The 57,671-nt window shown below is 68.3% G+C and carries 40 protein-coding genes and 1 pseudogene (1 of these 41 cut by a window edge); 28 read left to right on the top strand and 13 right to left on the bottom strand.

The genetic code is table 11. The features are described 5' to 3' along the window. The 5 genes from ACGFIF_RS24435 to ACGFIF_RS24415 form a co-directional block, all read left to right on the top strand. Window positions 1-571, top strand: partial view of a DUF5060 domain-containing protein gene (locus tag ACGFIF_RS24435; protein WP_393157519.1) — the final stretch only. It extends 833 nt beyond the left edge of the window; 571 of the gene's 1,404 nt are visible here — the last part of the coding sequence; the start codon falls outside the window, past its left edge; the stop codon is at window positions 569-571. Further along, on the top strand, window positions 568-1,731 hold the full coding sequence (locus ACGFIF_RS24430; RefSeq protein WP_393157518.1) for a DUF5605 domain-containing protein: 1,164 nt from the start codon (window positions 568-570) through the stop codon (window positions 1,729-1,731). Before ACGFIF_RS24435 ends, ACGFIF_RS24430 begins: the two co-directional genes overlap by 4 nt. Before the next feature lie 59 nt (window positions 1,732-1,790). After that, window positions 1,791-3,812 carry a hypothetical protein gene (locus ACGFIF_RS24425; RefSeq protein ID WP_393157516.1) on the top strand — a complete coding sequence of 674 codons (2,022 nt, stop codon included), beginning with the start codon at window positions 1,791-1,793 and terminating at the stop codon, window positions 3,810-3,812. A 33-nt stretch (window positions 3,813-3,845) separates the two neighbouring features. Then, on the top strand, window positions 3,846-5,024 hold the full coding sequence (locus ACGFIF_RS24420; protein WP_393157515.1) for a glycoside hydrolase family 28 protein: 1,179 nt from the start codon (window positions 3,846-3,848) through the stop codon (window positions 5,022-5,024). Between the two features lie 173 nt (window positions 5,025-5,197). Further along, window positions 5,198-6,868 (top strand): DUF222 domain-containing protein, encoded by a 1,671-nt coding sequence (locus ACGFIF_RS24415; RefSeq protein WP_393157513.1) that lies wholly within the window; start codon window positions 5,198-5,200, stop codon window positions 6,866-6,868. Window positions 6,869-7,147: 279 nt separating this feature from the next. On the opposite strand, the gene ACGFIF_RS24410 is transcribed toward ACGFIF_RS24415, so the two are convergent. Genes ACGFIF_RS24410 through ACGFIF_RS24395 form a run of 4 tightly spaced genes read right to left on the bottom strand, consistent with a single transcriptional unit; the run spans window position 7,148 to window position 11,016 of the window. Then, a complete protein-coding gene (locus ACGFIF_RS24410) occupies window positions 7,148-7,408 on the bottom strand; it encodes a hypothetical protein (RefSeq protein WP_393157511.1) in 261 nt (86 codons plus the stop codon). Continuing rightward, entirely contained in the window at window positions 7,405-8,757 is a 1,353-nt protein-coding gene (locus tag ACGFIF_RS24405) for a four-carbon acid sugar kinase family protein (protein ID WP_393157510.1), read from the bottom strand. The genes ACGFIF_RS24410 and ACGFIF_RS24405 overlap by 4 nt, the downstream gene beginning before the upstream one ends. Continuing rightward, window positions 8,750-10,009 (bottom strand): RuBisCO large subunit C-terminal-like domain-containing protein, encoded by a 1,260-nt coding sequence (locus ACGFIF_RS24400; RefSeq protein ID WP_393157508.1) that lies wholly within the window; start codon window positions 10,007-10,009, stop codon window positions 8,750-8,752. The genes ACGFIF_RS24405 and ACGFIF_RS24400 overlap by 8 nt, the downstream gene beginning before the upstream one ends. Then, window positions 10,006-11,016: a zinc-binding dehydrogenase gene (locus ACGFIF_RS24395; RefSeq protein ID WP_393157507.1), complete on the bottom strand. Its 1,011-nt coding sequence runs from the start codon at window positions 11,014-11,016 to the stop codon at window positions 10,006-10,008. Before ACGFIF_RS24395 ends, ACGFIF_RS24400 begins: the two co-directional genes overlap by 4 nt. 123 nt (window positions 11,017-11,139) lie before the next feature. On the opposite strand from ACGFIF_RS24395, the gene ACGFIF_RS24390 reads away from it, so the two are divergent. After that, complete coding sequence (locus ACGFIF_RS24390) at window positions 11,140-12,867, top strand: hypothetical protein (RefSeq protein WP_393157505.1); 1,728 nt, start codon at window positions 11,140-11,142, stop codon at window positions 12,865-12,867. Beyond that, a complete protein-coding gene (locus ACGFIF_RS24385; RefSeq protein ID WP_393157503.1) occupies window positions 12,864-15,575 on the top strand; it encodes a glycoside hydrolase family 78 protein in 2,712 nt (903 codons plus the stop codon). The genes ACGFIF_RS24390 and ACGFIF_RS24385 overlap by 4 nt, the downstream gene beginning before the upstream one ends. On the opposite strand, the gene ACGFIF_RS24380 is transcribed toward ACGFIF_RS24385, so the two are convergent. Continuing rightward, window positions 15,566-16,585: a LacI family DNA-binding transcriptional regulator gene (locus ACGFIF_RS24380; protein WP_393157502.1), complete on the bottom strand. Its 1,020-nt coding sequence runs from the start codon at window positions 16,583-16,585 to the stop codon at window positions 15,566-15,568. The two genes, ACGFIF_RS24385 and ACGFIF_RS24380, sit on opposite strands and share 10 nt — an antisense overlap. A 191-nt stretch (window positions 16,586-16,776) precedes the next feature. Here ACGFIF_RS24380 and ACGFIF_RS24375 point away from each other — a divergent pair, with 191 nt between their 5' ends. Together ACGFIF_RS24375 and ACGFIF_RS24370 are read left to right on the top strand one after the other, a co-directional pair. Continuing rightward, entirely contained in the window at window positions 16,777-19,218 is a 2,442-nt protein-coding gene (locus tag ACGFIF_RS24375; RefSeq protein ID WP_393157500.1) for a pectinesterase family protein, read from the top strand. Between the two features lie 7 nt (window positions 19,219-19,225). After that, window positions 19,226-20,458 carry a hypothetical protein gene (locus ACGFIF_RS24370; protein WP_393157499.1) on the top strand — a complete coding sequence of 411 codons (1,233 nt, stop codon included), beginning with the start codon at window positions 19,226-19,228 and terminating at the stop codon, window positions 20,456-20,458. A 22-nt stretch (window positions 20,459-20,480) separates the two neighbouring features. Here the strand turns inward: ACGFIF_RS24370 and ACGFIF_RS24365 are convergent, their stop codons facing one another. Both ACGFIF_RS24365 and ACGFIF_RS24360 read right to left on the bottom strand, forming a co-directional pair. Beyond that, a complete protein-coding gene (locus ACGFIF_RS24365) occupies window positions 20,481-21,764 on the bottom strand; it encodes a glycoside hydrolase family 28 protein (RefSeq protein WP_393157497.1) in 1,284 nt (427 codons plus the stop codon). Then, on the bottom strand, window positions 21,764-23,167 hold the full coding sequence (locus ACGFIF_RS24360) for a glycoside hydrolase family 28 protein (RefSeq protein ID WP_393157496.1): 1,404 nt from the start codon (window positions 23,165-23,167) through the stop codon (window positions 21,764-21,766). Before ACGFIF_RS24360 ends, ACGFIF_RS24365 begins: the two co-directional genes overlap by 1 nt. 158 nt (window positions 23,168-23,325) lie before the next feature. Here ACGFIF_RS24360 and ACGFIF_RS24355 point away from each other — a divergent pair, with 158 nt between their 5' ends. From ACGFIF_RS24355 to ACGFIF_RS24335, 5 genes are all read left to right on the top strand, one after another. After that, on the top strand, window positions 23,326-24,777 hold the full coding sequence (locus tag ACGFIF_RS24355; protein WP_393157495.1) for a glycoside hydrolase family 28 protein: 1,452 nt from the start codon (window positions 23,326-23,328) through the stop codon (window positions 24,775-24,777). 31 nt (window positions 24,778-24,808) lie between these two features. Further along, window positions 24,809-25,819, top strand: a complete 1,011-nt coding sequence (locus ACGFIF_RS24350) for a LacI family DNA-binding transcriptional regulator (RefSeq protein WP_393157493.1) — start codon at window positions 24,809-24,811, stop codon at window positions 25,817-25,819. 91 nt (window positions 25,820-25,910) lie between these two features. Then, window positions 25,911-27,947: a beta-galactosidase gene (locus tag ACGFIF_RS24345; protein ID WP_393157492.1), complete on the top strand. Its 2,037-nt coding sequence runs from the start codon at window positions 25,911-25,913 to the stop codon at window positions 27,945-27,947. Next, window positions 27,944-30,904: a glycoside hydrolase family 2 TIM barrel-domain containing protein gene (locus ACGFIF_RS24340; protein WP_393157490.1), complete on the top strand. Its 2,961-nt coding sequence runs from the start codon at window positions 27,944-27,946 to the stop codon at window positions 30,902-30,904. Before ACGFIF_RS24345 ends, ACGFIF_RS24340 begins: the two co-directional genes overlap by 4 nt. 119 nt (window positions 30,905-31,023) lie before the next feature. After that, window positions 31,024-32,079: a TRM11 family SAM-dependent methyltransferase gene (locus tag ACGFIF_RS24335; protein WP_393157488.1), complete on the top strand. Its 1,056-nt coding sequence runs from the start codon at window positions 31,024-31,026 to the stop codon at window positions 32,077-32,079. Window positions 32,080-32,104: 25 nt separating this feature from the next. On the opposite strand, the gene ACGFIF_RS24330 is transcribed toward ACGFIF_RS24335, so the two are convergent. From ACGFIF_RS24330 to ACGFIF_RS24305, 6 genes and pseudogenes are all read right to left on the bottom strand, one after another. Beyond that, entirely contained in the window at window positions 32,105-34,861 is a 2,757-nt protein-coding gene (locus ACGFIF_RS24330; RefSeq protein WP_393157486.1) for a hypothetical protein, read from the bottom strand. 29 nt (window positions 34,862-34,890) lie between these two features. Further along, window positions 34,891-35,316 (bottom strand): aldo/keto reductase, encoded by a 426-nt coding sequence (locus tag ACGFIF_RS24325; RefSeq protein WP_393157485.1) that lies wholly within the window; start codon window positions 35,314-35,316, stop codon window positions 34,891-34,893. 64 nt (window positions 35,317-35,380) lie between these two features. Continuing rightward, window positions 35,381-35,731, bottom strand: a pseudogene (locus ACGFIF_RS24320) (aldo/keto reductase); the annotation flags it as partial. Further along, window positions 35,728-38,169 (bottom strand): glycoside hydrolase N-terminal domain-containing protein, encoded by a 2,442-nt coding sequence (locus ACGFIF_RS24315; RefSeq protein WP_393157484.1) that lies wholly within the window; start codon window positions 38,167-38,169, stop codon window positions 35,728-35,730. The pseudogene ACGFIF_RS24320 and the gene ACGFIF_RS24315, both read right to left, overlap by 4 nt. 11 nt (window positions 38,170-38,180) lie before the next feature. Beyond that, window positions 38,181-38,990: an amidohydrolase family protein gene (locus ACGFIF_RS24310; RefSeq protein ID WP_393157483.1), complete on the bottom strand. Its 810-nt coding sequence runs from the start codon at window positions 38,988-38,990 to the stop codon at window positions 38,181-38,183. Then, window positions 38,983-40,098, bottom strand: coding sequence for an FCD domain-containing protein (locus tag ACGFIF_RS24305; RefSeq protein WP_393157482.1), 1,116 nt, complete (start codon window positions 40,096-40,098; stop codon window positions 38,983-38,985). Before ACGFIF_RS24305 ends, ACGFIF_RS24310 begins: the two co-directional genes overlap by 8 nt. A gap of 177 nt (window positions 40,099-40,275) precedes the next feature. Between ACGFIF_RS24305 and ACGFIF_RS24300 the strand changes: the two genes are divergently transcribed. The 14 genes from ACGFIF_RS24300 (at window position 40,276) to ACGFIF_RS24235 (ending at window position 57,643) form a co-directional block, all read left to right on the top strand. Next, the gene (locus ACGFIF_RS24300) at window positions 40,276-41,544 is read left to right on the top strand and encodes an ABC transporter substrate-binding protein (protein WP_393157481.1); all 1,269 of its coding nucleotides are present in this window, start codon (window positions 40,276-40,278) and stop codon (window positions 41,542-41,544) included. Further along, window positions 41,541-42,437: a carbohydrate ABC transporter permease gene (locus tag ACGFIF_RS24295; protein ID WP_393157479.1), complete on the top strand. Its 897-nt coding sequence runs from the start codon at window positions 41,541-41,543 to the stop codon at window positions 42,435-42,437. The genes ACGFIF_RS24300 and ACGFIF_RS24295 overlap by 4 nt, the downstream gene beginning before the upstream one ends. Continuing rightward, window positions 42,434-43,318 (top strand): carbohydrate ABC transporter permease, encoded by an 885-nt coding sequence (locus ACGFIF_RS24290; protein ID WP_393157477.1) that lies wholly within the window; start codon window positions 42,434-42,436, stop codon window positions 43,316-43,318. Before ACGFIF_RS24295 ends, ACGFIF_RS24290 begins: the two co-directional genes overlap by 4 nt. Further along, window positions 43,315-45,273, top strand: a complete 1,959-nt coding sequence (locus ACGFIF_RS24285) for a hypothetical protein (RefSeq protein WP_393157475.1) — start codon at window positions 43,315-43,317, stop codon at window positions 45,271-45,273. Before ACGFIF_RS24290 ends, ACGFIF_RS24285 begins: the two co-directional genes overlap by 4 nt. A gap of 8 nt (window positions 45,274-45,281) precedes the next feature. After that, window positions 45,282-46,085, top strand: a complete 804-nt coding sequence (locus tag ACGFIF_RS24280) for a hypothetical protein (RefSeq protein ID WP_393157474.1) — start codon at window positions 45,282-45,284, stop codon at window positions 46,083-46,085. A gap of 26 nt (window positions 46,086-46,111) precedes the next feature. Continuing rightward, a complete protein-coding gene (locus ACGFIF_RS24275; RefSeq protein ID WP_393157472.1) occupies window positions 46,112-47,989 on the top strand; it encodes a right-handed parallel beta-helix repeat-containing protein in 1,878 nt (625 codons plus the stop codon). Between the two features lie 29 nt (window positions 47,990-48,018). After that, complete coding sequence (locus ACGFIF_RS24270) at window positions 48,019-49,857, top strand: right-handed parallel beta-helix repeat-containing protein (RefSeq protein ID WP_393157470.1); 1,839 nt, start codon at window positions 48,019-48,021, stop codon at window positions 49,855-49,857. A 48-nt stretch (window positions 49,858-49,905) separates the two neighbouring features. After that, window positions 49,906-51,720 carry a right-handed parallel beta-helix repeat-containing protein gene (locus ACGFIF_RS24265; RefSeq protein ID WP_393157468.1) on the top strand — a complete coding sequence of 605 codons (1,815 nt, stop codon included), beginning with the start codon at window positions 49,906-49,908 and terminating at the stop codon, window positions 51,718-51,720. A 5-nt stretch (window positions 51,721-51,725) separates the two neighbouring features. Further along, complete coding sequence (locus ACGFIF_RS24260; protein ID WP_393157466.1) at window positions 51,726-52,472, top strand: SDR family NAD(P)-dependent oxidoreductase; 747 nt, start codon at window positions 51,726-51,728, stop codon at window positions 52,470-52,472. Beyond that, the gene (locus tag ACGFIF_RS24255) at window positions 52,469-53,674 is read left to right on the top strand and encodes a CaiB/BaiF CoA transferase family protein (protein WP_393157465.1); all 1,206 of its coding nucleotides are present in this window, start codon (window positions 52,469-52,471) and stop codon (window positions 53,672-53,674) included. Before ACGFIF_RS24260 ends, ACGFIF_RS24255 begins: the two co-directional genes overlap by 4 nt. Next, on the top strand, window positions 53,671-54,777 hold the full coding sequence (locus ACGFIF_RS24250; protein WP_393157463.1) for a hypothetical protein: 1,107 nt from the start codon (window positions 53,671-53,673) through the stop codon (window positions 54,775-54,777). Before ACGFIF_RS24255 ends, ACGFIF_RS24250 begins: the two co-directional genes overlap by 4 nt. Further along, window positions 54,770-55,543: an enoyl-CoA hydratase/isomerase family protein gene (locus tag ACGFIF_RS24245; RefSeq protein ID WP_393157461.1), complete on the top strand. Its 774-nt coding sequence runs from the start codon at window positions 54,770-54,772 to the stop codon at window positions 55,541-55,543. The genes ACGFIF_RS24250 and ACGFIF_RS24245 overlap by 8 nt, the downstream gene beginning before the upstream one ends. Before the next feature lie 4 nt (window positions 55,544-55,547). Beyond that, a complete protein-coding gene (locus ACGFIF_RS24240; RefSeq protein ID WP_393157459.1) occupies window positions 55,548-56,483 on the top strand; it encodes an MBL fold metallo-hydrolase in 936 nt (311 codons plus the stop codon). Window positions 56,484-56,602: 119 nt separating this feature from the next. Continuing rightward, on the top strand, window positions 56,603-57,643 hold the full coding sequence (locus ACGFIF_RS24235) for an ABC transporter permease (protein ID WP_393157457.1): 1,041 nt from the start codon (window positions 56,603-56,605) through the stop codon (window positions 57,641-57,643). The last annotated feature ends 28 nt before the right edge of the window (window positions 57,644-57,671 follow it).

The following is a 57,671-nucleotide window of genomic DNA, read 5'->3' as shown; positions in this document are numbered from 1 at the left end:
GATGTACGAGGTCTTCACGCCGTACGACTTCAGCAAGCCGTGGATCACCCACCAGAGCGTGCAGCACTGGGACGGCGCCGAGGTGGCCGCGTGGCGATCGTGTCCGAAACCGGTGGTGATCGACGAGATCGGCTACGAGGGCAACGCCGGCCGCCGCTGGGGCAACCTGACCGCTGACGAACTGGTCCATCGGTTCTGGCAGGGCATGACGTTGGGCGGGTATGTCGGCCACGGCGAGTCCTTCGTCGATCGTGAGACCCGGGCATGGATCTCGATCGGAGGACGGCTGTACGGCGAGAGCTCGGCACGGCTCGCCTTCCTGCGTGACGTGATGGCCGGCCTGCCGCGGTTGCCTGATGGTGATGTGGATCCTGACCGGTGTGTCTTGCACTACCTGGGTGATCGCCAGCCGTCGTCTGCCGAGCTGGACCTGCCTGACGGTCCGCCGTACCGCTTCGAACTGATCGACACGGTCGCGCTGACCATCACACCGCTTCCGACCTCCTACACGGGCACGTGCCGGATCCCGCTGCCGGCACGCCCGTACCTAGCCCTGCGAGGAACCCGATGACCGAGGTAGAGCGCTGGGCCGTCTTCGAGCGTGCTGTGGACGGTCCGGTGACAGTCGAGTTCCGCCACGAGTCCGGCGAGGGAGCGTACGTCGAGTCCTTCACCGACGCCGACCGGCAGCTACTGCGCTTCATGCCCTCTCTCGAGGGTTCCTGGCGCTACACGCTGGCCGGCGAGGCGCACAGCTTCACGTGCACACCCGCCACAACCCATGGCCCCGTCCGCAGGGTCGGCAGCGGTCTCCGGTGGGCCGACGGCACGCCGTACCACCCGCTGACCACCACGTGGTTCGGGTCAGCGGACAACTGGGCGGAGGCCTGCCGTGCGTTGGCGGCTTCTCCGTTCAACCGCGTCCGTCTTCGGGCACACCTGGACCGGCTGGCCCACCTCGACCAGCAGGTCCAGGACCTTCTCGCGGTGGGGATGGCCGCCGAGATCGTCGTCTGCGATGTCGTACCCGAACTGGTCAACCGGTTGGCGGCGTACCGCAACATCAGCTGGTGCCTCGAAGCCGACACCGACGTGCGTGCTCTTGCCGAGCTGGACTCCGGGCGCCACCTGATCTCGGTGCATTCGGCTGCCGACCCCGGCGTCCCCTGGCTCACTCACCTCAGCATTCCGCTGGAGAACCTGCGTGGCGTCTCGGCGCTCCGACGCGACTACGCGAAGCCCGTGCACGTGGACGCCTGCGGGTACGAGGGCAACGGCTCCACACCGGAGACCAGCCTCACCGGTCAGGAGATGCTCACCCGGATCTGGGAAGGGACAGTCCGGGGTGCACACGTGGCGCACGGCGAGTGGTACGTCGATGCAGACGGCGGCCCGTGGTCGGGTGGGGGAGCGCGGCCGACCGGCGTGGTCGCGCAGCGGCTGCGGCTACTGCGTGAGGTGCTGGACGAGCTGCCTGACGGCGTGGAGCCGATTGACGACTACCGCGACGCCCCGACGCTCGCCGTGCCCGGGAGCTACTACCTGCAGTACCTCGGTGAGCACCGGTTCCCGGAGCGCACCTTCAGCCTGCCGGCCGGGGCCTACCAGGTGGAGGTCATGGACGTCTGGAACCACAGCGTTCGCCGTACTCACGAGACAGTGAGCGACACCCTCACCGTCCGCCTGCCCGGAGCCCAGTACCAGGCCATCCAGATCCGCCGGACGACCTGATGCCCGCCCTCACCTCAGGCCCTCGCACAGCCGAACTCCGCCGAACCCCCCGCGGAGTTGTGCTCCACCTCGGCCTCACCTCTGGCGGGACCACGTCACCCGGCGGCACGACGTACGTCGAACGGCCGGTCGCTGATCTGTTGACCTGCTCGGCCGGCCGGCCGTGGCAGCCGAACGCGATGCAGCCCGACGGGTGGTGGATCTCCCGCCGCCCCGGTGAGCACCGGGCCGGCTGCCGGACCGGACCTGTCGCCGTCGAGATTCGGCTGTCCTTCGACGATGCCGACCGGTTGAGCCTCGAGCTCCGCTGGCGCAACACCGGTCAGCGTCGGCTGGGCGACCTAGCCGTCGGTCTGCTGCTCGACATCGGCCGCCTCACCGACTGCCAGATCACCCTGCCCGGCCTGATCTACAACGACAACCCGTCCGCGGACCCGGCGCGCGCCGTACCCCGGATCGGCCCGGCTCCTGGCGGCGGCTTCATCGCCGAGGAGGACCGGCTGCCGATCCCCGGGGTGAACCTGGAATGGCGGGCCGGCCGGGAGCGCCGCTGGCTGAGCGCCTTCTCCCGCCCGGGCCCGCGCCGTTCGGCCGACGGACTCGTGCGCTACGGCTCGCTCGGTCTGATCCGACGCGACGGACCGGTTGTTGCGGCGCTGAGCGGCGTACTGATGTTCGACGGCAAGCAGGACGTGCGGTACGTCAGCAAGGCGGAGACCGAGTCGACGGACGAGGGCTACCTCACGCTGTTGCCGGGCGAGGTCTACACGCAGCAGTTGGTCTTCGACTGGGGTCCGCAGGAGCATCGCGGGCATGCGTTCCGGCACCTCGTCGGAACCGGCCGCTCGCTCTTCAACGAGCCCGGCGCGCGACCGCTCGAGCTGGAGGAGATCGTCGCCCGCAAGACCGTTGCGCTGGACAACCGCTGGTACCGGGCCGGGACCGTGGCCGGCTACACGAAGTTCAGCGACGTCGCCGGCAACGGGCCGGTCAAGGCGCGACACTTCCTCTACGGCTGGACCGGTCAGGCGCTGAAGCTCGCCTGGTGTGACGCGTCGCTCGGCTTCGAGTCGGGGGACCGGTCGCGGATCGACCGGTGCCGCGCGGCCGTCGAGTTCTATCTGGCCGGGAGTTCGACCCGGACGCCCGGTCTGCGGCACAACGCCTACCAGGTCGGCAGCCGGCGCTGGACGAGTTTCCGCTCCGGCGGCCGCGCGATGGTCTCCAGCCGCGCGTACGGCGAGACGGTCGCGGACCTCGCCGAGATCATCGCGCTGTTCCGGTCCCACGGTGAACCCGTGCCGCCGTCCTGGCCGGACGCGCTGGTCGCTTCGTTGAAGTTCCTCCGGACGGCGTTGCTGCCGGACGGCACGTTCCCGATCGGCTGGCGACTGGACGGCACCCCGGCGTCCACCGCGGTCTCGGCGGCCGGCATCCCGTGCGTCCTCGCCGCGCTGAAGGCGGCCGCCGTCCTCGACGACTCCTGGCTGTTGTCCGAGGCAACTACCTGGCTGACCCGCTACCACGGCCAGCACGCGCGAACGTTCGACCGGCCGTTCGCCCGGTCGACGTTGGATGCGGCCTGCGAGGACAAAGAAGCCGGCATGTACTACTTCCTCGCGGCGTACGAACTCTTCCGGCTCACCGGTGACGAGCTCTACGCGTCGTGGACCGAGGTCGCTGCCGACTGGCTGCTGACGTGGGTCTACGTCTGGTCGCCCGAACAGGACCTTGACGCGCCCCTTCGTGCTGCCGGGTTCAACGCGATCGGCTGGCCGACGGTGAGTGTCCAGAACCACCACCTGGACACGTTCTTCCCGACCTATGAGCTGATGGAGTTCGGCACCGTGACCAGCAGGCCGGCGTACGTCGCCGCCGCCGAGACGGCGGTCAACGCTATGGGCCAGGGCGTCTGCGGTGCCGTGGGCGACTGGGGTTTCCAGATCGTCGGCGAGCAGGGCGAGGCCGTGTTCCAGACCCACTGGCAACGCCGAGGCCACGCCAACACCTGGAATCCGTCCTGGGTCATCGCCGTCCCCCTCGCAAACGCCCTCCGCCTCCAAGCCCTCCGGCCCCAATGACCACCTACCGCACTACCCCACGAGGCTGATGCGTTGACTGACCACCTCATCACCGAGTTCGGCGCTCGGCCGGACTGCGACTGCACGGGCGCACTCGACCGGGCTGTGCAAGCTTGTGAGCTGACTGGCGGGCGGGTTGTGGTGCCTGCCGGGACGTTCCTGACCGGACCGATCCGGCTCCGGAGCAACGTCGAGCTACACCTCGCGGCGGGCGCGACCCTGCGGTTCCTCACCGACCCGGCGTCGTACCCGATCGTCCGGACCCGCTGGCAGGGCATCGAGTGCATCAGCCACTCACCACTCGTCTACGCGTACGACGCGGTGAACGTCGCCGTGACCGGGACCGGCACCCTCGACGGCTGCGCCTCACCCGACACCTGGTGGCGCGACACGAAGCCGGTCGACGACTGGAGCCGGCTGTTGCGGATGGTTCGCGACGATGTCCCGGTGGAGGAGCGGATCTTCGAACCAGGGCATGGGTTCCGGCCCAGCTTCGTCCAGCCGTACCGCTGCCGTCGGGTCCGCATCGAGGACGTCCGCATCATCAACGCCCCGATGTGGGTGGTCCATCCCGTGCTCAGCTCCGACATCGTCGTCCGCGGGATCACCGTCGACAGCCGCGGTCCGAACAACGACGGCTGCAACCCGGACTCCTGCCGCGACGTCGTCATCAGTGGTTGCTCGTTCGACACCGGCGACGACTGCATCGCGATCAAGTCCGGCCGCGACGCCGACGGCCGCCGCGTTGCTCAACCCTGCGAGAACATCGTGATCGAGAACTGCCGCTTCGGCACCGGCCACGGTGCCGTCACCATCGGCAGCGAAACCAGCGGCGGCATCCGCAACGTCATCGCCCGCGACCTGCACATCGCCGGCCCCGGCATCGATCACGCCCTCCGCGTCAAGACCAACTCCCACCGCGGCGGCCTGATCGAGCACATCGACCTCCGCGACGCCCAGGTCGACGCAGTCACCGCCGCCGCAGTCCTGGTCGACACCCACCACGCCGACGTGGACGTCACCGGCACCCACCACCCGGCCGTCCGAGAAATCTCCATCTCGGGCCTGCACATCCGCAACGCCCCCACAACTCTGGAGATCCGCGACACCCCGCAGTCCCCGGTCCAAAACCTCACCCTCACCACAAGCGCCGCACGTCCCAGCCCGCCCTGTCCGCCCTCCCGAAGAACCCCCGCAAATGCCGCCTCCTAGACACCCTGCCCGGCGTGATGGTCGCATCGTTGCTAATTGCAACCAACGCTGGAGGGAGCGGGCAGGTTGTCCACAACCGCGCCATGCTGTGGATGACATCTCGTGCTGAATTCCCTTGAAAACAAGGCGATCTGACTTTGAATTCTGTCAGTGCGGGTGTCTAGAGTCGGTGCATGGGACCTCTGGGCGAGCGGCCGGTGTGGTCGATGAGCGGCAGCGAGATGCTGTCGACCCTCGACGCGCTGGATGCCGACCTCGCCCGTCAGCAGACCTACCGGCTGCACGTGATCGCCGCCCTCGACGACATCGGGTACGCCAAGGAGATCGGCGCCCACGACACAGCGCGCCTGCTCTCCTTCAGGCACCGCATCGACAGCGCCGAAGCACACCGCGACGTCCGCCTGGCTCGCTCCCTCCCGAAGTACACCGCCGTCTCCGCAGCCCTCCCCAACCCCACCCGCGACCCCGATCCAGCCGCCGTCCTTGACTCCACGCCCGCACCGTCGCCCGATCCCGAACCGGCCGCAGACGAGCGTGCCGCTGCCGATCCTGTGGTCGCGGGCGAGTCGGCTGCCCGGCGGCCGCTGCGCCCAGCGCAGGCTCAGGCGATCGTGTGGGCGTTGGACCGTGTCGCAGCCAGAGTTGCGACGGACAACCTCGCGGTCGCCGAGGAGCAACTGGTCGGTCTGGCAGCTCATCTGTCGCCGGGACAGCTGCGCAAGGCAGGCAAGGAGATCGGCGACCTCCTGGACAGCGACGGCCCCGAACCGGACGAGCACAAGGCCTACGCCCGCGAGTTCTTGACCCTGGCGAACGGCGAGAACGGAGTGAAGTTCCGAGGATTCCTCGCCAACGAGAACGCCGAACTCCTCCGATCCCTCATCCACGCCGGCGCCCGCCCCCACAAGACCGCCAACGGCGAACTGGATCCCCGCTCCCGGGAGAAGCGCCAAGCCGACGCGCTGTCCGCCACCCTGACCGTGGCCGCCGCAGCCACCGACGCCGGCGCCGTCCCGCCCGCTGCACCGGGGTTTGGTGCGAAGGCGAACATCACCGTCACCATCGACTTCAACGACCTCAAGGCTGCCGCCACGGAGGCAACCGGTCAGGTCGTGTACGGCGATGCGCTCTCGGCAGCCGCCATCCGCCGTCTCGCGTGCGACGCAAAGATCATCCCGCTGGTCCTCGGTTCGAACTCCGAACCCCTCGACGTCGGCCGCTCCGAACGCCTGGTCAACCGCGCGATGCGCCGCGCCCTCAACGCCCGCGACAGAGGCTGCGTCGTCTGCGGCGCTCCGCCGATCCACTGCGACGCACACCACGTCCGGTCCTGGATCGACGGCGGTCCAACCGCAGTCAACAACCTGGTACTCCTCTGCCGCCGACACCACATCGATCTCCACGCCGGCCACTGGACAATCGTCATCACCAACGGCACAGTCCACGTCACCCGCCCCACCTGGGCCACTCCACCACCGCCCACTGCCCACCGTCCCCCTCCAGGCGATCCGCCGCCCAAGACCTCGGCTGCAAGAGACCACGCCGCCACTTCGCCACAGCCCACTGGCGGCCGCCCCATACCAGGCGATCCGCCGTCCAACTCCCCGGCTGCGGAAGGCCAAGCGGACGCCCGACCCGTCAACGCCGCACCACTGAGCGGAGCCTCATCAGAGGAGGCCGCCGGCACATCCAGTCTCGCCGTACGGCGACATCACTCGAAGTGGAAAGCCGACGAGGCTCTCCGCCAGGAGGCAGCCCGTTTCGCGGTGTGGGGCAACGACTCGACGCGTCACACCGCCGAGGAATCGGCGGGAAGTGACCGAGGCCGGCAGAGCTGCTCCTGATGATCAGGCGGCTACCCGTCGCACCACCCGCTCGGGCGACCTTGCGTACCATCCCGCCGAACCAGCAGCGCAGGCATCACCGGCGCCGTGCTGGCCGACTCGCGGTCCTCGGTCATCCCGCAGTAGCGGCCCAGTCCTATCCGCGTCGGCAGCGCCGAGCCACGCTGAGTGCAACGCCTTGGTCTCCCGCATGACACGCGGCCCGGTCTCAGCTCTGCACAACAGATGAACGAGGTGAACGACCGGCCGCTGTCCCAGTGACTCGCTCGAGCGCGTGAGTCACATGCCCACACCGCTCCTGCGGTCGCGCCCGCTACCGCGCCCTCGCCCGTCGTCGCCCCGCCGACGCCGCGTCGTCCTGCTGCCGTGCCGCCGTCGTCGCCGTGCTGCCGTGTCGTCGCCGTGCTGCCGTCGTCGCCGTGCTGCCGTGCCGCCGTCGTCGTCGTGCTGCCGTGCCATCGCCGTGCTGCCGTGCCGCCGTCGTCGCCGTGCTGCCGTCGTCGTATCGCTGCCGTGCGCCGTCGCTGCGCTACGCGTCACCGGCCGTTCGCTGGTGGTTGGCGTGGGATGCCTTCAGTTGGTTGGGCGCTTGTTTGTGCTGCAGCAGTTGCGGATGTTTGGGTGCGGAAGGTTTCGAACAGGTCTGGTGTGCCCATTTGGCCGCCTTTGAGTAGAACTTCGAGGCCGTTGATCGGGCGGTGCGGGCTGGTGAGTCGGCACAGTGCGGTGCCGGGGCCGAAGTCGTTTGTGGCGGTGACCAGTTCTAGGGTGCGGACGCCGAAGTTGCGGACGATATGGCCGGACGTGTCGCCGCCGGCTATCAGTACTCGGCGCACGTTGGCTTCTTCGACGACAGCGCGTGTGACTTCGGCTAGGGCCTTGCCAAGGGAGTTCACGCGGTTGTGGATCGGCTGAGTGGTGCGCTCGCCTGTGTGTACGACGACGCCGGGTGTGCCGTCGCGGAGAGCGGCTACAGCTGTTCGTCGGACGGAGGTTGGGTCGTGTAGCTCCAGCGACAGCCAGCCTGCGTTGACGGCGTACTCGATCTGCTGTCTCGTGCGGGCCGACTGGCTGCCCGAGACGACCAGACCCTGTGTGGGGCCTGTAGCAGGACCCAAAGGTGCCGACGGGAGAGTCGCGGCGCTGGGTGTTGGTGGTGTCGGCGCGAGGTTCAGGGCTAAGGCTCGGGACAGGCCGCCGGAGCCTATGGCGAAGGTTGGCCGGCCGTTGCTGGATGCGATGAGGGTTTGGCCTAGGAGGTGGAGGTCGGTCTCGGAGAGGGCGTCGAGGATTACGGCGTCGGCGGTCGGGTGGGGGTAGTGGTTGGGGAGGTCGGCGTAGGAGGTGAGGTGCAGGGCGCCGATCTCGAGTGCGGTTTGGGCGGCCAGGTGGACGCGCAGATCAGCCTCGGTCGTAGGCGTGGCGGGATGATTCGCCATCGTGGGTTGCCGGTCCAGACGGTGGATCGTGCCGGCTTCGGCGGCGAAGTGGTGACTGAACACGGTGTAGCGGCCAAGCTCCGGTTGAGCGGCGAGCACTGGCACGACGGCGGGGCCGAAGACGGATCGGCCGACCTCGAGAGCGCGGCCGATGCTGCCGAGCCGAGGTGAGGAGTCGGCCGTCGAGCAGATCTTGTACTGGACGATGCGGGGATCCAGATCGCGCAGGGCGATGAGGATCGGCCGGATCTCCGCTTCCTGCTCGTGCGGCGCCAGCGACCGTGCGATCCCTGCCACTCCGATCACGTCGTACCGGGTTGCCAGGTCGCGGAGTTCGTCGGCGGGTGGGAGCTCGACCAGGAGGACCGACCGCAACCCGCACCGCTCGAACTGCAGCAACGCATCGGTCGACCCGGTGAAATCGTCTCCGTAGAAGGCAGCCTCAAGCACGAATGGCTCCGAAGGTCTCGATTGCGCGCCGCAGTGCGGGTTCCGCCTGCGCGGCCGCGTCCAGGTCGCCGCCCTCGACCGCGCACTGCCAGGCGGCGCGCATCGCGGTGACACCGGCTCCGGGCCCGTCGGGATGGCCGTGGATCCCACCGCCGGCGAGCACGAGCAGGTCAGGCGTACCGGTGCGTCGATAGGTCTCCGGCGCCAAGCCGGCCCACTGGCCCGATGACAGCACCGGCAACGTCTCGTACCCGCCGAGCAATGGTTGACGCACGGCCGTGATCGACCGCAGGACCTCCTCGTCGGTCTCGTAAAACTTGTTCGAGAGGCCGTTGGTGTGCAGGTGATCGGCGCCGGCGAGCCGGGCCAGTTTCGACCAGGCGACGAAGTCGATCCCCAACCCGGGCGCTCTCGTGAACACCCCCGTCATCGCGCGGTGCCCGTGAATAGGCAGCTCACACCGCTCACGCAACCACGCGAGGCCCGCGAGGCCGACCAGGTTCACGCAGACCATCACGCAGGTGCCGCCGGCGGCGCGGACCAGGTCGTGGTTCGCGGCCATCCGGTCCAGGTCGTCGGTGATGTTGAATGCGTACATCGGCCGCCGACCGGTCCGGGCGGCGATCTTGTCCAGTTCCTCCGTGACCACGGCCACCCGGTCGGCGAGCGGTGAGTGGGGTGGATTGCCCATCAGTTCGTCGTCCTTGATGAAGTCGATCCCCGCTTCGGCGAGTTCGCGGACGACGATCCGCAGTTCCTCGACCGGCAACCCGATACTCGGCTTTACGATCGTCCCCAGCAACACACCGTCCGGCCGGCTCAAGACCTCGCGCGTGCCGGTCACGCCGAACCGCGGACCGGGGTAGCGATCGGCGAAGACGGACGGTAGGTCGAGGTCCAGCAGCCGGATGCCGGCCAGTTGCCTCAACTCGAAGAGGTTCCCCGCTACCGCGGCCAGCAGGTTCGGCAGCGATGGGCCGAAGTTGTCCAGCCCGAAAGCGATCCGCACCCGCCCACTGCGACGCCGAGCACCGGGCGGCCGGATGACCCCCGGTAGATCGCCATGGCCGGTCGGTGGCAGTTCAGCGACCTCCAGCACCCGAGCCGCGAACCGCGAACGCAACTCCGCGGTTTCCCGGGCCACCGCCACGAAGGTCCCGGTCGACTGCTCACCTGCGATGACCTCCGCCGCATCCTCCAGCGGCAGATAGCTCTCCACCAGGTAGGTGGCCACAACCTCCGCGGCGCTCATCGGGTCGGGTCGATCTGGATCTTGAGGTGGTCCGTTCCGGTGTCGAGGGCCGTGAGGATGGCGGGAGTTCGTTCGAGTGGAACGACCTCGGTGATGTACGGGCGTGCGTCGAGAGTGCGGGTGTTGATCAGGCGGGCCGCAGCGTGGAAGTCGGCCGGGGTGTAGATGGTCGAGCCCTGGATGGTGATCTCCTTGAGGACTGCCGGATTGAGATCGACGGACAGGGGACCGGAGAACATCGGTAGCAGGACGACGCGGCCGCGGGGGCGGGCCAGGGCGAGCGCCTCGGCCAGGCAACTCGGGTGGCCGGACGCGACCACGACAACGTCGAACCCGTCCCCGGTCAAAGCCGCACCGGTATCCAGCAGATCGGCCTCCGACGGATCGACCACCTGCGAGACGCCTTGTCGGCCAAGGAACTCACGGTTGTACGACTTCACATCGCTGACCAGCACGGTCGACGCGCCGCGGATCCGGCTCACCGCGGCGACCAGGCTTCCGATCGGACCCCCGCCGAGCACCGCCACCGAGTCGCCGGCCATCACCGCACCACCGCTGGTGCAATGCCACGCAACGGCCAACGGCTCGATCAAGGCACCCTCGTCGTACCCGATCTCGTCGGCCAACGGCACCAGGACCCGTGCGGGTGCGGCGAAGTACTCACTGAGCATCCCGGGCCATCCGCCACCCGGCACCCGTTTCGCAGCGCAGAGATGGGGATGCCCGGCCTCGCAGCGCCTGCACTCCCAGCACGACAGCGCGGGCAGCACGGCGACACGATCGCCCACATTGAAGGCCGGATCGGCCGACGACACCACCTCACCGGCACCCTCGTGGCCCAACACCACCGGCGGTTTCCGGAACGGATGATGCCCACGCCACGTGTGCAGATCGGACCCGCACAACCCGACCGCGCGCATCCTGAGCAGCACGCCGTCCGCCGGGACAGGCTCCGGTACGTCGACCACCGCAACGTGTCGCGGCTCCTGCAGCACTGCTGCTCTCATGATCGTCCTCCTTCGGGAAGGTCCGGCCAGTCTCCGCCTGGAAACATCAAGAAAACAAGGCCGATCGGCCAGCCTGTGGATAGAGCGTTGACATCGCCCGCTCCAAGGGTAAAGGTTTTCCTCATGGTGACGATCCCGGCGACCCTGCTGCTCGAGGAGCGGGCCGCGCTGGCGATGAACGCGGTGACCGGTCTGGCCGACGACGACCTGGACGGCATCCCCTTCTTCAGCGCGAACCTGCTGGCCCGCCCTGCCCGACTCGACCACGGCGACTGGGACTACGGCTCCAGCCACGGCCGGCTCACCGACGCGATCCTGCTCACCCGGCAGATGACTGGCGGCAAGGACGCTGACGGCAAGGACTGGGATCCACAGTGGGAGCAGATCGCCGACCGCTACCGGCAGACCCTCTTCGACCTGCTGGACGAGGACGGCCTGACCTACCGCCGCGAGCACCCACGCGGCCACTGGAAGGCGAACGCCAACCTGATCGACCAACGTGCGACCCTGCTAGCCCTCACCAGCACGGTGATCGCCACCGGTGACGCCAAGGCGAAGGCAGCGGCGGACAAGCAGGTCGCCGCCCTCAAACGGATCGCGATCAAGGAACGCGATGTCTGGTTCTACCCCGCGAGCGAGTACACCAAGGGCGGCTGGCCGTCCTCGAACGCGATCGACCTCCACCTCGCGCCCGACCCGGCGTCGTTCTCCGGCCGCCTGATCATGCCGCTCTTGCGCTACCACCAGGCCACCGGCAACCAGGACGCGCTGGAGTTGTGCGAGTGGTTCGCCCGCCTCATCGTCGACAAGAGCGGCGTCTACCTCCCGGACGGGAGCTTCAACCCGGCCCGCGCCTACCGCAGCGGCCACTTCCACACCCGCGTCGGCACACTCGAAGGCCTCGCCCGACTGGCCAGGCACACCGGTGACCACGGTCTGACCGAGTTCACCCGACGCAGCTACGACTGGGTGCTCACCCAGGCCACCAAGTTCGGCTGGACTCCCGGTGACCTCGCGGACCAGCGGTACGAGCACGAGACCTGTTCACTGGTCGACCTCATCGGCCTCGGTACGACGCTCGCCGGCAGTGGACTCACGTCGTACTGGTCGGTGGTGGAGAGGTTCGTCCGTAATCACCTGGCCGCGTCGCAGTTGCGGGACGTGAGCTGGGTGGAGTCCGCCCCGGACCGGTCGGGCGACGAGGTGGGCTGGCGGACGTACGTCGATGTCGGTGAGCGCGTGCTCGGTGCCTTCTGTGGGTATGGCGCTCCGAACGACTATGTCTCCGACGTGCCACTCGGTCGCGGGCACACCAACGACGTCCAGGCCTGCTGTGTCGGCTCCGGAGTCCGCGGACTGTTCTGGGCGTGGAACAGCATCGTCACCGGTGACAACGCGCTGACCCGCGTCAACCTGCTGCTCACCCGTGCACACCGCACTGTCGACGTGCTGAGCCACCTACCGGTCGAGGGCAAGGTGGAGTTCAGAGTCAACGAGCCGGTCGATGAGTTGCGCGTCCGAGTGCCGGAGTGGGCCGGGTATGCGCGGCTGACCCTGACGCGGGGAGACGAGATGCACACCGGCGCTGAGCGGATCTGGGCACCTGACGGCTACCTCTCCATCCCGAAGACACAACCGGGCGAGCGGATCGTGGTGACCTTCCCGATGGTCGAGCAGACCACCACTGAGCTCGCTGCCGGCAACGAGTTCCGGACCACCTGGCGCGGCGACGATGTGATCGCGGTCGACCCGCCCGGCCGGTCCCGGCCCATGTACGGCGACCGCCCGGAACACGCCGGCGGTCTGCGTGACTACGAGCTCCACCGACCCGAGACGGAGTGGTCCTGGTGACAACCTGGGTGCTGACCGATCCACCGAGCGTTCCGGCGCTGACGCCGTACGACCTGCGCTGTGAGCACCGGGTCGAGCCGCTCGGCATCGGGACCGACCGGCCGCGGTTGAGCTGGCGGCTGGCGTCACCGGTGCGTGGTGACCGGCAGGACGCGTTCCGGGTCCGTCTGCTGCGGGACGGCGCACAGGTGTGGGACAGCGGGTGGCGGACCGAGGACCAGACGTACGTCGACCACGGTGGCGCACCCCTAACGTCGCTCACCGACTACGTGTGGCGGCTGGAAGTGCGGGACGCGGCTGGGAAGGTGTGTGAGGCATCGGCGACGTTTGCCACCGGCATCTTCCACCCGGAGGAGTGGCAGGCGCACTGGATCGAGCACGACTACGACACCGATCCGTATTTCGAACCACCGGTCGACCGCCAAGAGCCACGCTCGGAGCGCTCAGCCACGCTGGCCGCACCGCGCTACTACCGCCGCTCCTTCGAGCTCGCCAAGCCGGTCGCCAGGGCACGCGTCTATGCGACCGCCCACGGCCTGTACCAGCTGAGTGCCAACGGCCAGATGGTCGGCAACGACGAGCTGACGCCCGGCTGGACCGACTACCGCTACCGCCTCGCCTACCAGACGTACGACGTCACCGACCAGCTGCACGAGGGTGAGAACGTGCTGGGCGCAGTGCTCGGCGAGGGCTGGTGGTCCGGGTACGTCGGCTGGGACACCCGCAGCCAAGCCCACCACTACGGCAAGAAGCCCCAACTGCTCGCCCAACTCGTCGTCGACCACACAGACGGCTCGCAGACTGTCATCGCGACCGACAGGCGGTGGGTCGAGCGCACCGGTCCACTGCGGTTCGCCGACCTGCTGATGGGGGAGTCGTACGACGCCCGCCTCGAGCTTGGGGACTGGTCGAGTCCCGGGTACGACGCCACCGACTGGGCGCCTGCCGGTGACGTCGGAGCGGACATATCGACATTGGTTGCCGCCAGCACCGAGCCGGTCCGGGTGACGGAAGATCTCCCGGCCGTCTCGGTGGAGCGCCGCGACGACGGCCGCTACATCGTCGACCTCGGGCAGAACATCGCCGGCCGCGTCCGACTGCGGGTTCGCGGGGCCGCGAACGGCGACCGGATCCGGCTGCGGCACGGCGAGATGCTCGAGGCCGACGGCGAGCTCTACACCGCCAACCTCCGGACGGCTGACGCGACCGACTACTACGTCAGTGCGGGCGGCGCGGAGGAGATCTTCGAGCCGATGTTCACCGTCCACGGGTTCCGGTACGTCGAGATCGACGGCTACCCGGGTGAGCTGACCACGGCCGACGTGACCGGACGTGCGCTGCACTCGGACACCCCGGTGGCCGGGCGGTTCGAGTGTTCGGACGACGGGGTCAACCGGCTGCTGAGCAACATCCGCTGGGGTCAACGCGGCAACTTCGTCAGCGTGCCGACCGACTGCCCGCAGCGTGACGAGCGCCTCGGCTGGACCGCCGATGCCCAGATCTTCCTGCCGACCGCGGCGTACCAGGCCGACGTGCAGACGTTCTTCGACAACTGGCTCGGCGATCTCGCCGTTGCGCAGACGGACGAGGGCGCGATCCCGGACGTCATCCCGCACCTGATCACCGGACGGCACGGCACGCCTGCCTGGGCCGACGCCGCGACCATCGTCCCGTGGACGCTGTACCGCACGTACGGCGATGAGCGCGTACTGCGACAGGCCTGGCCGACGATGCGCCGCTGGGTGGACTACGTTCACCAGGCCAACCCGGATCTCATCTGGCGCAAGCGGACCAGCGGCCACTACGGCGACTGGCTGCAGGTCGGCGTACGGACCGATCGCGATGTGCTGGCGACGGCGTACTTCGCCCGCAGCGCCGAGCTCACGGCAGCGGCCGCGCGGGTGATCGGATTGGACGACGAGGCGACGGCGTACAGCGAGCTGCGGGAGCGGATCGGGGCCGCGTTCGTGCGGGAGTTCGTGGATGCCGAGGGCAAGGTTCGCGGCGACACCCAGACCGGCTATCTGTTGCCGCTGGCGTTCGGGTTGCTGCCGGAGGAGTTCGAGCAGGCGGCGGTGAAGCATCTGGTCGCCGATCTCGAGCGGCGCGGCCGGTCGTTGACGACCGGGTTCGCCGGGGTCGCGCTGTTGTGTCCGATCCTGGCGAAGTACGGGCATGTCGAGCTGGCGTACGACCTGCTGCACGACGATCGGTATCCGTCCTGGGGCTACTCGATCCGGCACGGTGCGACGACGATCTGGGAGCGCTGGGACGGGTGGACCGAGGAGAACGGGTTCGGCCCGGTCGCGATGAACTCGTTCAACCACTACTCGCTCGGATCGGTCGGGGAGTGGCTGTACGGCGGTGTCGCGGGCATCGATCAGACCCCCGACTCGATCGCCTTCCGTGAGCTGGTCATCAGGCCACGCCCGGGTGGTCGGCTGACGTGGGCCGAGGGTGCCTACGACACACCGACCGGCAGAGTCTCCACCCGCTGGGAGCTCGCCGACGGCACCTTCACCCTCGATGTGGAGATTCCACCCGGTGCCACCGCGACCGTCCACGTGCCGACGAGCGATGCCGAGACAGTCCGCGAGTCGCGACAGTCCATCGCCGAGCAGGACGGGGTCGAGCTCTTGGAGTCGGCAGACCATGCACTGGTGTGCCGTGTGAGCTCGGGACGCTACAGCTTCACCGCTCAGGCCTGAGTCGTACGGCGGCGGCGTGGCGGACGGGCTGTGGAGCCTCGGATCACCAGCTCGCCGGTGAGGTGCGTGGTGTTGGTGGGGGCCGTCGGGTTGAAGTGCTGCCAGGCCTGACGGCCCAGCTCGACCGTGGAGACGGCGTACGTGGTGAGGCCGGGGTCGGTGTGGGCGCTCATGGGAGCGTCGTCGACACCGGCCACCGAGAGATCGTCCGGGACGGACACGCCCAACTCGCGGAGGCGGCTCAGGACGCCGACGGCCACGTGGTCGTTGAAGGCGATCAAGGCGGTCGGGCGGTGGGTGAGCGCCTCGTCGACCGCGGTGTAGCCGTCGCGGAGGGCTGAGCCGCAGGGGACGCGGATGATGGTCTGGCCGGCGGCCTCGGCGATCCGGAAACCGCGCTGGCGTTGCTGGTCGGACCATGCGTTGGGCGGACCCTCCAGGTAGACGATTCGCTTGTGGCCGAGCGACCCGAGGTGCTCACACAGCAGCCGGACGCCGTGGTGGTAGTCGACGACGACGGCTCCGACCGACGGATGCCGCAGTACCCGGTTGATCAGCACCAGTTTGCGGCTGGCCGCGGCGACCTCCTTCAGCCGCGCTGTGCTCATGCGTGGTGCGCAGAGCAGCAGGCCGTCGACCCAGCGGGCCAGCTCGATCGCCGAGCGGTACTCCCGCTCCGGGTCCTCGTCGGTCCCTGCGACGAGTGTGTGGTTCCCGTCGGTGGCGGCCTCGGCCGAGATGCCCTTGAGGATCTCGGCGAAGTACGGGTTGCCGAGGTCGGGTGCGACCACGCCGATCGTCTGGCTGCTGCCGCGCAACAACGTCTGGGCCGCCGGGTTCGGCCGGTAGCCGACCTCCTGCGCGGCCGCACGGACCCGCTCGGCGACCTGGGCCGAAACCGGCTTGCCGCCGCTGAGCACCCGCGACACGGTCGCGGTCGAGACCTCCGCGAGCCGGGCCACGTCATGGATCGTGGCCCGGCCGGCGCGATCCCCGGTCGACTTTCTCACCGGCTCATTGGATCACGCCCGGACCGGATTCGCTGCCACCACAGGCATGTAAACCTTTTCCTGATCTGACCAACTTCTCCCCGGCCAGGTCTTGACGCGGGCCGGTCGCGCTGCGACGGTAGCCGAGGAAAAGGATTACCCGCCCACCGCCCCGGGCTTCTCCCTGCGGCGATCTGCGCGAGGAGACCACCGTGAGAAACCGCTTGTTCAGCCTGTGTCTGGCCGTCCTGGTCGGGATCGGCGTACTCGCCGTGCCGGCCGGTACGGCGACCTCCGCGGCGAACCCGGCGACGTTCGGCCCGTTCGACCCGCGGATCGAGCTGGACGGTCACTGGGGCCGCGACGACGACGTGGCGATCACGGTGAACTCCGGCTCGTCGCTGCGCTTCCGCTTCACCGGTGACCGCCTCGGCGCCTGGTTCGACACCGAGTCGATCACCGCGCCGGCGCAGCTCTACGTCTCCGTCGACCGGGCCGAACCGGTCCTGGTCACGGTCGACGAGGACCACAAGGTGTTCGTCGAGGGCCTCGATCCCACCGTCGCGCACACCGCCGAGATCCTGGTCAAGGACGTCGACGAGTACGCGAACCGCTGGATCGTGCCGCTGCAGTCCGGCGTCGTGCTCGAGAAGATCGAGCTCGCGCCACTCGCGACGCTGATCCCGCTGCCGACCACGGCCGAGCACCGGATCGAGTTCTACGGTGACTCGATCACCCAAGGCGTGATGGCGCTCTGCCCGGAGGTCGGGACCGACTGCGCGGACGGCACCAAGAGCTACCCGCACCTGGTCGGCACGGCGTTCGGCGCGGACACGAACCAGGTCGGCTTCGGCAAACAGGGCATCATCCAGCCGGGCCACGGCAACGTCGGCACCGCCGCCGAGTCCTTCGGCTGGAACCTGGCCGGCTTCCCGGCGGCGCCGTTCGACCCAGGCGCTGTCGTCGTCAACTTCGGCACGAACGACGCGCCGTCCCCGAGCAGCGAGTTCACGCGTGGGTACCTCGCCTACCTCCGCCAGGTCCGTGCCGCGAACCCGCAGAGCCTGATCCTTGCCATGCGCCCCTTCAACGGGACCCACGGCGCCGACATCAAGTCAGCGGTCGCGGCCACGCAGGACCGCCGGATCGTGTACGTCGACACGACCGGCTGGCTCGGCGCGGACGACTACAACGGCAGCACTCACCCCAACGTCAAGGGCCACCAGGTCGCGGCCGCCAAACTGACCAAGGTGCTCGAACGGCTCACCGGCTGGAAGACCGCCCGGCCGAGCACGCCCGAGCTCTCGCCGCGAGGTACGGCGGACGCCACCTGCTCGGACACCACGCTCAAGCTGACCTTCCAAGCTCCCGTGCAACTCGGTGTCCAGGGCAAACTCCGGATCCACCGGGCCGGCGGCGAGGTCGTCGACACGATCGATCTCGCCGATCTCACGTCGTACCAGCGCTTCGTCGGTGAGGCCCGCTCGGATTTCGGTCAGCTGCACACGTGGACGTACGAAGCGGTCACGGTCGACGGGGGGACGGTCTCGATCCATCCCCATCAGCGGCTGGCGCCCGGGCAGGTGTACTACGTCACCGTCGATCCCGGATTCGTCGTCGGACATCCCGGCATCACGGAGCCGTCGCACTGGATGTTCCGGACCCGGCACGACCCGGCGACGGACAGCAGGCTCAAGGTCGGCAAGGACGCGGACTTCTGCACGGTCCAGGGTGCGATCGACTTCGTAACCGAGGGCAACAAGTCCCGGATCGACGTCGCCCCGGGCCTGTATCGCGAGCTCGTCTACGTCCCGCAGACCAAGCCCGGCATCACGATCGTCGGCGCCGGCGCGGGCCGCACCATCATCGGCTACCCGAACAACAACCTGCTGAACGGCGACTACGCGATGGCGAACGTGCCGATCGAGCAGGCGTACTGCCCGCGCCGCGTACTCGCCCAACCGGACCGGTTCAACTGCTGGCGGGCCGCGATGGGTGTGGACGCCGACGACTTCACCCTGGCGGATGCGACGGTGCAGAACCTGACGCCGTACCGCGGTTCGCAGGCCGAGGCGTTCCGCGGCAACGGCGAGCGGATCGTGCTCGCGCGGGTCCGGATCCTCGGCTACCAGGACAGCCTGCGGCTGCAGGGCAAGGGGTTCGTGACCGGCAGCTACATCGAGGGTGATGTCGACTTCGTCTGGGGGACCGGCGGCGTCTTCGTCCAGGACTCGGAGCTGAAGGCCCTGCACGAGGGCTACTACAACCAGGTCCGCAACAGCGACAACGGGCCGGGCAACATCTTCGTGAACGTCCGGCTGACCCGCGGTCCGGACGCGCCCGACGACAGTGTGTTCCTCGGCCGGGTGGAGCTGAACAGGTTCCCGACCAGCCAGGTCGTGTTCCTCGACTCCGCGATGGACGCCCACGTGAAGAAGGTGGGTTTCCAGATCACCAACCCCAACGACTGCGCGGCCGCCGGCCAGGTCCGGTTCTGGGAATACCGCAGTACCGACCTGTCCGGCCGTCCCCTCGACACCAGTGCGCGACTGGCGTGCTCCCGGCAACTCAGTGACGACGAGGCGGCCTGGCTGCGCGTCCCGTCGAACGTGTTCGGCGGCTGGCAGCCGGTCGTCCCTCGCCCCGAAAGGTGAACCCCTCATGACCCCTCTCAACCGCAGGACAGTCCTCGGCGCACTCGCCGCCGGCTTGCCCACGGCGGCCGCGACCGGCTGGCCCACGACGGCGGCCGCCGCTGAGAGTCCTACCGGAGTACGTCCTCATCCTGCTCCGCGACCGGTCGCCCCGGTGAACGCCGAGGTCGCGGCCGCGCACACCGCGGCGTACAAGACGTTGCCGGACGTGGTCGTCGGTGTCGACGTCGAGGACTTGATGAAGATCAACACCGCGGCCGACGCGGATGCCTTGCGCCCGCAGTTGGTCGCGCAGGTGTGGAAGGACACCGGCGAGTTGCCGAAGGGCCTTCCGACGGTACGACGTGATGTCGGGGTGCCGGCCGAGTTGCCTGCGTTGACCGGCGTACGGCGGTATGACCGACTCGAGGTGGCGATGCCGTTCGGGTACGTCGCCTCGGTGTTCGTCGTGGAGCCGGTGCGCAGTACGCATCGCCGGGTCGCGTTCTACCACAACGGACATGGTGAACCGCTCGACACCTTGCAGCGGGTGACGCAGGGGCTGCTGGACCACGGGTACACCGTGTTGCTGTTCGCGATGCCGTTCTACCACTGGAACCCGAAGACTCTGCAGGATCCGGTCGATCCGACCGTGCAGCAGCAGCCGTCGCACAACGATCTCAACCTGTGGGAGTCGGCGACGTACTCACCGCTGGCGCTGTTCCTGGAGCCGCTCGCAGTGGCGATGAACCACGTCCAGGCGACGTACCGGCCGTCGTCCGTGCAGATGATCGGACTGTCCGGCGGTGGGTGGGCGACGACGATCTATCCGGCGCTGGATCCGCGGATCACCCGGTCGTACCCGACCGCCGGCTCGCTGCCGTTCTTCGTCCGGCCGGGGTCGCCGAAGCCGAGCCCGACCCGGGGTGACTGGGAACAGCGGGCAGACAAGCAGCCCGGGTTCTACGGGCTGGCCGACTTCCCGGACATCTACGCGCTCGGGTCGGTCGGCCGGCACCGGCGGCAGGTGCAGATCCTGAACCGCTTCGACGACTGCTGTTTCAACGGTGTCGGCCATCGTTCGTACGAGGCCGCCGTCCGGCACCGGATCTCGCTGATCGGCACCGATGCCGTCAGCAACGAGTCCAACGGGCACTGGGAGCTGCTGGAGGACGCCACGCACGGCGACCACACCATCAGCCCCTATGCCCTCTCAGTGATCCTCTGGGACCTGGACGTCCACTGCGCCCACCTGCCGTGAGGTCCAGCCGACGTCCACCGGCTCAGCGGAGTTGGTGGACGTCGGTGATGGGGTGGGTGTTGACGATGACGTTGTCGAAGGTCAGCGTCGCGTGCTGGACGGTGCTCGGGGCGTCGACGGAGAAAGTGCAGTTGATCAGGCGGAAGTCCTGGATCGGCGAGCGACGGTAGCCGCGGATCATCAGGGCGTTGCGGGCGTGGTGGACAGTGATGTCGCGAAGCTCGACGTTGCGGACGACCGGCGTGAGCGGACCGGTGTCACCTTCACCGCGATGGAAGTTGCACTGGACAACCTCTTTGGTGAGGTTCGAGATCTCGAGATCGCGAAGGTAGATGTTCTCGGCGAAGCCGCCGCGGATCGAGTTGGTCTTGATGTACAGACCGAAGTACAGCGCGGGTCCGCCGATCGTGCAGTCCCGGACGAAGACGTTGCGGACGCCGCCGGTCATGTCCGAGCCGAGCGTGATCGCGCCGTACTTCACCCGCATCACGCAGTTCTCGATCAGGATGTCCTCCGACGGCACGTTCATCAGCAAGCCGTCCGCCTCCCGGCCGGACTTGATCGCGATGCAGTCGTCGCCGGCGTCGAACGTGCAGCCGCGGATCACCACCGAGCGGCACGACTCCACGTCGACGCCGTCGTTGTTCGGTCCCTGGCTGTCGATGACGACGTCCTGCACGGTCACGTTCCGGCACAGCACCGGGTGGACCTCCCAGAACGGCGACCGGACGATCGTCACGCCCTCGATCAGCACGTTCGTGCACTCGTACGGCTGGATGAAGCTCGACCGGAGGTGGTGCCCGGGCCCGTAGACCCGTTCGGAGAGTGGTATGCCGAACGCGCTCTGATCGCGGAGATTCGAGAAGTCCTCGTCGCACTGATGGAACCAGCCCCACCAGCTGTCCCAGTCCGCCTGGCCGTCGAGGGTGCCCGGGCCGGTGATCGCGATGTCGGTGCAGCCGTACGCGTAGATGAACGGCGAGTAGTTCAGCACCTCCAGGCCCTCATAGCGCGTCTTGACGATCGGCAGGTAGTCGGCGGGATCCGTGCTGAAGCGCAGCGTCCCGACCACGTGCAGGTTGACGTGCGACTTCAGGTGGATGGCTCCCGTGTGCCAGACACCCGGAGGTACGACGACCCGCCCGCCGCCGGCGGTGTGACAGGCGTCGATGGCTGCCCGGATCGCCTTGGTCGCGTCGGTCTGTCCGTCACCGACAGCGCCATACGACGTGATCGGGAAGTCGGCGTCCGGAAAGGTCGGCGGCTGGACGTCTGCGAGGATGCGGTCGGCGTACTCCCAGCCCATCAGTTGTCGACCCGGACGCCGTTGATCCAGACCCGGTCGAGGTGGAGGTCCTCGACGTACTGGATCGAGTTCTCCTCCTCCATCCCGTCGAACCGGCAGTCCTGCAGCCGGATGTCGCGGAGAGGGTGGTCGACCAGGCCCAGCAGGTTCAGGGCGCGCGGCGCCGCGGCCGCGGTCAGGTGGCTGATGGAGATGCCGTGCAGATCCGGCGGGTAGTCGCCGGTGATCACGTTCGCGTAGTTGAGCACGATCTCGATCACCGCGTCGGCGGCCTGGCCGACGGTCACCCGGCGGACGTCGATGTTCGCGATGGTGCCGCCGCGTTGCGGGTTGCTCTTGATCCGGATCGCGCGTTCCAGCCGTGGGCTGCTCATCCGGCAGTCCCGGACGTAGATGTCCATCACTCCACCGGTGGTCTCGCTGCCGGCCGTCACACCGCCGTTCCCGTCGGCCATCTCGCAGTCGCGGACGACGGCGTACCGGGCCGGTACGTTCACCCGCCGGCCGTCCGCGTCCTTACCGGCCTTGAATGCGATGCAGTCGTCACCGGTGGAGATCGTGCAGCGCTCGATCAGGACGTCGGTGCAGGACTCGGGGTCGATGCCGTCGTTGTTGGGGCCGTGCGGGCTGTCGACGGTCACGCCGCGGATGGTGACGTTGCGGCACAGCACCGGGTGGATGTTCCACATCGGCGAGTCCTTGACCGTGATGCCGTCGAGCAGGATGTTCTGGCAACGGTTGAACTGGAGCAGGTTGGGCCGGAGGTAGTGACCCTCGCCGAACACGCGTTGCTCGACCGGCACACCGTCGTTGGCCATCGCCAGCAACAGCGTCTTGTCCGGGCCTTCGTTCGGCGGCGGGCCGCCGGTCCAGTCCCACCAGTGCGTGGCGTCCGCCCGTCCGTCGAGAACACCGGACCCGGTGACGGCGATGTTGCGCTGCCCATAGGCGTAGACGAAGGGGGAGTAGTTGTAGCACTCCGTGCCTTCGTAGCGCGTCGCCACCACCGGCAGGTACGCGGCCGGGTCCTGACTGAACGCCAGCCTCGACCCAGCTTTCAGGTGCAGGTCGACACCACTGAGCAGATGGACGGCGCCGGTCCGGAAGTCACCCGCCGGTACGACGACATGGCCGCCGCCGGCCCGGTGACACGCCTCGATCGCGGCCCGGATCGCCGCCGTACAGTCGGTCGCATCGTCGCCGACCGCACCGAACCTGGTGATGTCGAACCAGCGGTCGGAGAACCGCGGCGGCCTGATCCGGCGCAGGATCTCGGCGATCCGGGCATCGGCGGCCGGTCCGGTCGAGGCGGCGGCCGGGGCGGTGCCGCCGCCTAGCACAGCACCGGCTGCGAGCGCTCCACTGGAGAGCAGCAGGGTGCGGCGACGGAGCTGTTCGGACATGGATGACCTCCTGCGGATGCAAACGATTGCAGTTGATCGTGCCCGGCGACGTGCGAGGTGTCAACGGCTCGGCGCGACGAACTCTTGACCGGCCCGGAATCTCTTGGATACTGGCGTGCAAAGGTTTACCCGATCAGCCGAACGGAAGGTGCCCGCCCATGCATCCCAGCCGTCGTCGCATCCTCGGACTCAGCCTCGGCGGAGTGGTTGCCGCAGGCATTGGTTCACACCTTCCAGCGGCCGCGAGCGTTGCCGGTGAGGAGTCGAGTGGTCGTGGTGGAGAGAAGGCGCTCGCCACCAGTGACCGCGAGTGGTCGGTGCGGTCCAGGATCCGGCCGCCACGGTTCCCGGTCCGGTGGTTCCCGATCACCGCGCACGGCGCCACACCGGAGAACGCGACCGCCGGCATCGCCCGCGCCATCCGCGCCTGTCACGAGTCCGGCGGCGGCCACGTCGTCGTACCTCCTGGCGTCTGGCACACCGGAGTGATCAACCTGCTCAGCAATGTCGACCTGCACCTGAAGGAGGGCGCGACGCTCCGCTTCAGCACGGACCCGGCCGACTACCCGGTCGTCCGGACCCGGTGGCAGAGCATCGAGGTCTACAACTACTCGTCACTGATCCGCGCCGAGGGGCAGACCGATATCGCGATCACCGGTGCGGGCACGCTCGACGGTGCCGGCGACAACCAGCACTGGTGGTACTGGATCGGCAGTGGTCAGTACGGCTGGCAGCCGGGGATGCCGAACCAGCGTGCCGACTGGGGCGAGCTCGAACGGATGAACAACGAGCAGGTGCCGGTGGACCAGCGGGTCTTCGGCGCCGGTCACTACCTCCGGCCGAGCTTCATCCAGCCGTTCCGCTGTACGAACGTGCTGATCGAGGGCGTGACCGTGCTCAACTCGCCGATGTGGACGATCCACCCGCTGGAGTGCCGCAACGTGACCGTCAGCGGCGTCACCATCGACAACCTCGGACCCAACGGCGACGGCTGCAACCCGGAGTCCTGCACCGACGTACTGATCCGCGACTGCACGTTCACGACGCACGACGACTGCATCGCGATCAAGTCCGGCCGGGACGCCGACGGCCGTCGGCTCGGCCTGCCGTCGCGCGGCATCATCGTCGAGGACTGCACCTTCGTCAGCGGTGGTGCCGCGGTCGCGGTCGGCAGCGAGATGAGCGGCGGGGTGGAGGACGTCTGGGTGCGGCGCCTGCACATGCCGCCGGATCCCGCCGCGGACGAGGCGTGGATGCAGTGGGTGCTGTGTGTGAAGTCGACCTCGACGCGCGGCGGGTACGTCCGCAACATCAACGTGCACGACGTCGACTCCCGGGCCTGGATGTATCGTCCCCTCGAGATCACCTTCAGCTACCAGGGCGGTGGCGACCAGTCGCTGTTCCCCGACGTCCGCGACATCCGGTTCGACCGGGTCCGGGTTGCGCGGGCCGAGCGGGCGTATCGCATGGTAGGAGCGGAGAGCGTGCGGATTCGTTCCGTCGCGATCACGAACAGCCGGTTTGACATGGTCGCGGCGGAAGCTGTCGTACAGTACGCCGACGACGTGACGATCCGTAATGTGTGGATCGGAGACACTCAGGTGGGGTGACGGCCGCCCCCTCGGAAGGTGAGAGGTGAGCGTGGCGGAGCGGGTTCGGCTGATCGACGTGGCGCGTGAGGCGGGCACGTCGGTGTCCACGGTGTCCCGGGCGCTGAACGGTTCCGACCTGATCTCACCCGAGGTGGTCGCGCATGTGCGTGCCGTCGCGGGGGAGCTGGGCTATCGCGCGGACAAGCGGGCGCAGGAGTTCAAGCTGGGCCGGCCGCTGACCGTCGGGGTGACCGTGCCGGACCTGACGAATCCCTTCTTCTCCGAGGTCCTGAAGGGGCTTGCGGCCGCGGCCCGGGCCGGCGGCTACCGGCTGCTGATCGGGGAGAGCGGCGAGGACCCGGCGGAGGAGCTGCGACTCGTCGAGGAACTGGTCGACCACTCCGGTGCGCTGGTGCTCTGCAGCTCGCGGCTCAACCGGGCCGGGCTGGAGAAGGCGCTCGCGCTGCCGGTGCCGGTCGTGTGCATCAACCGGACAGTGAAGAACGCCGGAGTGGTGGCGATCGACTACCGCGCCGCGAGCCGGATCCTGCTCGAACACCTCACCGGTCTAGGCCATCGGAGAGTCCTGTACGTCGGCGGTCCGGCGACGTCCTGGTCGGACGGCGAGCGCCGGCGGACGTTGCGTCGTACGGCGCGCTCCCTCGACGTGACGCTGGACGAGATGGAGGGCGGCTGGGCCGGGCACCACGGGTACGACGCCGGGCCGACCGTACTGCGGAGCCGCGCGACCGCCGTGATCACCTTCAACGACCTGGTCGGTGTCGGCCTGCTCAGCTGGATGCACGACAACGACGTCGAGGTGCCCGCCGAGTTGTCGGTCGCCTCCTACGACGACATCCCCATCGCCGCCTACGCCCGTCCGCCGCTGACGTCGCTGCGGAACGAGCGCGCGCGGCTGGGCGAGCTGGCCTGGCAACAACTAACGGCCCGCCTGGCCGGCAAGGACTGGCCGACGCCGGATCTGCTCTCGCCGGAGCTGGTCGTCCGCGCAAGCACCGGCCCAGCCCGTCGCCGAGCCCGCATCCGCGCGACCACCTGACTCCTTCCACCTCTCGCGCTGCCGCGCACGGCTGAGACTTCCTGCGTGCAAACGATTGCATAGATAATGTTGCATGGGTTAGCTTTTGTGCATGCTGCCGCCGCGGGTTGTGTTGGGGACGGCCTACTACCCGGAGTATCTGCCGCAGGAACTACGCGATCGGGTGCACACGGATCTCGATCTGATGGCCGCAGCCGGGATCACTGCGATCCGGGTCGGCGAGTCGGTGTGGTCGACCTGGGAGCCACAGGACGGGGTGTTCGACCTCGACTGGATCCGGCCGGTGCTCGACGGCGCAAGAGATCGCGGGATCGGCGTCGTCCTGGGCACTCCGACGTACGCCGTACCGCCGTGGCTGCAGCGCGCGCACCCGGAGATCGCGGCCGAGCGTCGGACCGGGGAGCGCGTGCCGTGGGGCGTCCGGCAGGAGGTGGACTATCACCAGCCCGCCTTCCTGTTCCACGCCGAGCGGGTGATCCGGCGAATCGTCGAGCACCATCGCGACCACCCGGCCGTGATCGGATATCAGGTCGACAATGAACCCGGTCTGCTGGTGCCGCACAACGAGAGCGCGTTCCAGGCGTTCGTCGCGCGGCTACGAGAGACGTACGGCGACGTCGACAATCTCAACGAGGCGTGGGGACTCACGTACTGGTCGCACCGGTTGAGCGAATGGTCGGAGCTGTGGCGTCCGGATGGGAACAGCACGCCGTCGTACGACCTGGCCTGGCGACGATTCCAGGCCTCGCGGACGACTGAGTTCATCGGCTGGCAGGCCGACCTGGTCCGGGAGCTGCGACGGCCCGAGCAGTTCGTGACGACGTGTCTGGCCTACGACCGGGCCGCGGTGGCCGACGTACCGCTGTCGTCCCGGCTGGATGTCGCGGCGGGCAACCTTTACGTGCACGTCCAGGACGGGCTGGAGCGGCCGGCGCAACCGCCACGGTTCGAGCCGGGCTGGATCGGACGCAGCGTCGCCGAGCTGTACCTCGCGGCCGACCGCGTCTACGGCTCACGCGGTGAACCCTTCCTGATCACCGAGACGAACGCGACCTCGATCGGCGGCTCGCAACTGAACCATCCGCCGTACGACGGCCAACTCCGGCAGCTCGCCTGGGCGATGGTGTCGCGCGGCGCGCGGATGGTGCAGTACTGGCACTGGCACTCGATCCACCACGGCGCGGAGACGTTCTGGGGCGGGATCCTCGGCCACGGCCTGCAGCCGGGACGTGTGTACGACGAGATCGCGGCGATCGGAGCCGAGTTCGCACAGGCCGGGTCGTCAGTGGCTGAGCTGCGGCCGGATGTCGATGTGGCGATCGTGTGGTCGACGGAGAGCGATTGGGCGTTGCAGTTCCAGCCTCCGCTGGCGCATCCGGGTGGTACGCCGGACAAGTCGTCGTACCCGACGATCGTCACTGCGTTCTACACCGGCGTGCTCGACGCCGGACTGCGGCCGGGTGTGGTGCCTGTCGAGCGGCTCGGCGACGATCCGGTGGCGTTGGTGTCGCGGTATCCGGTGCTGGTTGTGCCGGCGCTGTACATCGCGTCCGATGCTGTGCTGGAGCTGTTGGTGGGTTATGCGCAGGCGGGCGGTCAATTGGTGATCGGGCCGCGGACCGGGTACGCCGACCCGGAGGCGCGGGCGCGGGCGGAGGTTGCGCCTGGCCGGTTGCGTGAGGCGGCGGGCGTTCACTACCTGGAGTACGAGAACCTGTTGGACCCGCAGCCCGTGGCTGGGCTGGACGGACACGCGACCCGGTGGGCCGAGCGGTTGATCGTGGACGATGCTGAGGTGCTGGCGTCGTTCGAGCATCCCGGCGGTGGGCGACGGCCGGTTGTCACCAGCAAGTCGTTCGGCGCGGGCTCGGTGACGGTGGTCGGGACTGTGCCGGACGGCGCGCTGGCTCGCTCGGTGTTCAGCCAGGTGCTGGACAGTTCGTGGCCTGGGCTACCCGCCTCGGTGACTGCCCTGTCGGCAGTGAATCCTGCGGGCGAGCGGCTCTGGTTCGTCCACAACTGGTCCGGCTCAGCGGTGTCCGTCGAACCGCCGGCAGGCCTGATCTCCGGCGGTCGATTCGAGCTTGCACCGCGTGACGTGCGCGTGGTCAGGGAGGAGCGGGCATGACGTCGTACTTCGAGGATCTGCTGCCCGGGACCGGGATGCGTACGCCGCGGGCCTGGTTGCGGTCGTCCAGTCCGAAGCTCAATCTGAACGGGCGGTGGCAGTTCAGGTTCTGGCCGGAGGTGCCTGCGGATCCGATCACGGGTGACGGCGACTGGGACGAGCTGGAGGTGCCGGGGCACTGGGTGCTGCAGGGGTACGACCGGCCGCGCTACACGAACACCGCGTTCCCGTTCCCGATCGACCCGCCGCGTGCGCCGGACGCCAACCCGACCGGGGATCACCGGCGGTGGTTCGACCTGCCGGACGACTGGCCGCGGGACGGCGCCGTACTGCGGTTCGAAGGGGTCGACTCGTGCTTCAAGGTGTGGGTGAACGATGTCGAGATCGGTACGGCGAAGGGGAGCCGGCTGCCCAGTGAGTTCGAGGTCGGCGCGCACCTGCGGCCCGGCCGGAACTTACTCGCGGTAAGAGTGCATCAGTGGTCGTCGGGGAGTTACCTCGAGGACCAGGACATGTGGTGGCTGCCGGGGATCTTCCGGGACGTGAGGCTGCTCGCTCGGCCGGTGATCGAGGACGTGTTCGTGCATGCGGACTACGACCACGTCACCGGTGGCGGGACCTTGCGGGTCGACGTCGATCCGTCGTACGCCCGCATCCTTGTTCCCGAGCTCGGGCTGGAGTTGGCTCCGGGGGAGACCGTGTGCATTCCGCGCGTGGAGCCGTGGTCGGCCGAGATTCCTCGGCTGTACGACGCTCACGTCGAGGCCGGCGGGGAGACGGTCGAGGTGCGGATCGGGTTCCGCACGGTCGCGCTGGTCGACGGGCTGCTGACGGTGAACGGGCGGCCGCTGTTCTTCCGCGGCGTGAACCGGCACGAACACGATCCGCGCCGCGGGCGTGCGGTCGGTGTCGAGACCATGCGCCAGGACCTGGTGCTGATGAAGCAGCACAACCTCAACGCGGTCCGGACGGCGCACTACCCGCCGCACCCCGCGTTCCTCGACCTGTGCGACGAGCTCGGGCTGTGGGTGATCGACGAGTGCGACATCGAGACGCACGGATTCATCTACACCGACTGGCGCGGCAACCCGGCCGACGATCCGGACTGGGCCCCGATGATGCTCGACCGGATGCGCCGGATGGTCGAACGCGATAAGAACCATCCGAGCGTGATCATCTGGTCGCTGGCGAACGAGAGTCACCGCGGTCGCAACTTCGGGCTCCTGGCGGAGTGGACCCGGGAGCGCGATCCGGGCCGGGCGCTGTTCTACGAGCGGGACCGGAGCTACGAGTTCTCCGACATCTACAGCTTGATGTACACACCGCTCGACGAGCTGGAGCGCATCGGGACCCGGACCGAGGACGTGACGATCGACGAACCCGAGCTGGAGGCGCGTCGTCGGGGGTTGCCGTTCGTCCTGGCCGAGTATGCGCATGCGATGGGCAATGGGCCTGGTGGGCTGGGGGACTACCAGCGGGTGCTGGAGCGGTATCCGCGGTTGCAGGGTGGGTTCGTCTGGGAGTGGATCGATCATGGGTTGCTGTTGCCGGGTGCAACGGATTATGTGTACGGCGGTCACTTCGGCGAACGGGTGCATGGCGCCAACTTCTGTATCGACGGGTTGATGTTTCCGGATCGGACGCCGTCGCCGGGGTTGATCGAGCTCAAGAAGGTGATCGAGCCGGTGCGCATGACCGGGCCTGATCCCCTCACCATCCGCAATCTGCAGGACTTCGGGACGTTGGATCACCTGGAGTTTCTGTGGGTGGAGGAGGTCGACGGGGTGAAGGTGGGGTCCGGGAAGCTGGAGGTTCCGGGGGTTGAGGCGGGTGCGTTGGTGGAGGTGGGTCGACCGGATCTCAGTTCGGATGTGGTGGGGGAGCGGTGGTTGACTGTTCGAGCTGTGCTGGCGAAGGACGAGCCGTGGGCTGCGGCAGGACATGAGGTTGCGTGGGCGCAGTTCGAGCTGCCGAGCAGCGCCGCCCGGGAAGAGGCCGGGGTGTCGGGTGAGCCCGAGGACGGGCCGGCAGAGCAGCGGGGAGACGGCCGGGACGAGGAACCGCGGCCGGTGGAGTGGGTGGACGACAGGCTGGTCGTCGGTGCGGGGGAGTTCGACTCGCGGTCGGGGCGGCTGGTGCGGTTGTTCGGGGTGCCGGTGGAGGGGCCGCGGCTTGACTTGTGGCGGGCGCCGACCGACAACGACAACGGGCAGGGTGGGAACAACTCGGTCAGCGTCGAGTGGCGGGCTGCGGGGCTTGATCGGCTCGAGCATCGGGTGGATGAGGTCGTGGTCGGCGAGCAGGACCTGGTGGTCCGGGGGCGGGTTGCGCCGAACGGGCTCGGCCTGGGTGTGGGGGTGTCCTATCGCTGGCGAGCTGTCGCGGACGGCTTGCAACTGACGGTGGATGTGGTGCCCGAGGGGGAGTGGGAGGGGTCCGCGATCTCGCCGCGGTGTGGGAGTTGGCCGCGATTCGGGGTGCGGATGGCGTTGCCGGCCGGTTTCGGGAACCTCCGGTGGTTTGGTGGTGGACCAGGTGAGGCGTACGCCGACAGTCGGGAGGCTGCTCGGGTCGGGCGGTACGAGTGCACGGTGGACGAGTTGCAGACGCCGTACGTCGTACCGCAGGAGAACGGGTCGCGGATCGATGTCCGCTGGGCCGAGCTGACAGATGCTGACGGCAACGGGTTGCGGGTGGAAGGAGCGCCGTACTTCCAGCTGACGGCGCGGCGCTGGACGACCGAGGATCTGGAGCGCGCCCGTCACCGCGGAGACCTGACTCCGCGCGACCAGGTCTACGTCAACCTGGATCTGGCTCAGAACGGGCTGGGTAGTGCGTCCTGTGGTCCGGCCGCGACTCCTCAGCACACGCTGGAAGTTGCCGAGCGCACCTTCACCCTGACCTTCCGGAAATTCGGTGGGCTGGACACCACGGCTGTGCCATCATCGGCGGCATGATCATGGCAGTCTTCCGCGTGGGCTAGCTTCCCGCTGGCCAGTCCGAGGCTTTGCCCGCGGCCGGCGATGCGGGAGTGGGCCGTTCGGCTGCTCCCGACCGCTGACCGGGAGAACCTTTCATGCCCTCTGCGCGCTTCGGCGCGGCAGAGTCGATCACCCGAGCCCTCAGCCACGGCGAGCAGCCGCTGGTGCTGGTGCGAACCGTCACCGGCCTGGAGCGCTTGGCCGCTGCTGAACTGACCGCGGCGAACCATCGCGTGATCGATCTGTCCAAGCGTCAACTCATCGTCCGACCCACTGCCGCGACGATCATCACCAACCCGCCACGGCTGGCCGACGATCTCTTCGTCGTCCAGGCCGCCGTCGTCGATCCAGGTCGGACCAGGCCGGCTCTGGCCGCGGCCGTGACCGCAGTCCGCCGTCAGTTGTGCTCAGGCCCGAAGGGGCGCTTCGCGGTGAGCGCGTCGTTTCAGGGAAGCCGCAACTTCACCAGGTTTGACGTCGAAGACCTCGTTGGTGAAGTACTGCAGGAGATCTCCGGCTCCAGGTATCACTCCCGCCGGAACGGCACGGCCCCGCCGCCTGAGCGGGTCGACTGGCGGGTGGTGCTCGACGGTACGACGATGTGGGTCGGCGTCCGGCCGTTCGACGTACCACTCCATCGTCGTGAGTGGCGCCGGCAGACGGTGACCGGCAGCCTGCACCCACCGGTCGCCGCGGCCATGGCCAGGCTTGCTCGCATCAGGCCCGGTCATCGCGTGCTGGACCCGTTCTGCGGTGCGGGAACGCTCCTGCTCGAGGCGCACGCCGTCATGCCCGGGGCGATCTATCTGGGCGTCGACAAGGCGACGATCGCGGTCGCCCGCGCGAACACCCCAGACCACGCATCCATCCAATGGCGCACCGGCGACGCCCGGCGCGTGGTGTCCGAAGTCGACCGGATCCTGACGAATCCACCCTGGGACGTCCGCCTAGGCATCGGCGACCTGACCCCATACCTGAACCGCTGGCGACGGGTCCTCCATCCAGACGGCCGAATCGTCACCATCCTCAACCACGAACAGGCGGCAAGGATCAGCGGAGATGCTGCCTGGCAAATCCTCGACATCCACGACGTCGCAATCGCCGGACAGCACCCCCGCATCGTGATAGCCAAACCAATCAATCCCGGCTGAAGTACTCCCTCAACCGATGCACATGTCAGCGGGGAGTGACGAAGGTGAGGTAGCTGGAGTTGCCCTTGCCTTCTAGGCCTGAGTTGGGGCCTAGGGCCAGTTGGCCGGCTGGGACTTCGCGCTTGAAGAGGAGGAGGCGTTGGTCTGTGGTGCCGACGGTTTGGTCTGTTCGGGTGAAGGTGCTGAGCCAGGCCGGCCACCAGTCGTTCTCGCCTCGGGGGTCGTAGGCCACGTAGACCGTAGCCGGGCCGGTGAGGTTGAGGGTGAGGTAGTCGGCTGGTGCGGTCAGTTTCGAGTCGTCGTTGGAGCCTGGGACCATCGCCTGACCGGTCAACTCCGCCGGCAGGTCGGTGATCTTGTAGCTGCGGTCGACGTAGATCTCCGCGCCGGGCTGCGCCTTCACGAGGTTGGAGAGCTTGTCCGGGGTGCGCACGGTGACCAGGTCACTCAGCATCGGCGGCTCGCTCTTGGGTACGCCGAGCATCCGGGTGCCGACCGTCTTGACTGCCGACGCGGGCTCTCCGGTCAGTCGCACATGCTTGAAGGACGACAGCGGTACGGCGACGCGTTCGACGACGTAAGACTGGTTGGCCAGCACAGGCACCGTCAGCACGTCATCCCCAACTGGTCCGACGACAGTCTGACCGCGGGAGTCGATCACACGCACCTGCTGGCCCGGCCACGGGTTGCGGACGCGCAGGGTCTCACGACTGCCCGCCTCGATGCCGACCAGGCTCGGTACGCCGTCACGGACCTCAGTGCTGATCCGGTGACCACCTTCGATCTCCACCGACCCAGCAACGTCCCACTCGCTCGGCCAGGCCGGTGCGACATGCACGACCCCGTCGTACGACTGGATCAGTGCCTCCTGCAGACCGGTCGTCACGACGCCGCCCCACTCGTTGTAGAAGCTCTGCTGCCGGACAGGCTCGCGGCCGGTGCGGTGCACGGTGAAGCCGTTCGGGAAGATCTGGAAGTCCTGGATCCCCTTCAGCATCAGTCGCTTCACCTCATCGGCCAGCCCGAGGCGTGCGGCCCAGGTGGTGTCCATGCCCCAGTCCTTGTCCTGCGGGTAGACCCGTTGCCGGTACGTCGCCTGCATCAACTCGGAGGTCTCCTCGAAGAGCCCCCACGGCCACAGCACCTCCATCTCCGGGTTCTGCGTGTTGTGCGCCTCCTCGTCGGTGCCGGACCAGGCGAGCACCTCCTCACCGCCACGCTGCACAGTCCGGAACGGCGGCAGCTTCTCGACCGCAGCGCGCAGCCGGGCAGCGAACGCGGCGTCCCCACGCGCCTGAGCCAGGTCCGCGACGATCGGGAAGATCACCCGCATCGCGGCCAGGTCGGGTGCGGGGTCATTGGTGTCCCATTGCACTTCGAGCGCGTTCACGTGCTCCAGATGCAGGTATCCGTCCTCGCCAGGGGTCAGCGCGGCCAGATGGAACTCCGCGATCTCGCGAATCAGCGGATAGGCACGATCCAGCAGCTTGCGGTCGCCGGTGTAGCGGTACTGCCACCAGATGTTGTTCACCAACTCCGGTCCACTGCTGAGAATGCGCTTCACCCAGCCCGGCTCCGACATGTTGTCGCAGCCGTCGCCAGTACCGTCGTACCGCAGGAACTCCGGCACACACGTCCCCTGGGCGTTGAACCAGTGGTCGTGTGTCCACTTCTTCATCAGGTCGGCGCGGTCGAGGTAGAACCGGAAGTACGGCGCGTTGAACTCACCGATGCCCGCACCCAGGTTGGTCGAGATGATCATCCGCAGGTTGAAATGCCAGTACGAGTCCTGCGCCCAGTCGGCCTGGTCCTTGGCCGACGAGAACATCCGGACCACGGCGCCGTGCGTACTGGGCACCGGCGACCGCATCGACGCGGCCATCGTGTAGAGCTGGAGCGTCCGGACGGCCTCGACGTACTCGCCGGTGCCGTCAGCCGAGGTGATCCGCATCGGCGCGGCCTTCGCCCAGAACGCGTGCCACCAGTCGAGGTGCTTGCTCTTCGACTCAGTAACCGCACGACGCGCGGCGGTCGCCACGTCACCGCCCTGGTACGACGGTACGCCGACAACCAGCCGGAACGAGCCGTCAGCGTTGGGGCGGAAGGTGATCCGGACGGTCAACGGGTCGACCACGGATGCCGAGACATCGCGGGCCCGAGCGGTCAACGCGGCGACCGCGCCGGTCAGGCTGCCCGAGGCCGTGTCGCGGAAGGTCTCGGCGAGCGAGGCGACCGCGCCGGTGGCGTCGGCGGTCGGCGTACGGCCCTCCCAGAGCTTGAGGTCCGCGGTCTGTGTCTTGCCGGGATCGGCGCCGGTCACCTCCAGGACGAACTGGTCGGCGTCGGCCCGCACGTAGGAGCGGGCCGACATGCCACCGCCACGCTGGACGAGCTGGCCGTCGTACATCGCGAGCCGGCCGGTGTAGTCGGCGGCGCGCATCAGCGGATCGAGGCCGGGTACGACGAGACGCCCGGCGGACTTGAGTTCGGGGAAGGTGTCGACGCGGTTGAGCTGGGCGCTGAAGCCCTTCTCGGCCCAGACCGCGGCACCGAGGACGCCGTTGCCGAGCGGCATCGCCTGGTACGCACGCCAGGCCGGGCCTTCCTGGACCAGGTCCGACCGCGAGACGAGCCCGGCCGGGTCGGTCCGGAGTGCGCCGTCGTGCCACGCGGTCGTGAGCTGATCGGCGGGTTGGGCGGGTGGACCGGCCGCGGCGAGCGAGCCGGCGCTGGTGGCCAGCAGTGTGACGAGTAAGGGCAGGGACCATCGACGTACAGGCATGGTGCAACCTTTCGGGGCGGTTTTTGTTGCTAGTGGCAAGCGTCGAGAGCGGTCCACAGCTCGGCGGGCAAGGGCTGCCGCCAGAGCTCGACGTTCTCTCGGACCTCAGCCGCGGTGGCGCAGCCGATCAGGACTGTCGTCACCGCGGAGTGAGTGGTGGGGAAGTGCATCGCGGCCGCTCTCAGCGAGACGTCGTACGACGTGCAGACCTTGGCCAACTGCTCTACGCGGGCGACGATCTCGGGTGACGCGGGACGGTAGCTGTAGGTCGATCCGCCGGCCAGGATGCCGGAGTTGAAGACGCCGCCGGCGATCACGGCGACACCACGGTCGGCCGCCGCGGTGAGCAGGTCGTCGGCGGCCGACTGGTCGAGCAGGGTGTAGCGGCCGGCGATCAGGACGACGTCGAGGTCGGTCTCGCGGACGAAACGGGCCGGGATCTCCGGACTGTTCATGCCGGCCGATCACGCCCTGGCGCCGGAGGTCGTCGAGCACCGGGTATGCCTCGTCCAGGGCCTGCCGGACGTGGTTGTCCGGGTCGTGCAGGTGCACGATGTCGACCCGATCCAACCCGAGCCGCGCCAGGCTGTCCTCGACCGACCGCGCGATCCCGTCGGCACTGAAGTCGTACTCGACCCCATCACCAACCACCCGCCGCCCGGCCTTCGTCGAGACCTTGTACGACGCCCGATCCACCCCAGCCAATGCACCCCCGAGCCGCCGCTCAGCCGACCCCGCTCCATACAGCGGAGCCGTGTCAAAGTAGTCGATCCCGGCTGCCAGCGCTTCCTCAACAGCAGCCTGGGCAGCACCCGGTTCACCTCCAGCCAGCGGTGCGGTGCCCAGCCCCAGCGGGCCGAGCGCAATCATGGGCGGGGCTCGATGTAGTAGTCGACTCCTGGGCGGGTGCGGAACTCGACTACGCCGTCTTCAGGGCGGGCGAAGGCTACTGGGCCGGCGCTGGACTTCACATCCACGTGCAGACCGGTGCGGAGTTTCAGGCGGTTGCCGAGCAAGGAGCGGATGCGGGCCCGGGTCAGCTTGCCGTCGGACCAGGTGAGGTCGAGGTCGAAGCCGCCGCGCGCACGCAGGCCGCGGATCTTGCCGGTGGGGAAGGCCGCCGGGACACACGGCAGCAACGCGACCTCACCGGAGTGGCTCTGCATGATCATCTCGGTGATCCCGGAGACGCCACCGAAGTTCCCGTCGATCTGGAACGGCGGATGCAGGTCGAACAGGTTCGGCGCCGTCCGGCCCGGAGCGAGCAGTTGGGTCAGGTGCTTGTAGGCGTTGTCCGGCTCGAGCAACCGCGCCCGCATGTTCAGCTTCCAGGCGAGTGACCAGCCGGCCGTGACCGCCGGGCCGCGCAGTTCCAGCGACTTCCGGGCCGCGTCGGCGAGTTCCGGCGTACGGCGAGGTGTGATCTGGTCACTCGGGAACAGCGCCCACAGATGCGAGACATGGCGGCTCGTCTCCAGCGCGGCCTCGTCCCAGTCGATCAGCCACTCCTGGATCTGTCCGAGGTACCCGATCTGGATCGGCGCCAGCCGGGACCGCGCCTCGGCCACCTGCGCGGCCATCGCGGAGTCCTTACCGAGCAGGGCTGCGGCCTGGCCGAAGACCTTGAACAGGTCGTGCAGGATCTCGCTGTCCATCGTCGGACCGGCGCAGATGCTGACACCTTCGTTGTCGTAGTCGTGATGCTTGAGCTCCGGCGAGTGGGACGGGCTGGTCACCAGATAGCCCGTCTTCGCGTCCGTCTGCAACTGGTCGAGGAAGAACTCCACCGATCCACGCAGCACCGGGTAGTACTTCTGCAGCATGGCCAGATCGCCGGTGTACTCGAACCGCTCCCAGAACAGCAGCGACAACCACGCCCCACCGGTCGGCCAGACCCCGTAGAACGCGAAGTCCACCGGAGCAGTACCGCGCCACCCGTCGGTGTTGTGATGCGCGACCCACCCGGGAGCGTCGTACATCACCTGAGCGGTCCGCGCGCCGGACTCGGCCAGCTCGGCGATCATCTGGAACATCGGGTCCCAGCACTCCGCGAGGTTGGCCGGACCCGCGGGCCAGTAGTTCATCTCGGCGTTGATGTTCAGCGTGAACTTCGACTGCCACTCCGGCAGCATCTTGTAGCTCCAGATGCCCTGCAGGTTGGCGGGTTGCCCCGGGCTGCGCGAGCTGGAGATGAGCAGGTACCGGCCGAACTGGTAGTACAGCGCAGCCAGTTGCGGGTCACCACCGTTGCGGAACGCGACCACTCGCTGGTCGGTCGGCAGCGCGATCGAGTCCGAGGTCCCGAGATCGATGTCGAGCCGGCCGAACAGCCGCCGGTAGTCCTCGATATGCGTCTGCCGCAGCCGTCCGTAGGCCGGACGCTCGGCCGGCAGATGCGTCGTCGCCTTGGCCACCTGGTCGGCGCTGACGTCGAGGTAGTTGCGGTAGCTGGACCCGATCGACAGCACCAGCGTGACCGCGTTGGCACCGGCCACCGTGAGCTTGCCGTCAGCAACCTTCGTGGTCCCGCCCTCGGCGAACGCCCGGGCCAGTGCGCAGAACTTCACCGATCCCTTGAGCCCTTCGGCATCCCCGCTGATCCCGTTCAGTGTCAGCGTCCGGTCGTCGTACCGATCGACTGTCGCCGCCTGCGGGGTCGTGAACGTCGCGTCGAAGGACAGTGCACCGGCCTTGTCCGCGGTCAGCCGCATCACCAGGACCTGGTCCGGATGGCTGACGAACACCTCACGCGTGTAGCGGACGCCGTCGGCCACGTAGTTCACCGAGGTGGTTGCCGTGGTCAGGTCGAGTTCGCGCCGGTACGACGTGACGCCGGCCTCGGTGATGCCGGGGAACGCCAGCATCAGGTCGCCGATCGGTTGGTACTGCATCTGCTCGGTCGGACGGCCCATGAACTTCTCGTCGGCCAGCATCTGCGCGGCGAGGTAGTCCTCCTCGGCGATCAGTCGCCGGATCTCGGGCAGTGCCTCGCGGCCGGCCGGGTCGTCGTACTGGTGTGGTCCGCCGGCCCAGATCGAGTCCTCGTTGAGCTGGAGCTGTTCGGTCGCGATGCCGCCGTACACCATCGCACCGAGCCGACCGTTGCCGACGGCAAGCGCCTGCAGCCATTCGGTGGCGGGCTGGGTGTACCAGAGCTTCAGCGGATTGGTGTCGCTGCCGAGCGGCTCAGGCCCTGCGGCCGCGGCGGCAGCTGCAGCGAGGGGATCGGTCAGGGTACCGGCGACGACAGCGGTGCCGGCCGCGGCGCCGGCGGTCCGCAGGACCTGGCGTCGGGTGTATTCGGTCATGGAGCGGTCTCCTAGGGGCGGTAGGTGCGCTGGGCGGTGCCGCGGAACACGTCGTTGTGCGCGGCCGCCGGAAGCAGTTCAGTGGTACGGCGAACGACCTCGGCGCGACTGCTGGAGAGCGTGCACACGGGCCAGTCGGAGCCGAACATCAACCGGTCGCTGCCGAACAGGTCGAGCGCGACGGCGATGAGTTCGGCGAGGGTGTCGGACGGTAGGTGGGCGGTGCCGGAGAGCTTGACGGTGACGTTCGGGCAGTCGGCGAGTGCCTTCAACCCGGTGAGCCAGTCGGCGTCGGCGGTGGCCGGATTGCCGAGGTGGTCGAGTACCAGGCGAGCGTCGGGCACAGCGGTTGCGAGCCACGCGGCGCCGGTGAGGGCAGGGGGTCGGAGGAGCAGGTCGATGGCGAGTCCGGCGTCGGCAGCGGACCGTACGCCGCGAAGGAGCGCCGGATCGGTCAGCGCGTCGGGGTCGGTCTGGTCGGCGGGCGGGCAACGAATGCCGACCAGCTTGGCGTGCTGCGGGAGCTGTACGTCGGCCAGGAGGTCGAACCAGCCGACAACGCCGAGGACGGAGGGTGTGGTCGCGGCGAGGTCGAGCAGGTCGGTGACTTCGAGCGGATCGGCGTCGGCCTGGACCAGGATGGTGTCCGGGAGACCGTCAGCAGCTTCGCTGAAGTCGCGGAGGGAGAAGTCCCGGCGGAGGGGGTGACCGGCGGGGAGCCAAGGGAGCGAGCGACGCGAGGTGTCCCAAAGGTGGACGTGGGCGTCGAGGGGAGCGAGGGGGTCGCGCGGAGGTGGGCGGTTGTCCGGCGCATCAGTCATGGCGCCCCGCGGGTCTGGTGATGGAGCTCTCGCCGCGGGCGTGGGCCGAGAACAGGCGGGCCGCGTCTTCGGGATCGGTGCCGGCCAGGACCTCGACCAGATCGATGTGACGACGGGCCATCAGGCCCCAGTCGCCGGCGTACATGGCGTTCGAGACGACCTGGAGGTTCCACAGCGCCGGCTCGAGCGTGCGCCAGACCTTCAGCAGCATCGAGTTGCCGCTGGTCGCGAGCACCTGCCGGTGAAAGCGCAGGTCGGCCTCACGGAACGCGCCGATGTCGTGGTGCTCGGCCGCCTCGGTCATCCTCTGCACCTCGATCCGTAGCAGATCGAGCTCCTCCGGCGGGACGTGGCCGGTCGCGCGCCGGGCCGCGGCGGTCTCCAGCAGTACGCGGACCTCGCGCGCCTCGCGGGCCTCGACCTGGGAGATCTCGGTGACGAAGTTGCCCAGCCGGGGCCGGTACGTCACCAGTCCCTCGTGGGCCAGCCGCCGTACCGCCTCCCGGGCGGGGGTCTGGCTGGTGCCGAGGACGCGGGCGATCTCGGACTCCACCACCCGCATGCCGGGGGCCAGCTCGCCGGACAGTATCCAGCCGCGGATCGCCTCGTAGACGCGATCCGAGAGCAACTCGATATCGGTCGACGGTGGGGGCGGCGGCTGGGCCGCGCCCAGCGCGAGTCCGCCGCCGGTGCGATGCCGGTGGATCTCCTCGCGGCGACGGCGCGCGACGGTCGATTGCGACACTCCGTGAACGGCGGCGACCTCGCGGGTCGAGGGCGGGTGTCCGGAATCGGCCATCGATCCTGCGCCGGCAGCGCCCAGTTGCACCCGGTCGACCATCCGCGGCCGGCCGCTGCGCATCCCGTCGTCGAGACCGGCCATTCCCATCCGGAGGAACCGGCGGCGCCATTTGCCGACCGTGCCGGGGGTGACCGAGAGCAGGTCCGCGACGTCCTTGTTCGACTGGCCCTCGGCGCAGGCGAGCACGATCCGGCTGCGGATCCGCATCGCCGGGTTGGTTCCGTTCCCGGCGGCGAGATGGCTGAGCGCAGCACGCTCGGCCGACGACAAGGTCAGCGGCGACTTGGGGCGTCCGGCATCGGGCATGGCTGCATAGTGACCCGGCCCACAGCAATCTGCCAACCCCTTATGGTGCGGACTTCTGACTCAGAACGTCCAGTTTGCCGTTTAAACGTTGACACTTGAGCGTCACTCCCTGCATCGTCCATCGCTAACGACGCCCGGCCGCCCCCGACGCCGGGAGGATCTGAGGAGGACCCTGACATGGCTCGTTCGGTACGCCGTTCATTCGGCGTTGTGGCGGCCGCCGCGATCCTGGTGGGCGCGGCCGGCTGCGGTGGCGGCTTCAGCGACGACGGCGGATCGGCCGGTGGCCCCACCGGCGAGGTGCGGATGCTGGTGAACATCACCCCCAACCTGACCAAGGGTTACTGGGAGGAGCTGGTCAAACCGTTCGAGGAGGCCAACCCCGGTGTCGACGTGAAGATCGAGGCGCCGACCGGCCAGGGCGTGAAGGACACGCTGCCGCAGTTGCTCGCGGCCGGCAACGCCCCGGACGTGGTCGAGACGCTGATGGTCGACAAGACGCTCGCCCCGCAGATGCTCGAGCTCACCGACCAGGCCTGGACCAAGGACACGCCGCTGGTCGAGCAGGCCGCGCTGGACAGCAAGGTCTACACGGTCGGCGTCGGCCAGCAGGCGCAATCGCTGGTGTTCTACAACAAGGACGCGTTCGCCAAGGCCGGTATCAGCGAGCCGCCGAAGAACCTCGACGAGCTGACCGCCGCGATGGGCAAGCTGAAGGCCGCGGGCTACCTGCCGCTGCAGACCGCCGGCGACTACGTGACCGGGTTGCAGCTGCTGCAACTCAGCGACCCGTCGATCGCGACCAAGCACCCGGACTGGTACCAGCAGGTCAACTCCAAGCAACTCACCGTCGGCCAGACCATGCTGCCGCTGCTCGAGCGCTACGAGTCCTGGATCAAGAACGGGTACGTCGACAAGAACGCGCTCGGCCTGGACGACGTCAACGCGCAGACCAGCTTCCTGACCGGCAAGTCCGCGATGTACATCATGGGCAGCTGGTTCGTCCGGACGGCGGAGAGCCAGAAGCCCACCTTCGACCTCGGCGTGTTCGCGGCGCCGACCGAGGCCGGCCAGCCGTACCCGGGTCCGCAGGGAGTCACGATGGCCGCGCCGTACATGGTGCTGAAGTCGACCAAGCAGCGTGACCTCGCGGTGAAGCTGGTCCAGTGGATGGTCACCGACGAGAAGGCCGTGCAGAGTCAGCTGAAGCAGGACGGGAACTTCCGCAAGGGCTTCGCCGACGAGCTGACGCCGCTCGGCAAGCAGGTGCAGGACATCCTCGACCAGGCGCCGAAGCACGTCGCGCAAGGTGAGGGGTACGGCGCCAACACCCTGCCGGGAGGTTTCAACGGGGAATGGAACAAGGCGGTCCAGAGTCTCTACACCGGCAAGTCCGCGGCCGACGTCGCCAAGCGCATCGACAGCTGGATGGGGTCGAAGTCGTGAGTACCCCCGCAGCAGCCGCCCGCCTGCGGGACCGGCTGACCACCGCGAGCATGGTCGGTCCCGCGCTGCTGCTCTTCGTCGTGATGCTCGTGGTCCCGGTCTGCCTGTCGATCTACCTGAGCCTGACCGACTGGAACGGCTACAGCGCCAACCCGGCGATCGTCGGGCTGCAGAACTACCTCGATCTCGCGCGCAGCGAGGAGGCGATCCGCGCCGGGTGGGTGACCCTGCTGATCGCCGCCGTCGGCACCGTCCTGCTCAGCGTGCTGGGTCTCGGGTTCGCGCTGCTGGTGAACGGTGCGTCCCGGTTGAACGCGTTCTTCCGGGTCGTGCTGTTCTACCCGCACGTCCTGAGCGCACTCGTGGTCGGCTTCCTGTGGAGCGCCGTCCTCGGTACGTCGGGCGTGGTGAACGGCTTCCTGACGTCCAAGGGCGCCGAGGTGCTGCCGTTCCTGTCGGACCCGAACTGGGCGCTGGCCAGTCTGATCGGCGTACTGGTCTGGGCCGGGTTCGGCGTCAACGTGGTGCTCTACCTCGCCGGTCTGCAGACGGTGTCACGTGATCTGCTCGAGGCGGCGCGGATCGACGGCGCCTCACCGCGGCAGACGTTCCTGAACGTCACGCTGCCCGCGCTCGCGCCGGTGGTGACGGTCAATCTGGTCCTGTCGCTGGTCACGCTGCTGAAGACGTACGACCTGGTCGTGTCGCTGACCGGCGGCGGTCCGGCCGGTTCGACGCAGACGGCGGCGTACCTGATCCTGTGGGACTCGTTCCACAACAACGCGCTCGGCTTCGGCTCGGCGCAGTCGGTCGTACTGATGCTTGTGACGGCGGGCCTCGCGCTCACCGTTGCCCGGCTGCGGTCGCGGGTGGATCAGGGAGCGAAGGCATGAGTGTGATTCGCCTCCCTCGGGTGAAGACCCAGGTGGTCCAGCCGAAGCCTGTGCGGATGAAGGGCGCCGGCCGGATCGCGTTCCTGGTCGTGACGAGTGTGCTGATGCTCGTGCCGATGTACCTGCTCGTGGTGAGCGCGTTCAAGTCGCAGCAGGACATCCTCACCCACCCGTTCTCGCTGTCGCCGGACCTGCTCACCACCGAGTACCTGCAGAAGGCCTGGACCAACCCGGACTTCAACATCCTCAAGGGGTACGCCGTCACCGCGCTGTTCGTGGTCTCGGTGAACGTGCTGTCCGTCGCGCTCGCCGGCCCGGTGTCGTACGTGATCGCCCGCCGGACCGAGCGCCGGTACCGCGTGCTCCTGCTGCTGTTCGTCGCCGGCACGTTCATCCCCAGCCAGGTGCTGGTGATCCCGGTCGTCTACACGCTGAAGTTCCTCGGGCTGATGGGGACCATCCCGGGCTTCGTGCTGTTCGAGACGACGCTGACCCTGCCGTTCTCGATCTTCCTGTACGCCGGGTACATCATGACCATCCCGGCCAGTCTGGACGAGGCGGCCGCGGTCGACGGCGCCGGCAGGCACCGGATCTTCTGGTCGATCGTCTTCCCGCTGATGAAGCCGGCCGTGGTGACGATGGTCATCCTGAACACCTTCTCGGTGTGGAACGACTTCGTGAACCCGCAGATCATCCTCGGTCCGGGCAGCGGTCTCTACACCGTCACCACCGGCGTCTACGCGGCGGTGAGCCAGTACTCGACCGACTACACGGTCGTCTTCCCGACGCTGCTGCTCGCGGTGGCGCCACTGCTGGTGGTCTTCGTGCTGCTGCAGCGGCATGTGATCAGCGGCCTCACCGCAGGAGCGACGAAGGGATGACGACGATGACCAGCAGCGCGCATGCCACTGCAGTCGCAGCCCCGCCCCGGGTCGTCGCCGAGACGCCGATCGGCAGCCCGCCCGCGTGGGCGATCATGCAACGCCGCCTGTTCGACGTGATGGACGAGGGCTGGTGGCTGTTCCGCGAACGCTACTGCCTGCCCGACGGCAGCCTCCGGTACGCCGGACCCGTCCCGAGCCGGGACGGCGCGGACGACTTCTACGAGGCGTTCGTCAACTGGCCGGTGCTCTACCAGCTCGGCGGTGCGGACGACCTGATCGACGTCGCCAAGTGGCACTGGGAAGGTGTCACCCGTCAGCTCACCGACCTCGGGTTCCTGGTCGACGAGTTCGAGCGTGGCTACGACTGGTTCCACATCGGCGAGTCGATGATCTTCTTCTACTCGCTGTGCGCGGCCGACCCGGGTGACGAGGAGTTCCGCGAGCGGGCGTACCGATTCGCCGAGCTGTATCTGCCCGGCTCGCCGGCCGGCAACTACGACGCGGCGACGCGCACGATCCGGGCGCCGCACAACGGCGGCGGTGGCCCGCGCTGGGGCATCAACGACGAGTGGCGCACGTACGGCGCCGATCTCACGAACATGCGCATCTTCGGGTTGCCGCTGTCCGGCGTACCGGGGATCCAGACCTGGGACGACCTCAAGGATCCGGCGAAGGCCGACCTGATGGGCGCGGAGATGATCCGCCGGCTGGGTGCCGGAGACGTCGCGGTGAACCTGGCCGCGACCACGCTGACCGCCAACGCCTGGCTCTACGACCACAACGACCGGTTCGCGGCCTGGACGCTGGAGTACCTCGACGCCTGGCAGGAACGCGCCGCGGCCAACGGCGGGCTGCTCCCGGACAACGTCGGTCCGAGCGGTGCGGTCGGCGAGCTGCACGACGGACGCTGGTACGGCGGCAACTACGGCTGGAACTGGCCGCACGGCGTGTACTCCGTCGGTTCCGCCGCCTGCATCGCGGCGGTCAACGGCGCAGTCCTGACTGGCGACTCGAGCCGGCTCGACCTCGCCCGGAAGCTGCTGGACCACCTGTACGAGCGAGGAATCACCGCCGCTGTCGACGACACCGAGCTGAGCATCCGGGATCGCTGGCAGGCCGAGCTCGGTGCGGACTGCGCGAACCCGACGCTGCTGATTCCGAACCGGTACGGCGACGACGGCTGGTTCGACTACCAGCCGCCGCAGCTGGGTCTGCCGATCTGGTTGTGGCAGGCCGCCTTCGAGTCCTCCGATCGCGAACGGCTGCAACAGCTCCGGGAGCGCAGCGGCTACGACTGGCGGACCGTGCGCGATTTCCGGAACAAGGAGGACGCCGGGCACGAGGCGCCCTGGCTGGCCTACCTCGCGGGGGACAACCCCGGCTATCCCGAGGCGATGCTCGGGGTCGCCCTCTCCCAGGTGCAACGCCGGATGGACCTGATGGCCGTCGACACCACCGACCCGGCCGAGATGAACATCCACCACTGGCAACGGCACAACCCGGTCGCGACCGAGGCCCTGCTGCAGCTGACCACAGGGACGCCTCAACTCCTCTACAACGGCGGTCTGCTGCCGTTGCGCGTGCTGTACCTCGACCCCGAACGCGGTCGCCCCGGTCTCCCGGCCGACGTCGCCGCGCTGGTCGACACGGTCGAGCCCGATCGCACCGGGCTGCAGCTGGTCAACCTGTCCGCGACCCAGACCCGCCGCGTGATCGTCCAGGCCGGCAGCTTCGGCACCGACCGGATCGACGAGGCCGTCGTCACCACCGCCACCGGTGCCTACCCAGGCCCGTCGCCCGCCTACACGTCGCCGCCGCCGGCGCCGGGCACCGCGACGATCGTTGTCGGCGGCAACAGACTTGAAGTCACGATGCCGCCGGGCCGGACCATCCGGCTCGACCTGCGGCTGACCCGTAACGCCTATCGCGCCGCGCACGTGGCGCTTGACTGAGGAGACATATGAGCAGCGGTATCGAACAAGCCCCGGTCGCCCCGGTCTGGGACCTGCCGGTGCGCGGCGAGAACCCGCCGGCACCGGATCCCGGCCTGGTGTCTCGGTTGTCCGAGATCGGGTCGGCCACCGCCTGCGCCCGGTTGCACGGACAGGGCATCCGCCGGACCTTCGTCGACGGTCCGGCCAGCATGTTTCCCGGCAGGAAGGTGGTCGGCCGTGCGCTGACGCTGCAGTTCATGCCGCAGCGCGAAGACATCGCCGACGGCCAGACGCAGGAGTACATCGAGCGCAGTACGGCGCTGTGGGCCGTACTCGACGAGGTACAGCCCGGTGACGTGCTCGTTGTCCAGGCATACGGCAGCCACACCACCGGCTGCTTCGGCGACATGCTGGTCCGCTACTTCAAGCTCCGTGGCGGCGCCGGCATCGTGGTGGACGGCCGGATCCGCGACGTCCCGCGGGTGTCGCAGCTCGACGTACCGATCTGGTCCACCGGCGCCACCCCGCACTACGCGTCCCAGTCCGAACTGTTCCCGTGGGCGTACAACGTCCCGGTCGCGGTCGGCGGCGTGCTGACGCTGCCCGGCGACCTGGTCGTCGCCGACGACGACGGCGCGGTCGTCGTACCGCGACGCCGTGCGGAGTCCGTCGTCCAGGCGGCCGCCGAGCACGACGAGTGGGAGAAGTTCAGCCGTCGACGGATCGACGAGGGCGCGCCGCTGCGCGACTACTACCCCCTGACCGAGAAGACCCGCCTCGAGTACGAGCGCTGGCGATCGCAGAACGGCAACGGCGCCGCCGGCGACTGACTGACCCCCGAGAGGACCCCGCCCACATGTCCAGACAGAGAACCAGGCGTACGGCGCTCAGCGTCGGCGCCGGGGTGGTAGCGGCTGCCCTGGTGGCAGTCGCCGCCGTCCAGCTGAACACCCAGCCCGCCGGCGCGGCCAAGTGCGAGAACTTCTATGTCGCACCCGACGGCGACGACAGCGCCAAGGGCACCGAGAAGAGCCCGTGGAAGACGATCACCCGGGCCCGCGACGAGATCCGGGACAAGCGGCTCAACGACCGGATGGGCTGCGACATCACCGTCAACCTGAAGGCCGGCGAGTACCCGGTCTCGTCGACGGTCCAGCTCGACCAGCGCGACTCCGGCCAGAACGGGCACCGGGTCGTCTACCGCAGCGTCGACGGCCCCGGCAAGGCGACGCTGTCCGGTGCGGAGGAGATCACCGGCTGGACGCCGTACCAGGACGGGATCTACAAGGCGAAGGTCGACCCGTCGAAGCCGTTCTACACGCTGTTCGAGGACGGGCAGTACACAAATGGGGGGAGGGCCACCAACGCCCGCTACCCGAACCGCGGCACCGAGGACACCTGGTCGCCGTACCTGACGTCCATCCTCTACGAAGAGGACAAGATGGACGTGCGCAACTGGATGTGGGGCACTCCCGGTGACTGGGACCCCACCTGGGACCTGAGCCAGGCGTCGGTGACGATCTGGTCGGGCGGTTCGTGGTCGTGGTTCACCGACACGATCCCGCTGCTGGACACGAACTTCAAGAAGACCCAGACCACGCTGAAGCACTGGACCCGCTACGCGATGGTCAACAGCCGCGGCGGTTCACGGTACTTCTTCCACAACTCGCTCAGCTTCCTCGACCAGCCGGGGGAGTACTACCTCGACTACAAGGCCGGTGAGGTCTATTACAAGCCGCGCGGCGGCACGATGGACGGCAAGCGGATCCTGCGGCCGACCGTGAAGACCGTGCTGGATCTCGCCGGTGCCTCGCCCGAGCAGCGGCTGCACGATGTGACCTTCGACGGGCTCGGGGTGCAGTACTCCGACTACGTCAGCTGGTACCGCAACGGGTGGGTGTCCAGCGGCGACGCCGGTGTCGAGCACAAGTACCCGGAGTACGACCGGCAGATCGAGATGCCGCGGAACCGGTTCGGTGCGATCAAGCTGACCAACACCAGCGGTATCGACCTGACCAGGCTGCGGTTGTCCGACACCGGCTTCACCGGGATCTACCTGCTGTTCGCCAACGACCACACCCGGATCACCGACAGCCTGCTGGAGAACATCGGTGCCGACGGCATCAAGGTGGAGGGCGGCTGGCCGGGTGAAGGTGACCTGAGCAACCACCACACCATCTCCAACGTCTTCGTCGACCACATCGGCGAACTGGTCCCTGGGGACTCGGCCGGGATCGAGCTGATGGACACCGGCAACAACACGATCTCCAACATCGTCGTGAAGCACAGTGCGCGCTACGGCATCAGCTTGGAGTCGCGGCCGGAGGTCAAGGACGGCGATCAGTACACGTCGGGCAACAGCTTCAAGTACATCCGGCTGGACCAGACCGGCCTGGACAGCGGTGACATGGGCGCGTTCTACACCTATGGCATCGACAACCAGGAGCCGCATCCGGTGCAGAACACCGTCGAGCAGGTCGTCATCGGTGACGTGATCCCCGACCCGTCGATGCCGGACGCCGGTGGTACCCGCGGTGTGCACATGGACGCCGGCGGCTGTGGATTCTCGTTCGCCAACATCGAGGTCGGGAAGGTCTCCGACGACAAATACCAGTCGTACCAGTGCAACCAGGTGACCAACGCCAACTGGGTGGCCGGATTCGACGCTTCAAAGATGGAGTACGACAAGATCGGCGTACTGCCGACCTTCCCCTACGACGTGGCGGGGCGGTGATCGCGATGTGGCCGCAGCGAAGTTTGGCAGTGGGGCTCGCTCTGGGCGTCGGTCTGGTGATCGGAGCCGGCTCCGCGCTCGGAGTCACCCCTGAGAAGGAAGCCGAGGGGTGCCAGTCCTTCTGGGTCGCCCCGGACGGCAACGACAAGGCACCCGGGACCAAGTCGAAGCCGTGGCGCACCGTGGAGCAGGCCCGGGACACGATCCGTGCCCGGGGGCTGAACCGGCAGTTGTCCTGTGATCTGGTGGTGAACCTGAAGGCAGGCACCTACCAGGTCGCCAAGACGATCGGCTTCGACGATCGCGACTCCGGGTCGAACGGCCACAAGGTCGTCTACCGGAGCGCGGACGGTCCGGGCAAGGCCGTGCTCGAGGCCGCGCAGGAGGTCACCGGCTGGACGCCGTACAAGGACGGCATCTTCAAGGCCAAGGTGGACATCGACCAGCCCTTCTACACGCTGTACGTCGACGGCGAACGCGCCACCACGGCCCGGTACCCGAACCGGCGGTCGGACGAGGAGTGGGCGCCGTACCTGGAATCGGTCCTGATCGAGCCGGAGAAGGAGGCCGTCCGCGACCAGGTCGGCTACACCGACGGCGACTGGAACGAGACCTGGAACCTGAACAGCTACACCGACTGGCCGGCCCAGCTGATGATCTGGTCCGGCGGCTCGTGGAGCTGGTTCACCGACACGGTGCCGATCAAGAACGCGGACTGGAAGGACAACAAGGTCATCCTGGACTACTGGACCCGGTACGCGATGATCAACTCCCGGGCCGGTTCGCGGTACTTCGTCCAGAACTCGCTGGACCTGCTCGACGCCGAGGACGAGTACTACCTCGACTGGGCGACGAAGGAGCTGTACGACAAGCCGCGCGGCGGCACGATGGACGGCAAGCGGGTACTGCGCCCGACGCAGACCGAGGTGCTGTCGCTGGCCGGGGCCTCGCCGACACGACGGCTCCAGGACATCGCCTTCGAGGGGCTCGGGATCACGTCCACCGACTTCATGCAGTGGTACCGCTCCGGCTGGATCAGTGCGGGTGACTCCGGCCAGAAGCACAAGTACCCGGAGTTCGACCGCCAGATCGAGATGACCCGCAACCGGTTTGGCACGGTGACACTGACCAACACCCGCAACGTGGACCTCACCGGGCTGCACCTGCGCGACACCGGCTACCACGGTGTCTACCTGCTGTCCGCCAACGACCACGTGAAGATCGCCGACAGCCTGCTGGAGAACATCGGTGCCGACGGCATCAAGGTCGAGGGCGGCTACCCGGGCGAGGGCAATGTCGCTCACCACAACACGTTCACCAACCTCTACATCGACCACATCGGCGAGTTGGTGCCGGGCGACGCGGCCGGGATCGAGCTGTTGAGCACCGGCGACAACGTGGTCTCGCACGTGGTCGTGAAGCACAGCGCGCGCTACGGCATCAGCCTGGAGTCCCGGCCGGAGGTGAAGGACGGCGAGCAGTACGCGTCAGGCAACAGCTTCTCCTACATCCGGCTGGAGGAGACCGGTCTGGACAGCGGTGACATGGGCGCCTTCTACACGTACGGCGTCGACAACCAGGAACCGCACCCGGTGCAGAACACGGTGAAGCAGATGGTGATCACCGACGTGATCCCGGACGCCTCGATGCCGGACAGCGGCACCCGGGGCGTGCACATGGACGCGGGCGGCTGTGGCTTCAGCTTCGCCGACATCGAGGTCGGCCAGGTGACCGACGACAAGTACCAGTCGTACCAGTGCAACGAGGTGACGAATGCCAACTGGGCGGCGGGTTTCGACGCCTCGAAGATGGAGTACGACAAGATCGGCGTACTGCCCAGCTTCCCGTACGACGTGGCGGGGCGGTGACCCCGGATGCGTGTATTGGGTGGAGTGGTTATCGGTTTAGCTCTTGGAGTGGTTGGAGCAGGTACAGCCCTAGGTGTTAAGCCTGCCGAACAGTCTGCTGGATGTTCGTCCTTCTGGGTATCGCCGGACGGCAAGGACAATGCACCGGGAACCAAGTCCAAGCCGTGGCGGACGGTCGAGCATGCCCGCGACACCATCCGCGCCCGCGGTCTGAACCGTCAGCTGTCCTGCGACCTCGTCGTGAATCTCAAGGCCGGTACGTACCAGGTCGACAAGACGATCACCTTCGACGACCGCGACTCCGGGTCGAACGGCCACCAGCTCGTCTACCGGAGCGCGGACGGCCCGGGGAAGGCGGTGTTCGAAGGCGCCACCGAGGTCACCGGCTGGACGCCGTACAAGGACGGCATCTTCAAGGCGCCGGTGGACGTGGAGCAGCCCTTCTACACCCTGTACGCCGAGGGGAAGCGGGCGACCACGGCCCGGTACCCGAACCGGCGGTCGGATGAGGAATGGGCGCCGTACCTGCGCTCGATCCTGTTCGATCCGACCAAGGAGGCGGTCCGGGACCAGATCGGGTTCAACGCCGGTGACTGGGATCCGGCCTGGGATCTGCGACTCGGTACGTCGTGGCCGGCGCAGGTCACGGTCTGGTCGGGTGGATCCTGGTCGTGGTTCACCGACACGGTGCCGCTGCTGGACATCAACCACACCAAGCGGCGGACGACGCTGGTCTACCCGGCGCGCTACGGGTTCATCAACTCCGGCGGCGGCTCGCGGTACTTCGTGCAGAACTCGCTCAGCCTGCTCGACCAGGCGGGGGAGTACTACCTCGACTACCCGGCGAAGCAGCTGTACTACAAGCCGGCCGGCGGCACGATGGACGGCGTCAAGGTCCAGCGCCCCGAGGTGACGCAGGTGTTCTCGATCGCCGGCGCATCGGTGAACCGGCGGGTGGAGAACCTGACCCTCGACGGGTTCGCGATCCAGCACACCGACTTCATGGAGTGGTACCGCTACGGCTGGAACGGGACCGGCGACTCCGGCTACAAGCGCCCGTACCCGAAGTACGACACGCAGATCGAGCTGCCGCGCAACCGGTGGGGCGCGATCACGCTGACCAACACCCGTGGGGTCACGTTGACCCGGCTGCATCTGCAACAGACCGGGTTCACCGCGATCGAGCTGCTGTTCGCCAACGAGAAGACGACGGTCTCCGACAGTCTGCTCGAGCATCTCGGCAACGACGGCATCAAGGTCGAAGGCGGGTGGCCGGGCGAGGGCGATCTTGCCCACGGCAACACCTTCACCAACAACTACATCCACCACATCGGCGAGCTGGTCCCAGGTGACTCGGCCGGTGTCGAGATCATGAACAGCGGCCGCAACGAGATCAGCCACACCGTCGTCGAGCACGGCGCCCGTTACGGCATCAGCATCGAGTCGCGACCGGAGGTCCCGAACCAGGACAACTACACCGGCGGCAACACCGTCCACCACGTGCGGCTGTCGCACCTGGCCAAGGACAGCGGGGACACCGGTCCGTTCTACGCGTACGGCGTCCGCAACCAGCCGCCGTACACCCCGGACGCGGCCGTGTCGCAGTTGATCATCGACGACGCGAACGCCGATCCGTCGATGCCGGACAGCAAGCCGTACGGCGTGCACATGGACTTCGGCGGCTGTGGGTTCGCGTTCTCCGACGTGAAGGTGACCAACACCGAGAGCGATCCGTACCACGGGCCGTCCGCGGGACCGTGTGACACCTTCGCCAACGTCAGCTGGGAGCCCGGGTTCGACGACTCCCGGATGCAGTACGACCAGATCGGCGTACTGCCGTCCTTCCCCTACGAGAAGCCCTGAGGTATATGGACACGCAACGTTTTGCGGGCAAGGTCGCGCTGATCACCGGAGGTGCCTCCGGGATCGGCGCGGCCACGGCCCACCGGATCGCCGCCGAGGGCGGCACGGTGGTGGTCTGCGATCGCGACGGTACGGCGGCCATCGAGCTGGGCAAGTCGCTGGGTGGCCGAGGCTATGAGCTGGATGTCACTGACCTCGACGGCACGGTCGAGGTCGTCGCATCGCTGGACGCGGTGCATGTCCTGGTCAGCGCCGCGGGGGTCGACGTCTGCGACACCGTGCCGAACACGACGCCATCGGAGTGGCAGACGATCCTCGACGTCGACCTGACCGGCGTCTACAACTCCTGCCGGGCGGTGCTGCCGCGCTTCATCGAGCAGGGCGGCGGATCGATCGTGACGATCTCGTCGGCGGTCGGCACGGTCGGGGAGCGCAACCGGTCGGCGTACTGCGCGGCGAAGGCCGGCGTGGAGAACCTGACCCGCGCGATGGCGCTGGACCACGGCCGGGCCGGGGTCCGGGCGAACTGCGTCGCACCCGGGCTGATCGACACGCCGCTGATCCGCAACGGCAAGGTCGGCGGCGAGGACGATCCGGGCGCGATGCAGGCGATGGTCGACCGGCACCACGCACTCGGCCGGATCGGGCAGCCAGGTGAGGTCGCCGCCGCGATCGCCTTCCTGGCCAGCGACGACGCCTCGTTCATCACCGGCGCCGTACTGCCCGTCGACGCCGGCTGGACGGCCCAATGAGCATCCTGACCGGCTACCGCGTGCTCGATCTCTCGGTGGCGATGGCCGGACCGCTGGCCGCGATGCGGCTCGGTGACCTCGGCGCGGATGTCGTCAAGGTCGAGCCGGTCGGCGGCGAGTGGCAGCGGCAGACGGCCGCCGGCGGTGCCGTCGGCAACGAAGTGAACGCGTCGTTCCTGTCCCTCAATCGGAACAAGCGCAGTCTCGCGGTCGACCTGAAGTCCGACGAAGGCCGCGAGTTGCTCTACGAGTTGGTGCGTACGGCGGACGTGTTCCTGCAGAACTACCGACCAGGCGTCGCTGCCAGGCTGGGTGTGGACTACGAGACCTTGCGCGCGCTGAAGCCCGACCTGGTCTACGTCTCGGTGTCGGGATACGGCGAAACCGGTCCGTATGCATCCTGGCCGGGGCAGGACCTGCTCGTACAGGCGATGAGTGGCGCGCTGTTCAGTGCGGGTCGACCAGGTGAGCCGCCGGTGGCAGCGCCGTACTTCCTGGCTGATGCAGTGACCGCCTACAGCTCGTTCGAGGGCGTTCTCGCCGCTCTTCTCCATCGCGAACGCACCGGCGAAGGGCAGCTGGTTCAGGTCAACATGCTGGATGCGGTGATCGCCCTGCAGATGCAGGAACTGTCCGTGCACGCGGTCGGTCGCGTCGCCCAGACACGGTCCGAGGAGGTGCACGCGCACAGCTACATCCGGGCGCCGTACGGCATCTTCAGCACCGCCGATGGCTATCTGTCCCTTGCTTTCGCCGAGCTTCCGGTTCTGGCCGAGGTGCTCGACGTACCCGCGCTGGCCGAGCTCGATGCGGAGCGGGACGGGTTCGTCCGCCGGGACGAGATCTCCGCGGCCGTCTCGGCGGCGCTGACCCGGGAGTCGACCGACCACTGGCTGCACAAGCTGCGGGAGCGCGGCGTCTGGTGTGGTCCGGTGTACTCGTACGCCGACATCCAGTCGGACCCGCAGGTGCTGCACAACGAGTCGTTCGTGACGTACGAGCACCCGACCGAGGGCACGGTGACGACGCCAGGGTTCCCGTACCGGTTCAGCCGGACGCCGGCCGAGGTACGACGCGCCGCACCGCTGACCGGTGAGCACACGGACGAGTTGCTGGCTGAGCTTGGCGTGCCGGCTGAACGTCGCGAGGCGCTCGTCCGCCGAGGGGTGGTTCGCGCACGGGACGGCGTGATCGCTCCATGACCGTCCAGCTGAGAGGGCTCACCTGGGACCACCCTCGTGGGTACCGGCCGCTGGAGGCGTTCGAGGCGGCCGGCGGCGCACCCGGCGTGCGGGTGGTGTGGGATCGCCAGCCGTTGTCCGGATTCGAGTCCACACCACTGTCCGAGCTCGCCTCGCGGTACGACCTGCTCGTCGTGGACCATCCGGGGCTCGGCGCCGCGATCGAGGCCGGGGCGATCCTGCCGGTCGAGGACGTGTTCGCGGCACGAGATCTCAAGGTGTGGCGGGATCGCGCGGTCGAGCCGACGTGGGACAGCTATCGGCTGGACGGTTACGGCTGGGCGCTGCCACTGGACGCCGCCACACAGACCTGTCTCTTCCGCCCCGACCGGCTTCGTCAGCCCCCTGCTTCGTGGACAGAGGTCTTGGACCTGTCCGGCGTCGTGCTGTGTGTCGCCGGGCCGCATGCCGGGCTGATGCTGCTCGGCCTGGCCGGTGATCGGTCGGGGACTGCACTGCTCGACCGGTCGCGCGCGGTGGAAGCTCTCGAGCTGCTGCGTGAGGTGTGGCAGCGGAGTGACCAGAATGCGGCCTCGCTCGATCCCATCGGGATCCACGAATTGCTTGCTGACAGCAATGAGCTGGTGTGCTGCCCGCTGGTCTACAGTTACGCGTACTACGGCGGCGTGAGTGAGGGCCGTCAGCCGTTGACGTGGTCGGCGGCACCGCGGTTGCGGCCCGACGATCGGCTGGGTAACGGCACGCTTGGCGGGACAGGACTGGCGGTCACGCCGCGGGCATGTACGCGAGTGCTGGCGGTGACGAAGTACGTGCGCGGACTGCTGGACGTCGGGACTCAGCTGGACGTCGTGTCGACGGTCGGCGGGCAGTCGGCGACAGCGGCCGTGTGGGCGTCCGATGTGGTGGACAAGGCGTGGAACGGGCATTACTCGGCCACGTTCGGCACGCTCACGACGTCGTACGTCCGGCCCCGGTTCGACGGCTGGATCGCCTTCCAGGACGAGCTGTCATCGCGGGTCCGCGCGTTGCTCGGCAACACCGCCGACCTTGCGACCGCGGTCGATCGGATCGAGGACGACTACCGGAGGGCAAACCATGGATGAGGGCCGGATCCGCTTCGAGCAGGACGGCCGGGTCGGGGTGCTGACCCTCGACCGGCCGGCGAAGTTGAACGCGGCCACCCGCGCGATGAGCACCGAGTTGCTCGAGCTGATCCCGCGGATCGACGACGACCCGTCCGTGCGCGCGGTGGTGGTGACCGGCGCGGGCGATCGGGCCTTCTCGGTCGGCAGCGATGTCGGCGAGCTCGATGCCTACGACAGCCCATGGCACTTCCGGAACCGCCGCGACTACTGCGACGCGCTGCGTGGACTGCGTACGCCGGTGATCGCGGCGATCAACGGGTATGCGTACGGCGGCGGGCTGGAACTGGCGTTGTCGTGCGACATCCGGCTGGCGGCGTCGACCGCGAGCTTCGCCGCGGCGGAGATCAAGCTCGGGTGGATCGGCGGCGGTGGGGTGACCGCGTTGCTGGCCGCGAGCGCGGCGGCGAGTGACGTGGCGATGATGCTGCTGACCGGTGATCCGATCGATGCCGCGGAGGCGCTGCGGATCGGACTGGTCAGCCGGGTGCTGCCGGGTGACGAATTGTTGCCTGCGGCCACCGAGCTGGCGCATCGGATCGCCGAGCGGCCACCGATCGCGGCCCAGGCGGCGAAGGCGAACCTGCGGGCCGCCCTGTCGATGGGCCTCGAGTCCGCGATCCAGTACGAGCGGGAGCTCCAGGCCGTGGCTCTCGGGACCCGTGACGCAGCCGAAGGCCGGGCCGCCTTCGCCGAGCGTCGTACCGGCGACTTCGAAGGACGGTGAGCCTGTGCCGACTGAGATCGCACCGGGAATCCATCGGTTGGCGACGGACTACCCGCACGTGTGTGGTCTGCCCCTGTGGCTGCACGTGATCGACGCCGGCTCCGAGCTGGTACTGCTCGACTCCGGTATCGCGTCCACGCCTGAGGCGGCGACCGCGCCGGAGTTGGCCACGCTCGGGTTGGGGTTGGCGGATCTGACGCTGGTGGTGAACAGCCACGCGCATCCCGACCACATGGGTGGGAACGCCGTACTGAAGGCGTTGAGCGGTGCGCGCGTGGCGGCTCCCGCGGCTGAGGTGAGGTGGCTGGAGGACAACGAGACGCTGCTGACCGAGTTGTGGGGTTCGGATCCGGCCGCGCTCGACCTGTCCGAGGCCGAGCGGGCCGAGTTGCTGGAGATGCTCGACGACCGCGTCCGGGTCGACGTACTACTCCGCGACGGCGACCTGCTGCCCGCCGAACGACCACTGCGTGTCACCACCACCAGTGGCCACTCCCCGGGCCACATCGCCGTACTGGATGAGTCCTCCCGGACGCTCTTCACCTTCGACGACGTCCAAGGGCGGGGTCAGCCCTACCTGGACGGCTCGGTGTGGTTGGCCCCGCTCTACACCGACGTCGAGCACTACGTCACGGGCCTGAATCGCCTGCTGGAGCTGGACTTCGACGCCTTGGTCCCGTCCCACGGAGATGCCCTCGACGCGGACGCCGGCCGGAAGAGAATCCTCGACAGCCTGGAGTGGGTCGACGACGTCCACTCGTTCACGGCCGGCCTGCTCCGGGCGAAGGGTTCACTCACGGTGCGTGATCTGGCGGGCGCGATCGGTACCGAGCTCGGCGACTTCGGCGGAGTGTGCCTGCAGACCGTCCGGATGGCCCGGGCGCACCTCGAACTCCTGGCCCGCGAGCGCCATGCCGAACCCCGCTGGCACCTGAGGTAACTCAAAAAGACCCACCGTTCGACCTAGCGTGACGCGCCGAGACGCGATATCAACGTTGTAATGGTAAGCGCTCTCCAAACCGGGAGAGCGGCGTCCGGCAACGACGCAGGGAGTGTCGCGTGGCACGAATCGACGGAATCCTCCGCCCGGAGACCGAGCAATCCGCGCCGATCGAACGAGACGGTTCGTCAGGGTCCGGACCACCGGGCACCTCCAACCTGAGATCCGCCCGACCACCCGGCCAGGGGCTGTCCTGGTGGGCGCGGGCCCGGCGGGACAAGGTCCTGCTGCTGATGGCGCTGCCCGGTCTGGGGCTGCTGCTCGCGTTCCACTACCTGCCGCTGCTCGGCAACCTGATCGCGTTCCAGGAGTACCTGCCGTTCGTTCCGATGGGGCGCAGCGCCTGGGTCGGGCTGGACAACTTCGCGGTGATCTTCAACGGTGACGCGGAGTTCCTCAACGCGCTGAAGAACACGCTGCTGATCACGCTGGTCCAGGTGGTCTTCGTCTTCCCGGCACCGATCGCGCTGGCCCTGCTGCTGAACAGCCTGTTGTCGGAGCGGATCAAGCGCATCGTCCAGTCGGTGCTGTACCTGCCGCACTTCCTGTCCTGGGTCATCGTGATCGCGATCTTCCAGCAGGTGCTGGGCGGCAGCGGCATGATCAACAACGCGCTGCGGTCCCAGGGCATGGCGGCGATCGACTTCCTCGGCAATCCCGACACCTTCATCGCGCTGCTCACCAGCCAGGTGATCTGGAAGGACACCGGGTGGGGCACGATCCTGTTCCTGGCCGCGCTGACCCAGATCGACAACGGGCTGTACGAGGCCGCCCGGGTCGACGGAGCCTCGCGATTGCGGCAGCTGTGGCACATCACCGTGCCGGGGATCCGCGGGTTGATCATCCTGCTCCTGATCCTGCGGCTCGGCGACTCGCTCACCGTCGGCTTCGAGCAGATCATCCTGCAGCAGAGTTTGGTCGGTAGACCGGCGAGCGAGGTCCTGGACACCTACGTCTACAACAACGGCGTGCTCGCAGGTCAGTGGGGCGTCTCGGCCGCGGTGGGTCTGGTCAAGGGTCTTGTTGCCGTCGCCCTGGTGATCGGCGCCAACAAGATCGCACACGTCTTCGGCGAGGCGGGGGTGTACCGGAAATCATGACAGTGCACATTGCCGCGCCTCCGGCGCG

Source organism: Kribbella sp. NPDC049174 (assembly GCF_043197365.1).
Taxonomy (GTDB): Bacteria; Actinomycetota; Actinomycetes; order Propionibacteriales; family Kribbellaceae; genus Kribbella.
Note: the sequence above shows the minus strand (reverse complement) of the source record. Positions and strands in the feature narration are given on the sequence as shown.

Coding starts and splice junctions, on each gene's coding strand:
- ACGFIF_RS24430 (WP_393157518.1), top strand. CDS start 568: ATGACCGAGGTAGAGCGCTGGGCCGTCTTCGAGCGTGCTGTGGACGGT.
- ACGFIF_RS24415 (WP_393157513.1), top strand. CDS start 5,198: ATGGGACCTCTGGGCGAGCGGCCGGTGTGGTCGATGAGCGGCAGCGAG.
- ACGFIF_RS24400 (WP_393157508.1), bottom strand. CDS start 10,009: ATGAGCGCCGCGGAGGTTGTGGCCACCTACCTGGTGGAGAGCTATCTG.
- ACGFIF_RS24395 (WP_393157507.1), bottom strand. CDS start 11,016: ATGAGAGCAGCAGTGCTGCAGGAGCCGCGACACGTTGCGGTGGTCGAC.
- ACGFIF_RS24390 (WP_393157505.1), top strand. CDS start 11,140: ATGGTGACGATCCCGGCGACCCTGCTGCTCGAGGAGCGGGCCGCGCTG.
- ACGFIF_RS24370 (WP_393157499.1), top strand. CDS start 19,226: ATGACCCCTCTCAACCGCAGGACAGTCCTCGGCGCACTCGCCGCCGGC.
- ACGFIF_RS24365 (WP_393157497.1), bottom strand. CDS start 21,764: ATGGGCTGGGAGTACGCCGACCGCATCCTCGCAGACGTCCAGCCGCCG.
- ACGFIF_RS24360 (WP_393157496.1), bottom strand. CDS start 23,167: ATGTCCGAACAGCTCCGTCGCCGCACCCTGCTGCTCTCCAGTGGAGCG.
- ACGFIF_RS24355 (WP_393157495.1), top strand. CDS start 23,326: ATGCATCCCAGCCGTCGTCGCATCCTCGGACTCAGCCTCGGCGGAGTG.
- ACGFIF_RS24345 (WP_393157492.1), top strand. CDS start 25,911: ATGCTGCCGCCGCGGGTTGTGTTGGGGACGGCCTACTACCCGGAGTAT.
- ACGFIF_RS24340 (WP_393157490.1), top strand. CDS start 27,944: ATGACGTCGTACTTCGAGGATCTGCTGCCCGGGACCGGGATGCGTACG.
- ACGFIF_RS24335 (WP_393157488.1), top strand. CDS start 31,024: ATGCCCTCTGCGCGCTTCGGCGCGGCAGAGTCGATCACCCGAGCCCTC.
- ACGFIF_RS24330 (WP_393157486.1), bottom strand. CDS start 34,861: ATGCCTGTACGTCGATGGTCCCTGCCCTTACTCGTCACACTGCTGGCC.
- ACGFIF_RS24325 (WP_393157485.1), bottom strand. CDS start 35,316: ATGAACAGTCCGGAGATCCCGGCCCGTTTCGTCCGCGAGACCGACCTC.
- ACGFIF_RS24315 (WP_393157484.1), bottom strand. CDS start 38,169: ATGACCGAATACACCCGACGCCAGGTCCTGCGGACCGCCGGCGCCGCG.
- ACGFIF_RS24310 (WP_393157483.1), bottom strand. CDS start 38,990: ATGACTGATGCGCCGGACAACCGCCCACCTCCGCGCGACCCCCTCGCT.
- ACGFIF_RS24305 (WP_393157482.1), bottom strand. CDS start 40,098: ATGCCCGATGCCGGACGCCCCAAGTCGCCGCTGACCTTGTCGTCGGCC.
- ACGFIF_RS24300 (WP_393157481.1), top strand. CDS start 40,276: ATGGCTCGTTCGGTACGCCGTTCATTCGGCGTTGTGGCGGCCGCCGCG.
- ACGFIF_RS24290 (WP_393157477.1), top strand. CDS start 42,434: ATGAGTGTGATTCGCCTCCCTCGGGTGAAGACCCAGGTGGTCCAGCCG.
- ACGFIF_RS24285 (WP_393157475.1), top strand. CDS start 43,315: ATGACGACGATGACCAGCAGCGCGCATGCCACTGCAGTCGCAGCCCCG.
- ACGFIF_RS24280 (WP_393157474.1), top strand. CDS start 45,282: ATGAGCAGCGGTATCGAACAAGCCCCGGTCGCCCCGGTCTGGGACCTG.
- ACGFIF_RS24275 (WP_393157472.1), top strand. CDS start 46,112: ATGTCCAGACAGAGAACCAGGCGTACGGCGCTCAGCGTCGGCGCCGGG.
- ACGFIF_RS24260 (WP_393157466.1), top strand. CDS start 51,726: ATGGACACGCAACGTTTTGCGGGCAAGGTCGCGCTGATCACCGGAGGT.
- ACGFIF_RS24255 (WP_393157465.1), top strand. CDS start 52,469: ATGAGCATCCTGACCGGCTACCGCGTGCTCGATCTCTCGGTGGCGATG.
- ACGFIF_RS24250 (WP_393157463.1), top strand. CDS start 53,671: ATGACCGTCCAGCTGAGAGGGCTCACCTGGGACCACCCTCGTGGGTAC.
- ACGFIF_RS24245 (WP_393157461.1), top strand. CDS start 54,770: ATGGATGAGGGCCGGATCCGCTTCGAGCAGGACGGCCGGGTCGGGGTG.